General features: G+C 61.3%; 49 protein-coding genes (1 of these 49 running past the window's edge). 22 read left to right on the top strand and 27 right to left on the bottom strand.

The genetic code is table 11. The features are described from left to right. The first annotated feature begins 143 nt into the window (after positions 1–143). On the top strand, positions 144–1,727 hold the full coding sequence (locus FFS21_RS10000; protein WP_137924680.1) for a phospholipase D family protein: 1,584 nt from the start codon (positions 144–146) through the stop codon (positions 1,725–1,727). Positions 1,728–1,805: 78 nt separating this feature from the next. Here the strand turns inward: FFS21_RS10000 and FFS21_RS10005 are convergent, their stop codons facing one another. The 7 genes from FFS21_RS10005 to FFS21_RS10035 are packed head-to-tail and all read right to left on the bottom strand — an operon-like array spanning position 1,806 to position 9,163. Then, positions 1,806–2,873, bottom strand: a complete 1,068-nt coding sequence (locus tag FFS21_RS10005) for a 2-aminoethylphosphonate aminotransferase (RefSeq protein WP_137924681.1) — start codon at positions 2,871–2,873, stop codon at positions 1,806–1,808. A gap of 36 nt (positions 2,874–2,909) precedes the next feature. Then, positions 2,910–4,097, bottom strand: a complete 1,188-nt coding sequence (gene aepY, locus FFS21_RS10010; protein WP_137924682.1) for a phosphonopyruvate decarboxylase — start codon at positions 4,095–4,097, stop codon at positions 2,910–2,912. After that, positions 4,094–5,800, bottom strand: a complete 1,707-nt coding sequence (aepX, locus tag FFS21_RS10015; RefSeq protein WP_137924683.1) for a phosphoenolpyruvate mutase — start codon at positions 5,798–5,800, stop codon at positions 4,094–4,096. The genes aepY and aepX overlap by 4 nt, the downstream gene beginning before the upstream one ends. Beyond that, positions 5,797–6,552 (bottom strand): phosphocholine cytidylyltransferase family protein, encoded by a 756-nt coding sequence (locus tag FFS21_RS10020; protein ID WP_137924684.1) that lies wholly within the window; start codon positions 6,550–6,552, stop codon positions 5,797–5,799. The genes aepX and FFS21_RS10020 overlap by 4 nt, the downstream gene beginning before the upstream one ends. A gap of 39 nt (positions 6,553–6,591) precedes the next feature. Beyond that, on the bottom strand, positions 6,592–7,626 hold the full coding sequence (locus FFS21_RS10025) for a flippase-like domain-containing protein (RefSeq protein ID WP_137924685.1): 1,035 nt from the start codon (positions 7,624–7,626) through the stop codon (positions 6,592–6,594). 6 nt (positions 7,627–7,632) lie between these two features. Further along, positions 7,633–8,445: a HalD/BesD family halogenase gene (locus FFS21_RS10030; protein WP_137924686.1), complete on the bottom strand. Its 813-nt coding sequence runs from the start codon at positions 8,443–8,445 to the stop codon at positions 7,633–7,635. A gap of 37 nt (positions 8,446–8,482) precedes the next feature. Next, positions 8,483–9,163, bottom strand: coding sequence for a CDP-alcohol phosphatidyltransferase family protein (locus FFS21_RS10035; RefSeq protein ID WP_137924687.1), 681 nt, complete (start codon positions 9,161–9,163; stop codon positions 8,483–8,485). A gap of 317 nt (positions 9,164–9,480) precedes the next feature. Here FFS21_RS10035 and FFS21_RS10040 point away from each other — a divergent pair, with 317 nt between their 5' ends. The 4 genes from FFS21_RS10040 (at position 9,481) to FFS21_RS10055 (ending at position 12,578) form a co-directional block, all read left to right on the top strand. Beyond that, on the top strand, positions 9,481–10,962 hold the full coding sequence (locus FFS21_RS10040) for a DUF1254 domain-containing protein (protein ID WP_137924688.1): 1,482 nt from the start codon (positions 9,481–9,483) through the stop codon (positions 10,960–10,962). 112 nt (positions 10,963–11,074) lie between these two features. Next, a complete protein-coding gene (locus FFS21_RS10045; protein ID WP_137924689.1) occupies positions 11,075–11,674 on the top strand; it encodes a TetR/AcrR family transcriptional regulator in 600 nt (199 codons plus the stop codon). A 69-nt stretch (positions 11,675–11,743) separates the two neighbouring features. Further along, positions 11,744–12,109 (top strand): ArsR/SmtB family transcription factor, encoded by a 366-nt coding sequence (locus FFS21_RS10050; protein ID WP_137924690.1) that lies wholly within the window; start codon positions 11,744–11,746, stop codon positions 12,107–12,109. Beyond that, positions 12,093–12,578 (top strand): SRPBCC family protein, encoded by a 486-nt coding sequence (locus tag FFS21_RS10055; protein ID WP_137924691.1) that lies wholly within the window; start codon positions 12,093–12,095, stop codon positions 12,576–12,578. The genes FFS21_RS10050 and FFS21_RS10055 overlap by 17 nt, the downstream gene beginning before the upstream one ends. A 101-nt stretch (positions 12,579–12,679) precedes the next feature. Here the strand turns inward: FFS21_RS10055 and FFS21_RS10060 are convergent, their stop codons facing one another. Continuing rightward, positions 12,680–12,997, bottom strand: coding sequence for a hypothetical protein (locus FFS21_RS10060; protein ID WP_137924692.1), 318 nt, complete (start codon positions 12,995–12,997; stop codon positions 12,680–12,682). Between the two features lie 132 nt (positions 12,998–13,129). Next, positions 13,130–15,022, bottom strand: coding sequence for an FUSC family protein (locus tag FFS21_RS10065; RefSeq protein ID WP_137924693.1), 1,893 nt, complete (start codon positions 15,020–15,022; stop codon positions 13,130–13,132). A 126-nt stretch (positions 15,023–15,148) separates the two neighbouring features. On the opposite strand from FFS21_RS10065, the gene FFS21_RS10070 reads away from it, so the two are divergent. After that, positions 15,149–16,039, top strand: a complete 891-nt coding sequence (locus tag FFS21_RS10070) for a LysR family transcriptional regulator (RefSeq protein WP_137924694.1) — start codon at positions 15,149–15,151, stop codon at positions 16,037–16,039. A 172-nt stretch (positions 16,040–16,211) separates the two neighbouring features. Here FFS21_RS10070 and FFS21_RS10075 read toward each other — a convergent pair whose 3' ends face one another. The 6 genes from FFS21_RS10075 to FFS21_RS10100 form a co-directional block, all read right to left on the bottom strand. Beyond that, on the bottom strand, positions 16,212–17,378 hold the full coding sequence (locus FFS21_RS10075; protein ID WP_137924695.1) for an ABC transporter permease: 1,167 nt from the start codon (positions 17,376–17,378) through the stop codon (positions 16,212–16,214). A gap of 3 nt (positions 17,379–17,381) precedes the next feature. After that, a complete protein-coding gene (locus FFS21_RS10080; RefSeq protein ID WP_137924696.1) occupies positions 17,382–18,536 on the bottom strand; it encodes an ABC transporter permease in 1,155 nt (384 codons plus the stop codon). Positions 18,537–18,547: 11 nt separating this feature from the next. Then, positions 18,548–19,279: an ABC transporter ATP-binding protein gene (locus FFS21_RS10085; protein ID WP_137924697.1), complete on the bottom strand. Its 732-nt coding sequence runs from the start codon at positions 19,277–19,279 to the stop codon at positions 18,548–18,550. 3 nt (positions 19,280–19,282) lie between these two features. Further along, positions 19,283–20,491, bottom strand: a complete 1,209-nt coding sequence (locus FFS21_RS10090) for an efflux RND transporter periplasmic adaptor subunit (protein ID WP_137924698.1) — start codon at positions 20,489–20,491, stop codon at positions 19,283–19,285. A gap of 116 nt (positions 20,492–20,607) precedes the next feature. After that, on the bottom strand, positions 20,608–22,020 hold the full coding sequence (locus FFS21_RS10095) for an FAD-binding oxidoreductase (protein WP_137924699.1): 1,413 nt from the start codon (positions 22,018–22,020) through the stop codon (positions 20,608–20,610). A gap of 43 nt (positions 22,021–22,063) precedes the next feature. After that, entirely contained in the window at positions 22,064–22,759 is a 696-nt protein-coding gene (locus FFS21_RS10100; protein ID WP_137924700.1) for a FadR/GntR family transcriptional regulator, read from the bottom strand. A 306-nt stretch (positions 22,760–23,065) separates the two neighbouring features. Here FFS21_RS10100 and FFS21_RS10105 point away from each other — a divergent pair, with 306 nt between their 5' ends. After that, complete coding sequence (locus FFS21_RS10105; RefSeq protein ID WP_137924701.1) at positions 23,066–23,260, top strand: hypothetical protein; 195 nt, start codon at positions 23,066–23,068, stop codon at positions 23,258–23,260. A gap of 29 nt (positions 23,261–23,289) precedes the next feature. Here FFS21_RS10105 and FFS21_RS10110 read toward each other — a convergent pair whose 3' ends face one another. Then, on the bottom strand, positions 23,290–24,453 hold the full coding sequence (locus FFS21_RS10110) for an AAA family ATPase (protein ID WP_137924702.1): 1,164 nt from the start codon (positions 24,451–24,453) through the stop codon (positions 23,290–23,292). A 168-nt stretch (positions 24,454–24,621) separates the two neighbouring features. Between FFS21_RS10110 and FFS21_RS10115 the strand changes: the two genes are divergently transcribed. Further along, the gene (locus FFS21_RS10115) at positions 24,622–24,984 is read left to right on the top strand and encodes a glyoxalase superfamily protein (RefSeq protein WP_137924703.1); all 363 of its coding nucleotides are present in this window, start codon (positions 24,622–24,624) and stop codon (positions 24,982–24,984) included. Between the two features lie 6 nt (positions 24,985–24,990). On the opposite strand, the gene FFS21_RS10120 is transcribed toward FFS21_RS10115, so the two are convergent. Both FFS21_RS10120 and FFS21_RS10125 read right to left on the bottom strand, forming a co-directional pair. Next, positions 24,991–25,413 carry a VOC family protein gene (locus FFS21_RS10120; RefSeq protein WP_137924704.1) on the bottom strand — a complete coding sequence of 141 codons (423 nt, stop codon included), beginning with the start codon at positions 25,411–25,413 and terminating at the stop codon, positions 24,991–24,993. After that, positions 25,410–27,155: a Na/Pi cotransporter family protein gene (locus FFS21_RS10125; RefSeq protein ID WP_137924705.1), complete on the bottom strand. Its 1,746-nt coding sequence runs from the start codon at positions 27,153–27,155 to the stop codon at positions 25,410–25,412. Before FFS21_RS10125 ends, FFS21_RS10120 begins: the two co-directional genes overlap by 4 nt. Before the next feature lie 157 nt (positions 27,156–27,312). Here FFS21_RS10125 and ampC point away from each other — a divergent pair, with 157 nt between their 5' ends. After that, a complete protein-coding gene (gene ampC, locus FFS21_RS10130) occupies positions 27,313–28,476 on the top strand; it encodes a class C beta-lactamase (RefSeq protein ID WP_137924763.1) in 1,164 nt (387 codons plus the stop codon). A 29-nt stretch (positions 28,477–28,505) separates the two neighbouring features. Here ampC and FFS21_RS10135 read toward each other — a convergent pair whose 3' ends face one another. The 9 genes from FFS21_RS10135 to FFS21_RS10175 all read right to left on the bottom strand — a co-directional run bounded on the left by FFS21_RS10135 (position 28,506) and on the right by FFS21_RS10175 (position 39,421). Then, entirely contained in the window at positions 28,506–29,729 is a 1,224-nt protein-coding gene (locus FFS21_RS10135; RefSeq protein WP_137924706.1) for a hypothetical protein, read from the bottom strand. A 68-nt stretch (positions 29,730–29,797) separates the two neighbouring features. Next, positions 29,798–30,217, bottom strand: coding sequence for a hypothetical protein (locus tag FFS21_RS10140; RefSeq protein WP_137924707.1), 420 nt, complete (start codon positions 30,215–30,217; stop codon positions 29,798–29,800). A 72-nt stretch (positions 30,218–30,289) separates the two neighbouring features. Then, entirely contained in the window at positions 30,290–31,303 is a 1,014-nt protein-coding gene (locus FFS21_RS10145; RefSeq protein WP_171020367.1) for a DUF4123 domain-containing protein, read from the bottom strand. After that, a complete protein-coding gene (locus tag FFS21_RS10150; RefSeq protein WP_137924709.1) occupies positions 31,300–33,813 on the bottom strand; it encodes a type VI secretion system Vgr family protein in 2,514 nt (837 codons plus the stop codon). The genes FFS21_RS10145 and FFS21_RS10150 overlap by 4 nt, the downstream gene beginning before the upstream one ends. After that, entirely contained in the window at positions 33,810–34,880 is a 1,071-nt protein-coding gene (gene tssA / locus FFS21_RS10155; protein WP_137924710.1) for a type VI secretion system protein TssA, read from the bottom strand. The genes FFS21_RS10150 and tssA overlap by 4 nt, the downstream gene beginning before the upstream one ends. A 3-nt stretch (positions 34,881–34,883) precedes the next feature. Beyond that, positions 34,884–35,924, bottom strand: a complete 1,041-nt coding sequence (gene tssG / locus FFS21_RS10160) for a type VI secretion system baseplate subunit TssG (protein WP_137924711.1) — start codon at positions 35,922–35,924, stop codon at positions 34,884–34,886. Between the two features lie 2 nt (positions 35,925–35,926). After that, a complete protein-coding gene (gene tssF, locus FFS21_RS10165; protein ID WP_137924712.1) occupies positions 35,927–37,807 on the bottom strand; it encodes a type VI secretion system baseplate subunit TssF in 1,881 nt (626 codons plus the stop codon). Between the two features lie 182 nt (positions 37,808–37,989). Beyond that, the gene (locus FFS21_RS10170; RefSeq protein ID WP_249359270.1) at positions 37,990–38,829 is read right to left on the bottom strand and encodes a type VI secretion system accessory protein TagJ; all 840 of its coding nucleotides are present in this window, start codon (positions 38,827–38,829) and stop codon (positions 37,990–37,992) included. After that, a complete protein-coding gene (locus FFS21_RS10175) occupies positions 38,819–39,421 on the bottom strand; it encodes a TagK domain-containing protein (protein ID WP_137924714.1) in 603 nt (200 codons plus the stop codon). Before FFS21_RS10175 ends, FFS21_RS10170 begins: the two co-directional genes overlap by 11 nt. A 601-nt stretch (positions 39,422–40,022) precedes the next feature. Here FFS21_RS10175 and tssB point away from each other — a divergent pair. From tssB to FFS21_RS32900, 13 genes are all read left to right on the top strand, one after another. Further along, positions 40,023–40,556 carry a type VI secretion system contractile sheath small subunit gene (tssB, locus tag FFS21_RS10180; RefSeq protein WP_137924715.1) on the top strand — a complete coding sequence of 178 codons (534 nt, stop codon included), beginning with the start codon at positions 40,023–40,025 and terminating at the stop codon, positions 40,554–40,556. 58 nt (positions 40,557–40,614) lie between these two features. Further along, on the top strand, positions 40,615–42,108 hold the full coding sequence (tssC, locus tag FFS21_RS10185) for a type VI secretion system contractile sheath large subunit (RefSeq protein WP_137924716.1): 1,494 nt from the start codon (positions 40,615–40,617) through the stop codon (positions 42,106–42,108). 109 nt (positions 42,109–42,217) lie between these two features. Next, positions 42,218–42,703, top strand: a complete 486-nt coding sequence (locus tag FFS21_RS10190) for an Hcp family type VI secretion system effector (RefSeq protein ID WP_137924717.1) — start codon at positions 42,218–42,220, stop codon at positions 42,701–42,703. Positions 42,704–42,848: 145 nt separating this feature from the next. After that, positions 42,849–45,470: a type VI secretion system Vgr family protein gene (locus tag FFS21_RS10195; RefSeq protein WP_171020368.1), complete on the top strand. Its 2,622-nt coding sequence runs from the start codon at positions 42,849–42,851 to the stop codon at positions 45,468–45,470. 14 nt (positions 45,471–45,484) lie between these two features. Then, a complete protein-coding gene (locus FFS21_RS10200; protein ID WP_137924719.1) occupies positions 45,485–46,669 on the top strand; it encodes a VRR-NUC domain-containing protein in 1,185 nt (394 codons plus the stop codon). A gap of 24 nt (positions 46,670–46,693) precedes the next feature. After that, positions 46,694–47,893 carry a type VI immunity family protein gene (locus FFS21_RS10205; protein ID WP_137924720.1) on the top strand — a complete coding sequence of 400 codons (1,200 nt, stop codon included), beginning with the start codon at positions 46,694–46,696 and terminating at the stop codon, positions 47,891–47,893. Between the two features lie 43 nt (positions 47,894–47,936). Further along, positions 47,937–49,136: a type VI immunity family protein gene (locus FFS21_RS10210; RefSeq protein WP_171020369.1), complete on the top strand. Its 1,200-nt coding sequence runs from the start codon at positions 47,937–47,939 to the stop codon at positions 49,134–49,136. 118 nt (positions 49,137–49,254) lie between these two features. Next, positions 49,255–49,536, top strand: coding sequence for a PAAR domain-containing protein (locus FFS21_RS10215; protein WP_137924722.1), 282 nt, complete (start codon positions 49,255–49,257; stop codon positions 49,534–49,536). Between the two features lie 2 nt (positions 49,537–49,538). After that, the gene (gene tssJ / locus FFS21_RS10220) at positions 49,539–50,057 is read left to right on the top strand and encodes a type VI secretion system lipoprotein TssJ (protein WP_137924723.1); all 519 of its coding nucleotides are present in this window, start codon (positions 49,539–49,541) and stop codon (positions 50,055–50,057) included. A 3-nt stretch (positions 50,058–50,060) separates the two neighbouring features. Further along, positions 50,061–51,404, top strand: a complete 1,344-nt coding sequence (tssK, locus tag FFS21_RS10225) for a type VI secretion system baseplate subunit TssK (RefSeq protein WP_137924724.1) — start codon at positions 50,061–50,063, stop codon at positions 51,402–51,404. After that, complete coding sequence (tssL, locus tag FFS21_RS10230; RefSeq protein ID WP_137924725.1) at positions 51,404–52,717, top strand: type VI secretion system protein TssL, long form; 1,314 nt, start codon at positions 51,404–51,406, stop codon at positions 52,715–52,717. The genes tssK and tssL overlap by 1 nt, the downstream gene beginning before the upstream one ends. Before the next feature lie 12 nt (positions 52,718–52,729). Beyond that, the gene (gene tssM / locus FFS21_RS10235) at positions 52,730–56,593 is read left to right on the top strand and encodes a type VI secretion system membrane subunit TssM (RefSeq protein WP_137924726.1); all 3,864 of its coding nucleotides are present in this window, start codon (positions 52,730–52,732) and stop codon (positions 56,591–56,593) included. Beyond that, a protein-coding gene (locus tag FFS21_RS32900; RefSeq protein WP_502705162.1) for a DotU family type IV/VI secretion system protein crosses the window boundary here: on the top strand, positions 56,593–57,671 show its 5' portion. It continues 139 nt past the right edge of the window; the window shows 1,079 of its 1,218 coding nt (coding positions 1–1,079); it begins with the start codon at positions 56,593–56,595; its stop codon lies beyond the right edge, outside the window. The genes tssM and FFS21_RS32900 overlap by 1 nt, the downstream gene beginning before the upstream one ends.

Here is a 57,671-nt window from a genome sequence, read left to right on the forward strand (position 1 = left end):
GACTGGATCGACATAACGATATTCGCGAAAGCTATATAGCTTGCATGATGAAAGTATCGCTAGCTTAGCAGGGCGGAGTACTATCGCAAGCGTCTGTTTCGCGTAAGTCCATTGTTCCGACTGGAACAATCACCGGAGACGGCATGACGTTCGGGACTCGATCGGCGCCTGCGTGGGCATCGCGCCTGTGGATGATTTTCGTGGCCGGGTTGTTCTCGGCGTGTGCCAGCCTGCCGCCACGCCCGCAGTTGCCGCCCGAGGCCGCGCGGCAGGACACCGCCGATACGGCACTGGCGCGGGGCCTGGCCCCAAGGCTGGCGGAGCACCCTGGCGAATCGGTGTTCTATCCACTGCTGGCCGGCACCGACGCTTTTGCCATGCGCATTGCGCTGGCGCGCACGGCCCAGCGCAGCCTCGACATCCAGTACTACATCTTCGACGCCGACAGCACCGGCCTGACCCTGCTCGCGGAAATCATGGCGGCGGCGGATCGTGGCGTGCACGTGCGGGTGCTGCTCGATGACATCCATCTGGCAGGGCAGGACAAACCGCTCTCGGCCGTGGACGCACATCCGAACATCGAGGTACGGGTGTTCAACCCGTTCGCCAGCCGCAATGTGCGGCTGTTCGAGTATGTGACGGCGTTCCGGCGTATCGATCGGCGCATGCACAACAAGTCGATGACCGCAGACAACCAACTGACCATCGTCGGCGGCCGCAATGTGGGCGATGCCTACTACGGCGCAGCGGATACCGACTTCACGGACCTCGACCTGCTGGCGGGTGGACCGGTGGTGCCCCGGGTGTCGGCGGTATTCGACGATTACTGGAACAGCGAGGCGGCCTATCCGCTATCCGCATTGGCCAAGCCGCTCTCCGGGGACGAAGGTGACACGCAGCGGCAAAAGCTGCGCACCTACCTCGACGAACACGCGGTAGCCATGCGCGCCACGCCCTATGGCAAATCGGTGCTCGAAACCGGCATCGTGCAACTGCTGTCGCAGGACAAGCTGATCAGCTATTGGGGGCAGGCCACCGTCATTGCCGACCGCGCCGCCAAAGTCATGGCCCCACCCGACGACAACTCCACGCACGCCATTCCACAGCTTGTGAAGTTCCTCGAAGGCGCCCGGCACGACCTGACGCTGATTTCGCCATACTTCGTGCCGCCCGATTCCGCCATGACGTGGTTGACCGACATGCAGAAGCGCGGCGTGCAGGTCCGCATCCTGACGAACTCCTATGGCGCCACCGATGTGTCAGCCGTCCACGCAGGCTACGCGCACCGCCGCCGCGCACTGCTGGAGGCGGGCGTGATCCTGTACGAACTGAAACCCACAGCCTATGCCGAACTGGCCAAGCAGAAACGGCGCCACGGCCCCGGCGGCAGCAGCCGGGCCAGCCTGCATGCCAAGACGTATATGGTGGATCGTCACCAGTTGTTCATCGGCTCGCTGAACCTGGACCCTCGCTCGGCCCGGCTCAATACCGAGATGGGCATCGTGGTGGATAGCAAGGAACTGTGCGACATGCTGAGCCAGGGCGTGGACGAGTCCCTGCTGGACGCGGCTTACCAGGTGGTGCTGTCCGAAGACGGAAAATCGCTGGAATGGGTGACGCGGGAGGATGGGGTACTGCGGATCTATAAGAGCGAACCGGATATGAACGCCTGGGACAAGTTCAAGCAGGCGGTGTTGCGGTTGTTGCCGGTGGAAGAGGAGCTTTGATGTCAGTCTCCCTCGGTTTTCTCCCCTCTCCCGCATGGCGGGAGAGGGGAGAAAACACTGGGTGAGGAGGCACAGCGCTTACTTCCCCACCAACTCCCGAAACCCCGTCACCAGCCGATGCATATCCGCAGCCGTCAGCGCACCCATCGTCGAAACCCGGAACAGCTGCGACGACAAGCCACCCTGGCCGGCATAGATCACGAAACCGCGCGCCTTCAGCCCATCGTGCAACTGCTCGTAGCTCACGCCTTCGGGCAGCTTGTACGCGCGCAGCACCACCGATGACTGCGTGGCCGGCCACAGCGCGTCGATGCCCAGCGCAGCCAGACCCGAACGGACTTCCTCGGCCAATGCGGCGTAGCGCTGGTGGCGGCCTTGCCAGCCGCCTTCTTCCTGATGCTCGCGCAGCGCTTCCACCAGTGCGTAGTACGCGTGCACGGACGGTGTGAATGGCGTGTTGCGCTGGTCCTGCAGCTTCGCCAGCCGGGCGATGTCGAGGTAATAGGTGCGGCTGGCGGCGTTGGCGAGCGCCGTGCGTCGCGTCACCACGAAGGCCGCGCCGGGTACGCCGTGCAGGCACTTGTTGGCCGTGGCAGCCACCGCGTCGATATTGCCGCCGAAATCGATCGCTTCGGCGCCGAAGCTGCTCACGCCGTCGAGCAACAGACGCTTTCCGTGCTTCTGGCACAGGGCATCGATCGCCGGGATGTCGTTCAGACGGCCCGTGGTCGTTTCGTGGTGGATCACCGCCACATGGGTGATGGCGGGATCGGCTTCCAGCGCGGCGTCAATGCGCGCCAGGTCCGGCGCTTCCATCCACTCGTGCTTCACCACCGTGTGGGCGATACCGTACTGCGCGGAAATCTGCGCGATGCGCTCGCCGTAGACGCCGTTCTGCACGATCAGCAGCTTGCCCTGTGCCGGCACCAGACCCGCGATCATGCTTTCCAGCGCGGCAGTGCCGGAGCCGGTCATCAGCACGGCCGTCCACTGGGCCGGATCGAGATCATAGACCCCCACCAGCCGCTGGCGCGCTTCGTCCTGCAAGTCGAAGAACTCGCTTTCGCGGTGGCACAGGTCGGTTTGCAGCAGGCTCTGGCGGACGCGCTCAGTCAGCGTCACGGGGCCCGGGTTCAGCAGCAGCATGCGATTCCTCAATCTTTCAGACGGGTTCAGACTTGTTCAGGCGTGTTCGGTCGTACCCAGATCCGCGCCGATCTGGTGCGCCAGCCGCGTGCGCACCTGTACTGGCGTGACCGACGGGCGCGGCAGGCCGTCGGGCGAGCCGGGACGCGTTTTCAGGCACACGAAATTCGGTCCCGATGTGGCGGTTGCCGCGTTCGCCAGCACCGTATCGAGCATGGCAAGGTTGTCGCCCTCGATGGCCGATGCGTAGCCGCAAGCCGCCGCTACACCCGCAAACGATACATTGTGCGAGACAGTCGCCTGCCCACCCGTCGAATCGTGCGCGTTGTTGTCCAGCAGCACGTGCGTCAGGTTGGCCGGGCCGTAGGCGCCCAGCGTGGCGAACACGCCCATGCGCATCAGCGCGGCGCCATCACCATCCACGGCCACGACTTTCAGGTCCGGACGCGCCATGGCGAGACCCAGCGCGAACGGCGTCAGGCAGCCCATCGAGCCCACCATGTAAAGCTGGTTGGGCCGGTCGTCGAGCGCATAGAGTTCGCGTCCGCAGAAACCGGTGGAGGCGACCACGACCGTCGATGCCAGCGGCGTATGCGCGATCACGCGTTGCAACGCCTGCTGACGGCTCGGCAGTTCGGCGGCGCCGGTGTTCGACACCTGCGGCGTCGCGCGGGCACGGGCCACGGGCGGTGTCTGGGCGTTGAGCGGGTAGGGCGCGACGCTGCCTTTTTGCATGATCAGCGCGTACGGCCGACCGGTGGCGTCCATATGGGCGATGGCACGGTCCAGCGCGGGACCCACGGCATCGGCTTCAGTCGGGAACAGCTCCCACGGAATATCCATGGTGTCGAGCATGGCCGGCGTGATCGGACCCATCAGCGCGTGCTGCGGTTCGTCCGAGGCGCCGCCCGGCTGGCCGCGCCACGTCACGATCAGCAACTGCGGCAGCCGGAACGTCCACGTCAGCGACGTCAGCGGACTCACCGCATTGCCGAGTCCCGAGTTCTGCATCATCGTGATGCCGCGCACACCGTCGCGGGCGCCCTGGGTCACCCCGGCGATAAACGCCACGGCATCGCCCTCGTTGGCGGCGGAGACGTAGTGCAGCGAGTCATCCTGCACCACGTAGTTGATGAACGGCGTCAGGTACGAGCAGGGCACGCCCGCGTACCACGAAAAACCGCGCTCTCGCGCGGCTTCCACAAACTGGACTGCCTCGATCATCGGGCCGCCTCGCCGGCGTTGTTGCCCAGTGCGTACGGCGTCTGCGTGTGCGCGAAGTCACCGGCGCGACGGAAGTCGTCCAGGTCATTCACACCGCGCCAGTGGCCGTGCACGTACTTGACCTCGACTTCCTCGCCCGCAGCCACCAGCGCGTTGAGCAGGTCCGGCAGGTCGAGCTTGTCGAAATCGGCGCGCTGGCGCAGTTCGCCCAGCAGCTTCTGCAGACGCACGCGGCCTTCGCCACGCACGTTCAGCAGGCCGATCCAGCGGCCGTTGGGCGCATCGCCAGCCGGCACCTCGTCGGCAATCTTCTTCAGTGTGACCTTCTGGCCGAACAGGTCGCGGTCGTCGCCAGCCGAGCACCATGCAAAGTCGCGAACGCTCTGGTTCGACGGCGATTCCGACGAATCCACCACTACGCTGAACAGCGCCTCGGTATCCATCAGATCGCGCAGGATGTAGCTGCGGAACAGCAGGTCGCCGTAGGCGATCACGGTGTCGGTCTTGAGCGAATCCGCCGCGCAGGCCAGCGAGGCCAGTTCGCCGGTCTCGGTGTAGCGGTCGTTGCGCACCAGCGTGATGCCGGCGGCGTCGATGGCCTCGGCCTTGTAGCCGCCCACCACGGTGATGTCGTTGATACCCTGGTTCTTGAAGCCATCCACCAGCCAGCGCAGCAGCGGCTTGCCGGCTACCGGCAGCATGACCTTGGGCTTGTCCTCGGTCAGCGCTTCCAGACCCTTGCCGCGGCCTGCCGCCAGCACCACGGCCGCGCCGGGCGCCTGGCCGCCAGTCAGGTAGATCTTCTCGGCCGCCGAATACTCGTCGGCATCCTGCAGACGGAAGATTTCGTTGACGGTGGCGATGCGGTCTTCCACGTTGACCAGCGTCTCGTTCTCGTAGATGTCCTTGGCCACGGCTTGCATGCTCGATGCCGCCACGCGAATCAAATGGTTGGCCCAGATGATCAGGCTGATACCCGCCTTGCGGAAGACATCGGTCGGCGTGCTGTAGTACTTGGTCGGCACGATCACCAGCGGGCTGCGGCCAGCCCATTCGCGGGCGAAGGTGACGATCTCGTCGGCCTTCGACAGCTTGCTGTGGATCAGGATCGCGTCTGCGCCGGCCTCGTGGTACGCCTCGGCGCGGCGCAGGGCTTCTTCCATGCCCCAGCCGGCGATCAGCGCTTCCACACGGGCCACGATCGAGAAATCGTCATCGGCCTGGGAATCCTTGCCGGCCTTGATCTTGCCGCAGAACTCGTCCACATCGGCCAGCGGCTGTTGCTCGCCGCCGATGAAGCTGTTGGTCTTCGGGAAAATCTTGTCCTCGATGCAGACACCGGCAATGCCGCGCTGCTCCAGCTTGCGCACCAGGCGACGCATGTTGTTGAAATTGCCGTAGCCGGTGTCGCCATCGAGCAGGATGGGCAGGTCGCTGGCGTCGGCCATGAATTCGAGGTTGTCAACAACCTGGGTCCAGCTGGCTTCGTTGTTGTCCCGCACGCCGAACTGGGCCGAGATGGCCAGGCCGGATGCCCAGATGCCCTTGAAGCCGGCCTCGCGCACGATGCGCGCGGACAGGCCGTTGTGGGCTTCCATGATGAATTCCAGTTCGTTCGACGTCAGCATCTGACGCAGACGCGCCGCGCGCGACAGCGGCGTGGCATTGGACGAGGCAAGCAGGTTCGGGTCGATGGCGTTCATTGTGCGATTCCTACAGGCAGAAGTTGGGGCAGGACTTCTTCAGCGGCACGTGCGACGTCGCCCGGGAAATCGATTTCGATCCACGGGGCGCCGGTCACGTCGGCCGTATCAAATACATGGGATTGCTCGAGCAGCAGATCGCGCACGGCTTCTTCGTGCGGCATGTTGGCGCGGCCCGAATCGACATAACCCTTGACGATTTCGGCCAGGCGGCGCGCGCAGTCTTCCTTGAAACGGAAGAATCCGACCGATTCGCCGATGGTGTCGTACTGCAGGTCGGCCATCAGCTGCTTGCGCAGTTCCACGGGCATGCCGTCGCGCAGGCAGAGCTTTACGGGCTCGTCGCCGGCTTCGAAGTCACGGTCGATCAACAGGCGGTTGACGGTCTCGCCCGCCACCAGCTTGCTCATGATGCGCTCGTCGTAGAGCACATCCGCATCCATCAGCAGCACATCGCCGCCACGCGTCATGGCATCGGCCACGGTGTGCACGGTCAGTACGCTGCCCAGGTCGTAGCGCGGGTTGATCACGATTTCCAGATCGCGGCCCAGGCTGGCCAGTTCGTCCTGCACCTGTTGTGGCTCGAAGCCGAGGGCCAGTACCACTTCCTTGACGCCGGCGGCATCGAGCAGACGCAGGTGACGCTCCAGCAACGTCATGCCATCGAAGCGCAACAGGCACTTCGGAAATTGCTTGCCTTGCTGTTGTTGCAGCCGCAGGCCGAGGCCGGCAGCGAGAATGATTGCGCGCATCGTATTTTTCTCAATGTTTAAGGGACGGGCCCAATCGTGTCAGTCTGACCCTTGCAGTGCCGTGGTGGCGGCACGGCGGCGCTGATACTTCCGTTCACTGAAATGCAGGTACACCAAACCGGGGATGCCGAGTATCAATTCGCGCACGCGCTTGGCCAGCGACAGGGCCAGCGCGGCGTCCGGGGGCAGGCCCACGAGCGGGGCCAGCAGGAGGTAGCCGCCTTCCTGTGCGCCGAGCGAGCCCGGAATGGCAAAGGCGGCACCGCGAATGGCCTGGCCCACGCTTTCCAGCAGCAATGCCTCGGCCCAGCTCACGGGATGTCCCAGGAAATGCATGATCAGCCAGACCTCGCCGGTACCGGCGATCCAGCCGAGCAGGTTAAGCCCGAAACTCGCGGCCACCTTTTTGCGATCGCGATAGAGTTCCCGAATCGCACTGTCCACGGCGTCGGCTCGCAGCGCCAGCCCGGCCCAGCGACCCGCGCCTGCGTGGCCGTCTTCGGCGGCCTTGCGTTTGCCGAACAGCTTTTGGCCGATGCGCATCACGCGGCCAAACATGCCACGCCGTTGCAGCACGCAGAAGGCCAGCACGCAGGCCGCCAGAACCACGGTGACTGCGATGATTGGCGTCTGGTAGCCGGACAGGTCGCCCTGGGCGCCAAAGACAACGATCCCCAGCAGCGCGAACAGCATTTGCGAGAGCGCCTGCGTGGTGGTGCTGACGGTGATGGCGGCGGCAGCATCGCGCATCCGGGCGCCGCGATGCGACAGGTAGCGCACCATCAGCACCGGACCGCCAATCTGGCCGGCCGGCAGCAGACTATTGACCGCTTCGCCGGTCCAACGGGCCTTGAGCGCGCTGCAGAACGAGCCGTGGCGCGTCTTGCGGTCCAGCAGCACAGCGATAGCGCCGGCATCCAGCACCAGCGGCACCAGATGGAACGCGGCCACCACGGCCAGCCCCCAGCCGGCGGACATCAGCGTGGTGGTCACCGCGCCAAAGCCCTGCCAGGCCAGCAGGCCGACAAACAGCGCCGCGCCTATCGACAGCAGGAGGAAAGCAGCACGACTCACGACCGGTTACTTCCCACCCAGCAGGCGTCGGAACACCTGGCGGAAGCCGAAGTAGGCCACCGCGTCTTTCATGTTGGAGATAAAGCGCAGCCACGGGCGCATGCCCGGATCGGTCACATATTCGAACGTCAGCGAGACACGGATCTCGTTCGGGCCGGCCGGGGTGATGCGGTGGCGCAGCTTGTCGCCGTCGAACAGCACGATGCCGCCCGGCGGGATCTGCACCGAGCCCGGCTCGTCGGCAATATCGGGATTGCGCGTGTGCAACTCGTAGTCGAGCCGGCAGGAGGATTCGTCCAGCACGCCGATCAGCAGCGTGTAGCGGCGGCCATCGTAATAGGACGTGTCGTAGTGCCAGCCGATATGGTCGCCAGGGCGCGTGTAGTAATAGAGCGCGTAGGCGTGGGGGTCTGCATCAGGGCAGACCTGCAACTTGTCGCCGCTGATCTGTTCGAGCCAATGGATCAGCGCTTTCGAACGGTACAACTCGGCGATGAACGGCGCCTGCTCGTCGATGGTATGGCGGCTGACGCTGCCGCCCTGCTTGTGGCCGGGCAGGTAGTTACGGTTCAGGCCAGGCTGCATTGCGCGGGCCAGCGCCACCAGCTGGGCGGTCTCCTCGGGGGCCAGGAACTTGTCCAGGTACAGGAAGGCGCCCTGGCGCTCGAAGTCGGCGCGCAGCGCCGGGGTGTCAAGCTGGCTGGTCACACGTGCCACGGCGGCATCGGGCCGGCCGGGGAGTGTGGCCTGGGTAGCCGGCGTTTTCGCATGGCTGGCCGTGGCGGCAAGGGTCAGGTCGCTGGTGGCGTGCTCGCTCATGGGATCTCGGGGAATCTCGGTATTTCAGGGGGCTGCGTCAGTGGTCCGTCGTCGTGGAAACGGGCCGGCGCATGATGCGCCAGTAGTCGATGATGACCAGCAAGGCAAACAGCGGGGCGCCAATCGACGCGGCAGTCAGGAACGGGCCGATACCGTTGGTCAGCGTGACCAGCGGCAGCAGGTACAGCACGTCTTCCGTCTCGAAACCGGCCGCCGATGCCTGCTTCGTGCCGCTCTTGCCAACCCGCGATTCTATACGCATGCGCAGGAAGAAGATCAGCGCCACGGCCAGGCCGGCCACGGTGCCACGCAGGACCGGACCGAAACTCGGACCCAGCGCGCCAGCTGCCTCGGCAGTCGTATTGGCAACGGCCAGCCCGAAGCTGACGAACAGCAGCACCGTCACCAGCGCATCGGCGGCCAGGTCGTAGAAGTGGCCGAGCTTGCTGCCCTTGCCGCTGATCCGCGCCAGTTCGCCATCGGTATGGTCGACAAAATTGGATAGCACCACGAGCAGCGCCCCCCAGTTCGTCCACGCGTAGCCGCCCTGTGCGATACAGGCGACGCCAGCCACGCCAATCAGCAGGCGCAGGGTGGTGAGGTGGTTCGGGGTGACACGGGTGTTCTTGAGAGGCCGCACCAGATGGCGGGCAAGGCGGGCATCCCAGGTGGCCGGCAACGGCGGTTCATCCGGGAATTTGGGGGATTTCTGGTTCATCCTTCAACAATCAGGGTGGGGCGGCTCGGGGGCACCCCGGAGCGCCAGGCGATGCAAAACACTACGCCTGCGACGCGGGAATGACAAGGTCGTGAGAATACGCCCTTTCCCGCACCGCTGCACGCGGGGCGGTCCTTCCGGAGGCGAAAGCGCCACACGCCGAATCAAGGAAACAGCAACCCGCCACGCGAACAATTCATCCGCTGAGCGGAGGCGACTCCCGCGAACGGATTTACACCGCGCCACAAAAAAATTGAATTCCGATCGAGATGGGAGCGGGGGAGCATGGCGTGTCTTCCTCTACCCATGACTCCCAGATGGCCTCCCTGACTTCCCGAACCATCCTCGCTACCACGGCGCTCCTGTTGACCCTTTCCGTCCCGGCGTGGTCCGCACCGGCCGCCGGTGACACCGCCTCCAAACTGCCGCCCGGCCCGGTAGCCGGCACGCAGTTGCCGCAGAGCTACGTACGTAACCTGGCCAAGATGGCGTACATCTGGGGCTGGCCGATGGTCAACATCCACAACCGGCACATGGTGTTTTCCAAGGTGCCGGAGAACGGGCTGGGCGATGGCGTGCTGCCCGTGGCACCGCTGAACCGGCTCACCATGCTGACCGACTACATCCAGCCGGAAGAGCGCGCCGTAGCCACGCCGAACCAGGACGTGGTCTACGGTTTCGGCATCCTCTCCCTTGCAAAGGAGCCGGTGGTCTTCCAGGTGCCTGACTTCGGCAACAGATTCTGGGTCTACCAACTGGGCGACCAGCGTACCGACACCCTGGGCGGCGCAGGCCGGATGTACGGCACCAAACCCGGCTTCTATATGGTGGTGGGGCCTAACTGGAAGGGCGCGACGCCCAAGGGCATCAAGGGCGTGTACCGCTCGCCGACCAACATCGCGTACATCATCCCGCGCGCATTCCTCGACGATACCGCCGCGGATCGCAAGGCCGTGCAGCCCGTGGTCAGTCAGATCGTGGCCTATCCGCTCAGCGAGTACGACGGCAAGATGAAGACCAAGGACTGGTCGAAGATCCCGAAATTGTCCGATCCGGCAGGCGGCAAGCAGGGCAGCGGTGCCGAGACCCAGTGGGTCAAGCCCGAGGCGTTCTTCAAGGAACTGCCGGCCATCATGAAGGAGGTGCCGCCGCAGCGCGGCGAGGAAGCGCTGTACGCATGGTTCCAGTCGCTGCTCGACGCCGCTGCCAAGGACCCGGCCGTGGCCGATACGCTGGCGCAGGCCGCCGTCGAGGCCGACAAGGAAATGATGACCGAGATGCACCAGTATTCCCGCGCTGGGGTCCCGGTCGGAAACGGCTGGGTGGCGCCGATGAACGGGGCGGAGTTCGGCACGGATTACTACAGCCGCGCGGCGGCGGCCAAGGCCAACATCTTCGTCAATCCGCGCAGGGAGTCAGCCTATTTCGGACAGGAGTACGACGCCGGCAAAGCGCGGCTGAACGGCGCGAACGCCTATACGATCACCTTCCCGAAAGGTGGCTTGCCACCCGTGAATGGGTTTTGGTCGCTGACGCTCTACGACGCTGCCCACTTCTTTGCGCCGAACGAGATCAAGCGCTACTCGCTTGGCACCAAGAACAAGGACCTCGTCTACAACCAGGATGGCTCGCTGACGCTGTACGTCCAGAACAAGCGGCCGGCGGCGGACAAGGTGGCGAACTGGCTGCCGGCGCCTGCGGGCGACTTCGAGCTGTTCATCCGGGCCTACTGGCCCAAGGCTGAGATCCTGCAGAACACGTGGTCGCCGCCGCCGGTACAGAAGGTCGGCGCAAACTGAGTCTGTGAGCCGGTGACTTTCGGGGGGCAGGCCGTCGAGGACGACGCTCTGCCCCTTTTTCATTCGTTGAACCCTCAACCCGGCGCCATGACGTTCTCGTTACAATCGCGCCATGGCCACTCAAGCAGAACGTAGCGCATCCACCCGGCAGACATTGATCGATGCCGCCACCACATTGCTGATCGAGCAAGGCTATGCCGCGTTCGGTGAGGCGCGTGTCTGCGAGATCGCCGGGATCAGCCGGGGCTCGTTGCGACACCAGTTTCCGGACGGCCGCTATGACCTGTTGCCTGCGATGGTGGCATCGCTGATCGACACCGAAGCCGGCAAGCTCAACGCGCTGGGGCCGATGCCGGCCCGTGTGCGGATGCACCTGATGCTCCATACGCTGGTCCATCGTCGCCATCGACATACCTCGCTGGCCATCCTGGAAGTCTGGATGGCCGCACGGGGCGACGAGCGACTGGCCGACTCCGTGGGTCCGTTGCTCGCCGCCGTGCCCGAGCGACTCTTTGGGCAGGACCCGAAAGGCGTGCCGGAGCCGGAACTGCTCGCCCTGCGGCTCGTCCTCCACGGTGCCACGCTCCACAGCTTTGCCGCGGACTACGATCCCAACAGACTCGCCGACGCCGTGCAGTGGCTGATCGACCAGCTTGAAACGCCCCCCGAGCTACCCGCGGTGATGGCCCGCATCGCCGCCATGCAGCGGTAACCTTTTCTCCCCACCCCGCTTAACACTAAAGTTCTTGCTTAACCATCGAGCGTTTCTATACTAAAGAGCATGCTTAACCATTCCGATTCCACCGATCCTCTTGACGCCACATTCAAGGCGTTGGCCGACAGCTCGCGCCGCACGATGCTGATGCAGTTGACGCGCGGCCCGCAATCCGTGGCGGAACTGGCGCGGCCGCTGGCGATGTCGCTGCCCGCAGTGATGCAGCACCTCGGCGTGCTGGAGCAGGCCGGGTTGGTGACAACCGAGAAGGTAGGGCGCGTGCGCACCTGCCGCATCGCGCCGGAGGCATTTGGCGAAGCCCAGCAATGGCTAAGCGCCCGCCGCGCAGAATGGGAAGCCCGCTTCGATCGCCTCGGCGATTACCTCGAAACGATGAAAAAGGAGACAGCCCCCGATGGCCACCGCAAATGAATCGACTCCCCGGCAGTCGCTCGACGTATCCCGTACGTTCAACGCGCCGCCCGAACTCGTGTTCAAGGCATGGAGCGCTGCCGAGCACCTGAGCCACTGGTTCTCCCCGCACGGCTTCACCATCCCCGAATGCGAAGTGGAGTTCCGCCCAGGCGGCAAGTTCGAGCTACGCATGAAGTCCGACGATGGCACGTATGACCAATGGCTGCGTGGCCACTATGTCGAAATCGTGCCGCACTCCCGGCTCGTGCTCGACGTCGCCGTCATCACGCTCGAAGGCAAACCACTGTTCAGCGCACTGACGACGGTAGGCATCCAGCCCGTTGCGGGCGGGACCGAGATGACGGTGAACCAGCGCTACACCGCGCTCGATCCGTCGATGGGCGATTTCACGCGCGGCGCGGAAGAAGGCTGGGCGCAAACGCTGGATCGGCTGGGGAAGGAGTTGGAGAGGATGGGGGCAGCCTGAATTTCCCAAGCAAAAAAACCGCGTCCGTTGCCGGACGCGGCATCAAGTCTCAATGTCTCTGAAAAACGAAGCTGGGCTCTGTTGAGAACCCGGTATTGCGGTCAGGCCGGTTGGGCTGACACACCCCGCAGGTCCATCCCGGCCAGGTCGGCCGGGCGGGCCAGGCGGGCGCCATCCGTGTACGGATCGGGTTTGCGGGTGCCGTAGGCGCCGTCGGTGTAGACATCGCGTTCGCGGATGCCGTGGGCACCTTCGGTGTAGACGTCGCGCTGGCCGTTGTGCTGGGTGTGGTTGTAGCGGTCGCGCGGGATACCGTCTTGTTCAGGAGCGGCGCCGGTACTGGCGACGGCCACGGTGCAGACGCTCAGCAGCAGGGTGGCGAGCAGGGTCTTGGTCTTGTGTTGCATGGAAGTCTTCACGGTTTGGTTGGGCGGCGCATCGGCAGGGATGGGGGGGATGCGCCGCCCAGGGAACGCCTTGTGGGCGATGCCGCATCGGAGTGGTACGGCACGGACTGCAGTGTAGTCACCCCAAATCATTCCCGTGATGATTTAAACGTCCTCCATCGAGTCGATTTTTTCATGTGCATGCATCGTGATGCCAAGCACCACGAGCGCGCTGTGAACGTCGGCGGCCAGGTGGCGATCGTGTACGTTCGCCAGCGCCGTCAGCGCGGTGTGAATCGACGCCTGCAGGTCAGGTGAGACCGGCACATCCTCACTGCTGCCCGCTTTCACGCGCGCCCGGAAATGCCTGGCGACGATGCTGAGCACGCGCCGCACGGGCTTACGTACGACGCCGGGCAGACCGGGCAGGGCGCGTTGCAATGCGAGCGTGCAAAAGCCGATCTGCAACTCCGTGAATCCATCGGAGGCGAGCTTGTCGCCGCTGGCGCCGAGGCGCGGCATCAGTTGCGCGAGCCGGTCCTGCATGCGGGCGCCGGCTCGCGTGTACTCATCGGCCACGCGCCATGTGGCGGCACGAGCCAGGTCTCGCCAGCTTGCGTGGATCAGGCGTCGCGCGGCCACGTGTGCGCCAAAGGGCCGCACTAGCATCGCCCACATCGGCGCGAACAGCATGGCGGCGGCGTTGGCCAGGCTCGTGTTGAACAGCCCGACGAGATTGGCATCGTAGACGCTCTGCACGTTTGCGAATGAGGCGGTGTTGACCGACAGCAGCATCGCAATCAACTGGAACCCGGGCCGTGGAATCAGCATGCCGATGGCGAGGTACGGTGCGGCCAGCATGCCGGCCAGCATCTCGAAGCTCTGGGCGAGCGGCACCACCAGGAACAGGTAGAACGACGAGATCAGCAGACAGATCGCGCTCCATCGGATAAACGGCTTGACCATGGCGCGCGGCTCGTCGATCGAGGCGAAAAAACAGCAGGCGATGGCCGACACGGCCACAGGACCGCCGCCATCCTCCCACCCGGAAAAAATCCACAACAGCCCCGCGCAGAACACCGCGAGCCCCGCCGAGACCGATCCGAATAACAGCATTGCGTGGTCGTGGTGGAGCGCTGTGGCGTCCTCGGGGGTATCCGTCCGGAGCGATGTGGGACGCGGCGCCGTCCGATCGCCAATGGCCGATTGCAGCGCGACGCAGCGTCGCATCAGCGTGTCGTAGGTGGAATGCAGATGGCGTGCCGCTTCGGCCAGGACGGGCTGGGTATAGGCGTGGCGTCCCTTGGCCCGCATCGCGTGCAGCACGCTTTCCAGTGCCGAGAGCACAGGCATCAGGCCCGACATCCGCGCACGCAGTGCCCGCGCATGATCGTGGGTCTGCCGGCTCTCGGTATCGAACGATAGCTGCACGATCAACTGGTCTAGCGCCAGCATGTCCGCTGCCAGCCGGTGCCGGCTTACATCGGCATGCTGGTTGGCCAACGCGATATCGCTGGCCCACGCCGCTGCGTCGTCGAGCCAGAGCCGTGCGCGGGCACGCAGCGCGGGCGCCACCCGGGCCGGGAAGACGATGCCGTGGACGAGCGCGGCGCAGACGATGCCAATCACGATTTCCTCGATCCGCGACACGGCGATGTCGAAGATCTCGCCCGGATGCATCACGGCGGGTAGCGCAACGATCGGCAAGGTGTAGGCCGCCAACAGGAACACATAGCTGCGCGGCGAGCGCTGCAGCAGTGACAGATAGACCAGCACCGCGATCCACAACCCAATGGCGGCGGTGAGGACGATCGGCATCCCGACGAGTCCGGGCACCGTCACCACGGCCGCCGTAGCACCCAGCAGCGTGCCAGCCACGCGATAGGCGGCCTTGGAGCGTGTGGCGCCCGTGAGCGGATTCGAGACGAAATAGACGGTGGCCATGGCCCAGTACGGGCGGGGCAGGCCGAACCACAAGGCGATATAGAGTGCGAGCATCGCGGCCGCGAATGCCTTCAGCGAAAACAGCCACTGTCGGGCATGCGGCCTGCTAGCCATGTTGGTGTTCGCCGGCGTATCCGGCGATGGTGGGGGCGAGGGATCGCCAGTGTAATGGCCCAGCAAACATTCTCGTCATGATTTAAAATTCCGCGCCTCAGTCGGAATTTTCATGGAGATTTTGCGATGCCGATCGACATCCGGGCTTTGCGCTACTTCGTCGAGACTGCGCGCCTCAAGAGCTTCACCCAGGCGGCATCGTCGCTCTATGTGACGCAATCGACCATCAGCAAGATGGTTCGCCAACTGGAGGATGAGGTCGGCCAGCCGCTGCTGATTCGCGAAGGCAAGTCGGTGCGGCTCACCGATGTGGGCAAGGTGGTCTACGACCGGGGCCAGGAGGCGCTGGGCGTTGTGCACCGGCTGACGCTGGAAGTGGCCGATCTGTCATCGCTCGGACGGGGGCAACTGACGGTTGGCATTCCACCGATGGTCAACCTGTTCTTCTCGCCAGCGGTAAGCGCTTTCCGAAAGCGGTATCCCAATCTGCAACTGACGCTGTCCGAGCACGGCGGTCAGGTGGTGGAGCAGCAGGTGGCCAGCGGCGAACTGGAGGTGGGCGCGACGGTGCTGCCGGGCGATACCGGGCTGGCGCTGGAGACGCGCCAATTCGCCAAGTATCCGATCTGGGTTGTCGGTCCGCCCCGCGCGGGATGGGCCAGCGGCCGTACGGTCACGCTGGAGGCCCTGCGCGATGAACCGCTGGTGATGCTGACCGAGGAATTCTCGCTGACGCGCAAGCTGCGGCAAGCCTTTCTGGAGGCACGTATCGAGCCGCAAGTGGTGGCGCAAAGCGGCCACTGGGATTTTCTGGCGTCGATGGCAGCGGCGGGGCTGGGGACGACGTTTCTGCCGGAGCCGTTGTTGTCGCGGCTGGAGACGCGCGACAAGCTGTCAGTAGCACGGCTGGCGGAGCCAACGATGGACTGGGCGCTGGCCCATATCTGGTCGCCGGGAAGGTATCTGTCACACGCGGCGAGGGCGTGGCTGGAGGTTTGCGAGGAGGTGATGGGGTAGGCAATACCGCATTGTTTTTTCTCCCCTCTCCCATGAAATGGGAGAGGGGTTGGGGGAGAGGGCGGGAGGCTCTGCTTGCCGACCATTGGCAATTTGCACCGCTGGCCCTCTCCCCCGGCCCCTCTCCCGCCTTGCGGGAGAGGGGAGCAACACCAGGCGGGAGACGCGCAGGCTACCGCGCCCGCAACGCATCCACAATATTCAACCTCGATGCCCTCAGCGCCGGTAAAAACCCGCCAATCAGTCCCATCGCCATCGAAAACAGCAGGGTTTTCATGATGATCCCCGGCGTCAGCAGAAAGCGGAACGACAGATCCGCGAACGTCTGGAAGTTCGTCGTGGAGAAAGACGCAAACTGCATCAGTGCCGCACACAGCAGGCCCGCAATGCCGCCCACCAGCCCCAACAACACCGCTTCGATCAGGAAGGCCATCAGCACGTTGTTGCGCTGGAAGCCCAGCGCGCGCAGCGTGCCGATCTCGCCAACGCGGTTGGCGACCGATGCATACATCGTGATCATCGCGCCGATCATTGCGGCCACAGAGAAGATCGTGGTCAGTGTCAGGCCCAGGATGTTGATGAATGCAGACAGCGCTTTCGACTGGTCGCTGTAGAACTGCTGCTCGCGCTTGGCCTCGTTCGCCAGGCGGGGGTCCACGTCGATATCGGCGCGGAACTTGTCGAAACCGTCTGCGTTCGACAGCCGCATCACCATCGACGAATAACTCGTGCGACGGAAGGACTGCATCAACTGGTCGATGTCGCCCCAGATCTCGGAATCGAAGCCGCTGCCGCCTGCATCGAAGTGGCCCACCACGGTCCAGTCGCGCTGTGCGAAACGTATGTGGTCGCCAATCCGCACGTTGCCGTAGCCCTTGGCGATGCTGCTGCCGACGATGATTTCCGCCGAGCCTGGCTTGAATACGCGCCCCTCGGTCAGCCGGATTTGCGGCCGCATCGTTACACCGAGCGGCGACACGCCCCGAATGATCACGTTCGACGGGGTCGTATAGCCGGTCTTGGTCAGCGAGATCAGCACCACGGCTTCGCGCGAAGCCATCGGGCGGCCTTCCGTCGTCAGCGCCACGGCGGGATGCATTTCCAGCGCCGCCGCCTGATCGCGGGAAATCGCGCTCTGGATCTCGGTCTCGGCGCCTTTGCGGATGACCACCACGTTATCGCGCTCGCCCGTGGTCACCAGCGTCTGCTTGAGTCCGGCGTCGAGCATTAGCATCGTGGCAAACACAAAGACCACGAGCGCCAGTCCGCCGGCCGTCAGCGCCGTAGTCAGGCGGCGGGCCCAGACGTTGCGGGCAATGTAGTGAAGCGGAATCGCCATGACTTACCCGATGGCCCGCAGGCCTTCGACGATGCGCACGCGCGCGGCCTGCACGGCGGGCACGATGGCGGCGGCGAGGCCCACCACCACGGCGCATGCGGCCTGCATCGCCATGGTCTCGTGCGAAACGGTGAACACCGGGAACACGCCGCCCACCGCCTGCTTGAAGAAGCTCGCCGCTGGTGGCGTGAGTAACATCCCTATCGCGCCGCCCACCATGCTGATGATCATCGACTCGCCAAACACCAGCAGCGACAGGAAGCCGGAGCCGAAGCCCAGGGCCTTGAGCGTGGCGTACTCGGTGATGCGCTCGCGGGCGCTCATTGCCATCGCGTTGGCCATCACGGCCATGACGATCACGATCACCACATAGGACACCACGCGAATCGCCGCGATGATCTGGTTCGACATCGCCACGAAACCGAGCTGGAACGCCTGCTCGGTCTCGGTCAGCGTCTCGGCCAGCGAGTTCTTGAAGACGTTGTCCACGGCGCGCGAGATGGCGGCGCCGTTGTCCGGATTGTCGATGCCGACCACGAATACGCCCACCTGATCCGCCTGCCGCGCGGTCTTCTTGCGCACGGTCTCGTTGAGGTAGTCCCAGTGGAAGATCATCTGGCGCGTGATGGTGGACTCATCCCGCCCCTCCATGATCCCGCGCACTACGAAATCCCAGGTGCCGGGGTAGATTGTGCCCTTGATCGGGATGACGTCGCCGACCTTGAAGCCATACGAATCGGCCAATTGGCGACCGATCAGCGCACCGCGCCGGTCGCGCTGGTAGTCCGCGCGTTCCTCTGGCTTGACGATGAATTCGGGATAAAGATCGAGATAGTTGTCGGAGACGGCGAACTGCGCGAAGAAGTTCTTGGGATCGCGATAGACGCCCCCGAACCAGTTGGAGCGCGCCACCTGCGTCACACCATCCACGCCCTTGATGCGGTATTCGTAGTGCAGCGGCAGCGCAAACGTCAGAGAAATCGCGTTGCGCGTCACGAGCCGCGCATTCGACGCTGCCGAAGCCCCCGCGTACCAGGCATCCACCACGGTCTGCAGCAGCCCGTAGGCCAGCACCGCGATGACGAGGCCGAGCACGGTCAGCGCCGTGCGCAGCTTGTGGCGCATGGCGTTGCGAGCGATCAGCTTGGGCAGGTACATGATTGGGACGCTCAGGCACGCGGCCCGGGTTGGCGGCGCTCGGTCTGTAGCAACTCACCTTTTTCGAGATGGACCAGCGATTTGGCGGCTTCGGCGGCGTGGGCGTCGTGCGTGACCATGATGATGGTCTTGCCGACATCCGCGTTGAGTCGCTGCAGCATCGTCAGGATCTCGGTGGCGGAGGTGCGGTCCAGGTCGCCGGTCGGCTCGTCGGCCACGATCAGCGTGGGGTCGGTAATCAGCGCACGGGCAATGGCTACGCGCTGCTGCTGGCCGCCTGACAGTTCCGACGGATAGTGATCCATGCGATCGCCCAAGTTGACCATCCGCAGCACCATCTCCACACGCTCGCGCCGCTCCGCGCGGCCCAGCCGCGTCAGCATCAGCGGCAGCTCCACATTCTCGTAGGCGGTCAGCACCGGCATCAGGTTGTAGAACTGGAAGATGAAGCCGACGTGCGCGGCACGCCAGTCCGCCAACGATGCCTCGGGCAGTTCCGAGATATCGACGCCGCCCACCAGCAACTCGCCACTGTCAGGACGATCGATGCCGGCGATCAGGTTCAGCAGCGTGCTCTTGCCCGAACCGGACGGCCCCATGAGCGCGATGAAATCTCCCTCGGCGATGTCGAGCGAGATATCGGACAGCACCGGCACAGTCTGCGCGCCGCGCTGGTACGACTTGGCGAGGTGGCGGATCGAGACGAGCGGGGCGGGGTGGGTCACAGCGGAGGCTTCGGCCATGGCTTACTTCTTCGTCACGGTGACCTTGGCGCCATCGGCCAGCTTGTCGCCGGGCGCCAGCACCACGGTGTCGCCAGCCTTCACACCCTGCACGGCCACCAGTTCGCCGATCTTCGCGCCGCGTGTCACCGGCACCTGCCTGGCCTTGCCGTCGGCGATCAGGAACACCACGGGCTTGCCATCGCGCTCGACCACGGCCGAAGGTTGCACGGCGGTCTGCGGCTTGTTGTCCTCGGGTGGCACCGGCTTGGACAGGAACGCGATCTTGGCGCTCATATCGGGCAGCACGCGCGCATCGCGATCCACGAAACGCACCTTGACGAGCACGGTGGCCTTGGAGCGGTCGACGGTTGGCACGATGCGCGACACGCGACCGGCCATTCGCAGGTTCGGCAGTGCATCGAGCAGGATTTCGCACGGCTGATCGACGGTGATCCTGGCGATATTCGATTCGGACACATCCGCTTCCACTTCCAGCGTATCCATGTCGGCAATCGTGACGATGGCGCCCTTGGTGTCGGCGGCGGCGGAGAACGGCGTAATGTTGTCGCCCACGTTGGCATGGCGGATCAGGACCACGCCGTCGAACGGTGCGCGGATTACGGTCTGCTCCACGGAGACTTCTGCCGCACGGGCATTGGCCTTGGCCGAGGTGATGGACGCCTGCGCGTTGCCGATCGACGCCCGCGCCTTGTTGAAGCGCGCCAGATCCGCATCGTATTGCTGCTTCGAGATCGCCTTCGGTTCCAGCAGCATTTCCGAGCGCTTCAGATTGACCTCGGCATCGCGCAGTTCGGCCTGCTGCAGTTGAAGATTGGCTTCGGCCACCTGCACCTGGGCACGGGCCTGCGCAGCGGACGCTTCCACGTCGCGGCTTTCCACGCGGGCGATGATCTCGTCTTTCTTCACGCGCGAGCCTTCCAGCACGCCCAGCCATTCCAGGCGGCCCTGTGCCTTCGACGCGACGGCGGCCTTGCGCTGCGGCACCACGTAGCCCGTGGCGTTCAGCATCGTGTAATTCTGGGAGGGGTAGGCGGCGGTGATCGTGGTGCTTTCCACGGCCTGCGGGCCGGTAAGCTTGAGGCCGACGCCAACCACGGCCAACAGGATCACTGCGATGACCGCATAGCGCACCCAGCGGCGACGCCTGCGAGGCGCGGGCGCCATGGCGCTGCGGTCGATTTTCAGCTTGCTCAGGTCTTGGTCAGCCAATTTGGAAACCCTGGGAACCGTATGGGAGCGGCATGCGGAGGATCACACATCCCCCGCATGCCGGAAAAGGCTCCCAGTATAGCGGCGTAGCAAGTCTGAAACGCGGGAAAGCGACGTTACAGCAGCTTGCCCGGATTCATGATGCCGCTGGGGTCGAACACCTGCTTGATGGCACGCATCAGGCGTAGTTCGAGCGGGTCCTTGAGCGTCAGGAAGGCGTCGCGTTTCAACTGGCCGATGCCGTGCTCGGCGCTGATGCTGCCGTTGTAGCGCGCCACTTCCTCCATCACCTCGTCGCTGACCGGCTTGCCTTCGCCCAGCGCCCATTTCGGATCGGCACCGAGCGGACGCGACAGGTTGTAGTGCAGGTTGCCATCGCCGAAGTGCCCAAAGATAAACGGGCGGATGCCGGGGTGGCGCGACTTGAGCCGGGCTTCCATCGATTCCATGAACGCCGGGATGCTCTCGATGGGCAGCGACACGTCGTGCTTCAGATGCAGGCCGTCCATGCGCTGCGCTTCGGAGATTTCCTCGCGCAGCTTCCACAGGCCCTGCAACTGGGCCAGCGAGGCGGAGACGGCAGCGTCGAGGCACAGCCCTTGTTCCAGCGCCTCGCCAATCACCGATTCCAGCAGCGCGTTCAGAACATCCTCCGAAGCCGTATCGGCAATTTCCAGCAGCACATAGGCGGGATGGCGGTCGGGGAAGGGCGCCTGGACGTTTTCGGCATGTTTCAGCACGAGTTCCAGGCACTCGCCGGTGAAGAACTCGTACGCCTGCAAGCGCGCGCCGCAACGGGCGAACAACAGCGAGTACAACTGCAGCGCTTGCTGCGAGGATTCCACGGCGGCCAGCACCACGGCGCGCGAATCAGCACGCGGCGAGAGGCGCAGCGCGGCGGCGGTGATGATGCCGAGCGTACCTTCTGATCCGATCAGCAGTTGCTTGAGGTCGTAGCCGGTGTTGTCCTTGCGCAGCGTGCGCAGGCCATGAAAGATCTCGCCGTTCGGCAATACCGCTTCCACGCCGAGCACCAGTTCGCGCGTCATGCCATAGCGCACCACGTTCACGCCGCCGGCGTTGGTGGCGAGATTGCCGCCGATCTGGCACGAATCCTCGGCTGCCAGCGACAGCGGGAACAGCCGGTCATGCTCCTCGGCCGCGCGGCGCAGGTTGCCCAGGATGCAGCCAGCCTCGGCCACCATCGTATTGGCGATGGTGTCGATCGAACGGATCTTGTCCATGCGGTCAAGGCTCAGGACCACGTTGGTTTGGCTGCCATCGGGCGCCGCGCCGCCACACAGGCCGGTATTGCCGCCACGCGGCACTACGGGCACACCGGCCTGCTGGCACATCGCCAGTGCCTGCGCCACCTGCTCGGTCGAGCGCGGGCGGACCACGGCCTGAGCCTGGCCCTTGTAGAGGCCGCGCCAGTCTGACAGCCACGGCGCCACGGCATCGGCGGCGGTAGACACCACGTCGGGTCCAAGGGCTTCGGTCAGGCGCTGGGCGAAATTCGTATCGGACATGATCGGCAAGGGAAAAGAAGGGAAACGGGAAAGTCGGCGGAAATCAGGCGTCGCGCATGTTCAGGCCCAGGCGAAGGGCGGCGTTGCGCAGGTGCTGCGTGGTGTGCTGGCGTGCCAGATCGACGTCGCGTTCGCGGATCGCCTGGAAGATCGACAGGTGCTCTGCGTGCACTTGGCGCGGCAGCCCCGGCTGCTTGCTGGAATTGGTGCGCGCGGTCTGCACGGCGTGATGCAGTTGCAGGTTCATGTATTGGAGCAACTGCAGGTAATAGGGGTTGTGCGTGGCGGTGGCGACGGCGATATGGAACTGGATATCGGACTCCACGCCCTGCTCGGGGTCGTTGAGGTGCGTTCCCAGTTCGGCCAGCAACCCGGCCATGCGGGTGACGTCCTGCTCGGTACGATGCCGCGCCGCCATGGCCGCCGCCGATCCCTCCAGATCGATTCGTAGTTCGAAAATTGCGGCAAGGTCGGTGGTATCGGTGCCACCCGCCAGCCGAAACCCGCTGTCGCTGACCCGCGACCGCACGGTGCTTCCCAGCCCCTGCCGGCTCTCGATCATGCCCTGCGAACGCAAATGCACCGTCACTTCCCGGATCACCGCAGCACTGACGCCAAAGCGCTCGCAAAGCTGCTTGCCCGTAGGCAGCCGCTCGCCCACGGGAAACGTCCCATCGGCTATTTCGGCGCGCAACTGCTGGATGACGCGCTCGGTAAGGGTGATCGGCCTAGTTTGCATGGGGAGGGAGTTTAGGCTCTTCTGGTTATATGAAAACCACAGGTAAACCCGTAGTTATTCTGTTTCCTTTCCCTCGGTTTGCTCCCCTCTCCCGCGAAGTGGGAGAGGGGTGGGGGAGAGGGCTGGAAGTTCTGCTTGCCGGCCACATCGCAATTTTCACGGCTGGCCCTCTCCCCCAGCCCCTCTCCCGCCTTGCGGGAGAGGGGAGCAAACCACATCAAACGCCCGCACCTTTCACTTCGTTACAGCCCCAACCTTCACCAGACGCTATCCTCGCCGCGTCCTCACACAACAAAGAGAAACACAATGAAAAAACTAACGTTGCTGATGGCAGCATGCGCGGTGCTGCTTGGCGGGTGCGTGGTAGCGCCTTACGATCAACCGGGCGGCGGTGGTCCCGGCTGTCCGCCGGGGCAGGCCAAGAAGGGCAACTGCCGCGTGGACGGATACGGAAACGAATCGTTCTGCCCGCCCGGCAAGGCGAAAAAGGGCGAGTGCTGATGCGGGCGTAAATGCTGGAAGGCAGGCGGTCAGAGCTTGCCTTCCAACGCCTTTCGTTCCTTCCACATCTCCTGCACAAACGGATCTGTCACCCCATACAGCCCGTGCCCCTTGCGCATGATGAGGTTGCCGGCCATCAGTTCATTGACCAGCGGCTGGGCTTCTTCGACCTTGACCTCCCGGCCGATGGCCTTCGAATACGCCACTGCCGCTTCGGCGGAGAACAGGCCGCGCGCATCGCCTTCCGCTGAGGCAATCCGGTCAAAGATTGCGGTAGCCAGCCCGCCCAGTTGCTCCAGCTTGACGAGCTCCAGATCGGCCGCCGCAGAACGCAATGTGTTCGCGATGACCGGCAGGTATTCGTCGGGGTTGCTGCCTTCCGGCAGGTGGAAGTGCAACTGCCGCAACGCCCGGATCATTTCCTCGGGTCGGTGCCCCAGCGTCTGGAACGCTTTCATCGCCACGTCGGGCGAGGGCAGGGCGGTGGCGCCTTCGGCGGCTAGCCGCTCCAGCAGGTGATCGACATAGCGTTTGTCGAGGACGGGATAGGCCACCGACGTGGCCCCGCTGAACGCCTGGTTGCGCCGCGCAGTGAGTTCGCCGACGAGTGCCCGGTGCGAGCCGGTGCCGACGAACAGGAAATGTCCTGGCGTATCGGGCCGGGGATTGATCGCATCGCGCGCCGCCTTCAGGGCCAGCAGCATCTGGTTGCCTTCGTCCGAGGTGATGGCGTGCTGCACCTCGTCGACGATCAGGACCACATCCGTGCGCGCCTGATCCACCACCTCGGTCAGTGCTTGCGCCAGCGTGGCGCCGCCCGGATCGCCCAGGCTATCGAGCTTGAAACCGAACTTGAATCCCAGCGCGCCCACATCCGCACCGGTCAGTCGCCTGAGCCGGCGCGTGATGGCGCTGGTCGGCGACTCCAGCTCGCCGAGCGCCTTCTTTACCGCGGCAAGGATCAGGGCGGCAGGGCTGCGTTGGGTATCGCTCCAGAGATCGACGTAGATGACCAGCGCGCCCATTTCCTCCAGCGCCGGGATCAGGTCGTTCATCACGAACGTGGTCTTGCCGATGCGGCGCAGGCCGGAGAGGAACAGCCCCGAACGCAGGCCCTCGTCAAGCACGCCCGGAAACAGCAACTGTTTTGCCATTTGCCGCGCCAGTTCAGGGCGGCGGTAGATGTCGCTCATCGTCCGGTTTATCGTGAATTATTGAATTCCAATAATTATAGGGATTTCATAAAGCGAAGTAAAAGCCGATTTTAGTGCGTCATCAATAACTTTTTGGCGGGGTTATCGGCGAAAGCATGGAGTGCAGGCACAATACGACGCACTTTCCTTGAATTTGTCGCCCTCGCCATGAACCTGTCTCCAGCCATTCCCATCCTGCGGATCTTCTCTGTCGAGAAGGCGCGCGAGTTCTACATCGATTTCCTGGGTTTCAAGTTGGATTGGGAGCACACCTTCGGCGAGAACTTCCCGCTGTACATGCAGGTGTCGCGCTCCGGTCTGACGTTGCATCTGAGCGAGCACTACGGCGACGCCACCCCCGGCTCGGCCGCCTATATCCCTATCGACGATGCCGACGCGCTGCAGCGCGAACTGATCGCCAAGGATTACCGCCATGCCAAGCCCGGCGTGGAGGATGTGGAATGGGCGCGGCAGGTGCGGCTGACCGATCCGTTCGGCAACCGGCTCTGCTTCTCGCAGCCGAAGGAATAAGCGCGGTCAGTCAGCCGGCAGGATCTGCGGATTCCAGACCACCTCCCACAGGTTGCCGTCAGGGTCCTGGAAGTAGCCGGCATAGCCGCCGTAGAAGGTGTCCTGCGCCGGTTTGACGATGTGTCCGCCGGCCTGTTTTGCCTGCGCCATCACACGATCCACTTCGGCCTTGTCCGCGACGTTGTGCCCGATCGAGAAGCCGGTCGGGCAGGGTGCGGATGCAGGCAGCCCCGTGTCCCAGGCCAGATCCTTGCGCGGCCAGAGTCCCAGTTTCAGCCCCGGCTGCAGATCGAAGAACGCCACGGCGCCGTGTTCGAACTCACGTCCGATGACGCCTCCGGTGGGCAGTCCGAGTCCATCGCGATAGAACACCACGGCGCGGTCGAGATCGGCCACACCCAATGTCAGTACGGTGATTCGCGGTTTCATGGCATCTCCTGCAAGGTAGGGGCCGTATTTGGCGGAGGGGTCGCCTCGGCACCTTCGGCCATTCGCACATCGCGCAGTTTCGTGGTGGCCTTGGCGACGGCACGCGACAAACGTGCCACCTCGTTCATGTGTTCCAGCATGTCGTTCGCCAGCCGGAAATTCCTGACGTCCTCGGCGCTGCGTAGCGGCAGTGCGGCGACGATCGATTCACGTGCGGCACCGGCCAGTGCTTCGATTTCGGCCTTGGCGCCGACGATGCGGCCCACCGCCGTGGCGTCGGGATGCACGATGGCATCGCGCGTCTCATCAAAGTAGCCGAGCACCGTCCTCGCGAACGCCGTGGTCTGGTCATTGCGCATGCCTTCGATATCCGCGCCCAGCGCCATACGCCGCTGGCTCAGTGCGAGCATGCTCGTCGTAGCCACCTCGCGGATGGCGTCGAGCCCGGCGCCGATACGCGCCAGATCGAGCAGTTGCCGACTTTCGTCTTCGGATTCGTTTGCGTCGGACAACCTGCCGATATAGGCCAGGATGGCCGTGCTCAGCGCCTCGGCCGAGTTGTCGCGATCAGCCAGCGTGACGATGTCCTGTGCCGAGCCGTTCAACGCGACCTGGGCGCTGCACTCCAGCAGTTCGCGCACCTGAGTGCCAAGGCTGCCAAGTTCGAGCTGCACACGCGGAATGCCGAGCGTCGGGGTGGCCAGCAGCGCGTCGTCCAGGTAGCGCGGCACACCCGGATCGTGCAGTGGCCTGGGCGATGCGGGCGCCAGACGCTGCGCGAGCCGACCGATCGGACCCGCGAACCAGATCAGGATCGCCGTACTAAACACGCTGAAGATGGTGTGGGCATTGGCCGCCTGGCGCGGTGTCTCGGCGGCCAGCCGCGCGGCGCCGGTCAGTTCGGGCGCACTGGGGGAGATGGCGCGCACCAGATCGGCAAACTGCGGGATCAGAAAGGCGAAGAACAACACGCCCAGCACGTTGAACAGCAGGTGGACGATGCCCACCTGTGTCGCTTCCGCATTCTTGCCGATGCCCGCCAGCAGCGCCGTGCCGCAGGTGCCCACGTTGGCGCCGAGGATCAGCGCGATGCCGGACTCCAGCGGAATCAGCCCCTGGCTGCCGAGCGCGATGACAATCGCCAGTGTGGCAGCCGAGCTTTGCACGACCGCCGTGAACAGCGCCCCAATCAGGATGCCGATGGCCGGGTTGCGCATGTCCTGCATCGTGGCGATGAACGGCTGGTAGTTGCGCAGCGGCCGCGTGGCATCGCCCATGAACTCGATCCCCAGGAACAGCAGGCCCAGCCCGAGCAGCACGCCACCCAGTTGGCGCAGTAGTTCCTTTCTGGCGAACGCCTGCATGACGAAGCCGCCCGCAAGCAGGAACGGCGTCACGGCCGAGATGTTGAACGCGATGATCTGGGCAGTCAGCGTGGAGCCGATGTTGGCGCCCATGATCACCGGCACCGATTGCGCCAGCGAGAGCAGCCCCGCCGACACAAAGCCGACCAGCAGGACCGTGGTGATCGTGGAGGAATTGAGTAGCGCGGTGATGCCAGCACCCGCCAGCACGCCGCGCCAGCGACTGGCGGTCAACGTGCCGAGCAGCGATTGAAGCCGTGAGCCGGCAATCGCCTTGAGCCCGGCAGTCATGCATTCGAGCCCGTACAGGAACAACGCCAGCCCACCGACGAGCAGGCCACCCATTTCGATTACGTTCAGCGCGTCACCGTTTGGCATGGATGCAGGCGCGGGCAAGCCCGCCAGATGCGACTGGGATGTCAGCCGAGGCAGCCATTGTACGGCGCAGGGGGGCAGATACAATGCCATCCCGCCGTGGGTTTTGCGGCTATCGGAATGTTCCATGCCCTCGCTACCGCTGCTGCCATCGCGCTCGATGTCTCGCCAGATCCTGGCTTCGCTGGTCTTGTCGATCACCTGCGCGGGTGTCGTCGCCGCACCCTCGGTCGATCCGGTACGGGAGGCCGTGGACGCCGCCATCCGCCCGATCCTGGCCGAGTACAAGGTGCCCGGCATGGCGGTAGCGGTCACGGTGGATGGCAAGCATCGCGTGTTCAACTTCGGCGTGGCATCCCGTCAGTCGGGCCAGCCGGTCACGGATGCCACGATTTTCGAGATCGGCTCGGTCAGCAAGACGTTCACGGCCACACTCGGCGCGTACGTGCAGGCACGCGGCGCGCTGTCGCTCGACGATAGCGCCGTGAAGTATCTTCCGGCGCCATCAGGCAACGCGTTCGACGGCATCAGCCTGCTGGAACTCGGCACGTACACGGCGGGAGGATTGCCGCTGCAGCCACCGCCCGAAGCTGGCAATCTCGCCCAGATGACCGAATGGCTGCGCCACTGGCAACCCGAGGCCGCGCCCGGTACGCAACGCCGCTATTCCAACGTCAGCATCGGCCTGTTCGGCCACCTCGCCGCGAAAGCGATGGGCGAACCTTTCGACCAGATCATGACGCAGCGGATCATCGGCGGAATGGGTTTGCACCATACGTGGCTGCAGGTTCCCAAGGCGAGAATGGGCGACTACGCATGGGGCATCGGCAAGGACAACAAGCCGGTGCGCGTCACGCCGGGCGTGTTCGATGCGCAGGCCTATGGCATCAAGACCACGGCCACGGACATGATCCGCTTTGTGGAACTCAATATCGACGGCCGCACGGTGAAGGACGAGACGCTGCAGCGGGCACTGGTGGCTACGCACACTGGCTACTTCCGGCTTGGTGGCATGACGCAGGGTCTGGGGTGGGAGCGATACGGCTGGCCCGTGGCGCTATCGGACCTGCAGGCCGGCAACGACGCGCGCATCGTGCTGGAGTCGCACGCCGTCCAGCGCATCGCGCCACCCGAGCCTGAGCCGGCCTCGGCACTCTTCAACAAGACAGGTTCGACAAACGGGTTTGGCACCTACGTGGCGTTCGTCCCGGCGCGGCGGATTGGCGTAGTGATCCTGGCGAACCGGAATCTGCCCGTACCGGCGCGTATCGAGGGTGCGTATCGGATCTTGCAGGCGCTGGAGCGTGCTACGCCAAGCTCTTAACGGCTCCACGACAATTTGCTCTTCGTGTACTACAGACTGACGTTACTGCCCTCAAGCACGATCTTTTGCCCGGTAAATCGGTTCAGACCTTTCGCGTCAAGTTTCTGCACCTGCACACCGGTAAAGTCGATGGCCTGGGTAATGTTTGTCGCGCGGAAGGTCAGTGAACCCATCTTGCTTGAGACGAAGCTGGCTTTTTCGCCTTCGTAGTTGTCGATGAGGACATTTGCGGATTGGAGGGCTAGAAGCGCTTTGGGGATTTTGCAGTTCCGGATGACGGTCGTAGCGCGGCCTCCCAGAATCCAGCAGCCGGTTACTTCGTCGTCAATCTGATGCGCCAGCCACCACTCCTCAAGATCATCACGGCCGCATTCGACGTTTTCCACCGTCACGGCCTGCAACTTATCCAGATTCTCTTTGGACACCGCACAATCCAGGGCGCGATAGAGTTCATGATACCAATCCTTCGGATTGACGTTGATTCCTCGGAAGTTGCTATTGCGAATGGTTATGGAGCGGGCGGTCCAAAATTCCCCGTACATCGCGCCGGCTTGAACATCTTCGATGAGAACGTCGCCCTCTACGGTGGATTTTCCGATCTCAAGGACCTCAAAATTGCTGTTGCGAATGGTCAGACTCGTGAGCATGGATCTAGCAATGTCAGTCTGCCCCTTGAATGTACAGTTTTCTATATAAGTCGTCGCACGACGTATTTTCCTGCTTGTTTTTGATCCGTTCGCAGCATAGATCGGGCCAAACCGGCAATCACGGTAGATGACGACACCGTGACCTTTTACGACCATGTATTGGCCCGTGCATCGTTCATAGGACACATCATGAAAGGATATGGCGCCATAGCGATTAGGATTGGCATCATCCCCCCCAAAATCACATTCCACAAAACGTACATTCTTGCTTTGACTGGATGCGCCGGACATGAGATAAGCTCCGCCCAGAGTGTCGGTGCGCAGAAACAGCACATTATCCACGGCAAGCGACTGAAAATTCGAGCCTGGGAACTGGCAGTGTTCGAACACGCAATTGCGAAGAATGGCCAGATGAATCACGCCATAGAAATTGCAGTTGTAGAAATGAATACCTTCCCATTCCTTCCGGTAGAAGTCCGTGCCACCCATGCCGATGTCGGCGTTACTGATTTTCAGTTGAGCATCCCCCAGTGCCGCTCGACGTTGTTCTGGATGCATTAACAGCGCATATTCATGTGGCATGTCTTCGATTTTTTTTGCGATCATGCGAGAGCATCCAGTCGTTGTGAATGAGGCCATGCCAAGCACGGCAAGGAACTGGCGGCGGTCCGTCATTAATCGATTTCTGTGACGGTGGAGGGGTGAGGATATCGATCACCATTCAAGGAGGTGTTCAGCCACTTCCAATCCGGCACTTCTCCATTCTCTCCCCCTCTGCGCCCCAGATCAGTCATCGGGCCGATCCCGGTCTGACGCACAACAAAATCCACAGGAAAGAACCACGAATCAAGCTTGAAATGTTCTGACGGAAAACCTTTGGGCGATTTAAGTCGTACCTCACAGAACCAGCGAGTCGCGTGCGACTTTCGCAAGCGCGCGATATCTTCCCGCCGATTGTTTGGAAATATCATCCTGTAGATGCCGCTCTGCTTTGCTGCAATACGCAGTCGAGCGCTTGAGGTTTTCGGACCAACGATCATGAAAAACGCGTTGTCCTTGATGTGCTCCCTAATCGCAATCGGGACATCCTTCAAGCTTTGGATCAAACGTGACGGCAGCGCGTGCAACGCGCACCCTCTCTGTTGCGGTGAGTTCGGGTGGGGTTGTCATGACAGCGTTTTCCTTCGCATACCCATCGCAAATCGCTCGCGCATTGCCATCCGTTCATCCTGCCCCAAGCGATCGATGGCTTGCCAGTCGGTAGCCGACAACCCATCCACTGCTGCTGCGAAAACGGCATCGGCACCTGCCGGATTCGCCCAGACGGTCTTGAATGTCGATGTCACTTGGTCAAAGGTGGGAGATATGGTCAATCCCAAGGTGCAGAAGAGACTGAGGTTGGCTTGGGTCATCAGTCCGTATCCGCGCGCGCGCGTCAGTAGCTCCGCGACGATCTGATATCGCAGATGCGGAGACAGTGCTTCCATCTGGTCCGACATCGGAAGTTCCGAGAGGATCAGGCTGTACGTGAGATCCGCTTGTGCGGATTGGCCCACCGTCCGAATGAGGCGGTCCGGCAAGGGCAGCGCCGCCTGCGGGGATTGGAAGGTCGAACTGTCTTGTCCTCTGCGCGACTGCCAGCACAACTGCCGGTCCCACCACGCGAAGGTGTCGATTGGACCTGTCAGGGCAGTGCGGATCTCGTCCGGAGCGACCTGAAGAAGCTGCGCGAGAATACGTGGATCGTAATATCTCAACTGCACATGAGCGCCGTCCTCGAGTATGCCGTTCAGGCAGCCACGCAAATGGGAGTGCAGCTTGAACAGCGGAAGGCGGCTGCTAAGAAAGCTCACCACCCAGCCATACTCCATCAGCCCGACCACCGCATCGACGGCGTCCGCAGTTGCATTCTCTAGTTCGACAAGATAGGGCCCGACGGCTTCCATCCCGGCTTCCGGCGTATGTCGCAGTATTGGCTCGAAGGGCAGGGCATGCGCCTGCAACAGTGGAACCAACTGGACCTCGGTGAGGTGAAGTTGTCCGGCATCGACCAGCGCATAGCCTGGGATCGGGCCAATCGCTTTGAGCCAGTGCCGCAAATCTGCGCGAAGCGCAGCACGAAACGATTCGCGCAGCACCGGCTCTCGCCAGTCAGAATCGAACGGGAGCATGCCGCTCATGCCTCGCGCCCTGAGTTGCTGCGCCTGGTGATCATCGCTCCTTGCTGGGCTGCCTCCACGGCGCAGGGAAGACAAACGTCGGATGCTGGCAGGCCAACTGGCGTACGCAAGGACTTTGCTCCCGGGAAGTCGTGCGTCGCCGCGTGCGTTCGCCATGTTCCAGCTGTGCCTTGGACGATGTCACCGTCGGCAACTTTCAGGAAGCTCCCTCCGGCGAAGAGGGCCACGGCCTGAGGGGAAACGATCTCGATGCGATCTTGCGCACTGATGACACGCAGTACTTGCTCTGCGATCGCTTCGATGCCGTCATTCTGAGCCCGCACTTCTATTTTTCCTTTTGCGGCAATGAAACGCAGGCCTTGCTTGCGAGCGAAGAGCACGAAACGTTCCCGGGCGCTGGCAACAAAGCTCTTGTTTGCTGCGAGTGTCAGATGTTGCCCGCTGGTGATGGCCGTATGGCGGTCGCTGTGCAGATGGAGATCTCTGCCAGCCGTCATGGCGATGCCGTTCTGGCTCGCCAGTACCAGGAACGGTTGAGAGAGTTCGTCTTGCTCGCCGTTGCCTCTGATGGCGTCTGCCTGGCTGCTCAGTGCATCACAGACAGCAACTTGCTCGCCAGCGAGCGCGTGCTGTATGTCGGCAGACTCCGCCAGTGAGCAATGGATATCCTGACCACTGTCCAATCGTGTAGCAGTTTCTGTCAGGTCCTTGTGGTGACCACGAGCTCCATCGCGTCGCTCCGTCGTTATCAGCAGCCCGGAGCCAGCTCGGGTGGCGCCCCAACCATCTGTGCGCAACTCGAATCCTTCCCCCCGCTTGTCCTTGCGACCGGCGTGATCCCGTATTCGAACCATATAGCCCATGCTGAGCATGGATGTCAGGTGATCACTGCCGATCTGGGTCTGAATCTGGTGCGGAGTATCGTCCTGAACGAACGTGTTGTGTCGCTCTCCAAACAGCTCCTTGCTCCGGAAGCCGGATAGCGCGTGCTGAGTGGGCAGGGACCACATCGGCATATTGAGGCGATTGGCCACGCGTCCGACGATAACTGGTAGATCTGCGTTACCGGTCAGGAAATCCACGATGACCTCCTGGCCAATCCGTGGCAATTGAATGCTGCCGTAGTAGTCACCTTGCCAGCCGGATGCTACGCGAACCCAACAGGAGCTGTGTTCATTGCCTTGCCCAATTCGGTCCCAGTGAAACTGCACTTTGACTCGGCCGAACTGGTCTACCCACAACTCCTGGTTTTCCGGGCCCACCACCGTGGCCGTTTGCGGGCCAAACGTACGCGGCGCTGACTGGCTGCGGCCGGGTCTGAATATCTCCGTGGTCGGCTGGGCTTCAAATTCAACTTCGCAGCGCCACTGCTGCTCTTGACCCGATACCTGTGCAACATCTTCCAACTCAAGCTGGGTTGCGTAGACCAGATACTCTCGATTTGCCTGTTGGCTGGGATGGTTTGCCAGCGTGAAAGTGCAGCCTGGCACCACGCTCCGCAGATTGCCACGACCGCTGGCTCGACTGCCATGCTGTCGAATGGACTCCATCCGTATGCGTGAGAGATGATCTCCTTCTAGCCAGGGATCGTTGTCGGTGGCAGGCTGCGCATGACCACCGGGCCACTCCACCACCTCACCATGCGAATGCCCGGTTGCGCGAGGATCCGCCGTGCCAACCGTGAGGTTTGCCCGCGGCTTTGCGAAGTCATAGTCGTTCGCCGTCCACCTACCCGACACCAATTGGTCGACAAGCCTAAAATCGAACAGATGCTCCTCATCGATCCGATCGGCGGTGGGCTGCCAGCGCAGCGTATGGTAGGCGGGACTGACTGAGCGCCTGAAAGCCCCATTGTTATCGGTCAATACCAGCCGATGTCCGCCATCTGCATGCTCAAAAAACCAGGATATCCCCCATTCCTCAGTCAGGCGCCTGAAGAATGCAAAGTCGGTTTCCCCGTACTGGACCTGATACTCCCGCTTTGGATACCGCGCTACGTCGAGCCGCTTTTCCACCGGGAAAGTGTAGTTCGCCAGCAGCGAGTCGAGGATTTCGACCACAGAATTTTGCTGGAATATCCGGTAATTGGTGGTGAGTGTCGCGAGCCAAAGCCATGGTCGGAGGGTGAGCCGATATGCGAACTGTCGGCCGACGGGAATGGGCCCGCGCACCACTTGCACAAGACCCGTGATTTCCCGAATGCCGGCGACCTGGCTTCCCGTGGTTCCGATGCCAGTGCCGTCGAGCTGAATTTCGATGCTCACTTCCTTACCCTGCATGGACGGCAGATCCACATTTGCATCGGGGCGGAAAGCCATCGCACCGCGATCGGGTGTGTGGAGTTCGACCTCATAAGCGAACAGCGCGTTGATATCTTCGCGTCCCTTGAGGCGGGCGACCGTCAGTTGTTCCCCGTTCAGCGTGGGCAGCTGTCCGTGTTTTATCGTAACGGTTCGCTGAGGCAGGAGCGGCTGGGCAGCAAAATCCAATATCCTATTGAGGCGAATCATTTCTCCTCCCGGGTCCAAATTTCGACGAGATCGGCCGGTATCGTCTGGAATACTTCGGCAAAAGGCTTGCCGACCAGTTGCTCGGCGCGACGCAGCAGCAGTGCAACGGGACTGCTCGGTTCATGGCACTCGAACCACTCGCGAGCATTGCGTATCTCCATGAGCGCGACGCGGCGGTCAGCAGGCCTCTCGGCCGCCTCCTCACAGGAGACGACTTGCACGCCAGTCGGAACTTTGGCAATGGCAGGCGCTCGATTGAGCGCGGAAGTATTCGTGGACGAGCCAGCGGCTGGCGCTTTATTGTCTGCGAGTGGTGGTGCCCCAAGTTCGGGATTGCCTGCAAGCGCCAACAGGTGAATGAGAGGATCCAGATTCGGTGCGAAATCCGGCATGTTCTCCCGGCACCATTGCTGTAACGAAATCGCCAACCTGCTAGCTTCATCCATGGCAGCAAGTGCCATGGCACCTTGTCGCCGTAACGCTTCCAATTGTTGGCGGACGTATTCGGGCGAGAGAGCGTCTTGGGGGCGCGGACTACCGAGCGCGCGCTCTATGTCACGAACCTGAAGTCGCACCGCGCTGTTACCAGCCAAGCTTATCTCGCGCACATCGGCTAGAAGACCACGGGGGTCAGTGAGGGCCGCAAGCGCGTTGGCCCGAAGCGCCGGATCAACATCGCCATCCACGATCAGCTGCGGATGCACCTGCTCGGGATAAGCAACTAGCATGGCGTACAGCAACGCCAGGCCATCCCTCAATCCTTCGGCGTGCGCCATCCGCGTACGACAGCGCAACAACAGCGTGAACAGACGGATATCCTTCGTACGCAACAGCAATCGTCGGCAATCGCGCTCCAGTTCCGTCCAGTTCGGTGTCTCGGCAGGCGCGACAAAATCGCCATATTGCGCGGACTCTCGCGATGCAGCCTTGGCCTGCAACACCAGAAACTCGGCGTCATATTCGAGGTCGTCGCCACACGGGCGGTTCGCATCCACCGGTTCCACCAGGTCCGCAAGTCGGAGGGCGGGAATCGGTACCGTCGTCGAATCCTTAGGTTTGGCTTTCATGAGTTACCTGGTCATGTATTGCTCGGGCTGAAACACCATTCCCGTCACCGCCCGGTGCGTATCCGGCTGTCCCAGCCACGTCGACCAGCCCAACTGTTCTTCCGCCCCAAGCACTGCGGCTGGTGCGGATTCTGGTTGCACCTGCAATTCCACCTCCCACTCGAACTCGAAGCCAATGAAGCTGCGGACCCATTCCACTAGCACGGGCAAATCACGCCCATTGGGTGTAAAGGTGAGGTACTCCTGCAGTGCAAGTGGGCCGATCACGAGCCTGAACTTATGTTGCCGGTCGGGCACGGTTTCACCGAGCAACGCGCCTTGACCCAGGAGGCCGGCGACGCCCGGGCGTCCGAGATAGCTATGTTCACCAGGATCCAGTGCGATCCAGTGCAGCACATACTCCTCGAGACGTACCCTGACGTCGAAGAATTGGGAGAGTGCCGCCACGATCCCGTCGGGGCAACGCGACTCGCGAACGTGATGGGCACTGGCGGCCAAGCGTGCGTGCGGCGGCAATGGGCTTCTGGCGATCTCGTCGGGATCGGCACCCGCCAGCCAGCCGATATAGCGCGAGAACACTTCCTCGTCGGCGCGATCGAGGCCTGCGGCGGACTGCGATCCTGCCCACGCCCGATAGAACTGCGTCAAGGCGCGATGATGAAAGACATCGAGGAACGCAGCAGTGGTGCCGTCGCGATGCGCCTCCGTACGCTCGCGGACGATTTCTGTCATGTGGATCGGCAATGCACCGTTGGGCCCGAGTATGCCGAGACCGAACAACTGGATGCGCATGCGTTCTCCACCGACTTCGATCTTCGCGATCTCTCGCGGCGCAAAGATCAACGATGCCGTCTGTCCGATGCGGTACGGTTCAGCTTGTGGACGTGGCGCGAACCCGACCGGCGGCAGTTCCGGATGCTGTGCGGAAAGTCCTCGCAGCAGACCGAGGAAACTCAGTTTCCAGGCGGGCTGGTCGGCATAACACTGTGAGCGCTTCGTTGTGCGGGCCGCCGGCGGGGCAATGGGGTCGTGTATCTGATACATGCTTAAACCATACTGCGACCACCCATGCGTGGCCGCCAACGGTGGATCAAGCCACGTTCCATCGCATATAACTCCGTCTCGCTGAAGGCATTCACCGAAACGTGTCGAGCAAGGAAGTGCTCCAGCACCACGCCGAACAAATAAGGACTGATGCCGGAAAACCCGCTTTCATCCACGGTCAACTGGCATTGCACGCCACGTCCATAGAGGATGGGGCCAGTGCCCTGCAGACGCCGCGTGACAGGCTTTACGCAGGAACCGATCAGGCTTTCGATCTGGCGCTGCTGGGAGGTGTCGCCGGCCGCGACGAACAGGCGGAGCATGCTGCGCAAGCCCTGACCACCTTCACGGTGGTCGAGATCCGTGAGCGAAAGGTAATTGAAGCCCAGTTGTCGGATCAGACGCCAAGCAGTCTCGCCTTCGGCAAACGGTGCACGCGGTGCGGAGGGTGGACGGATCAGCCCAACACTGGCAACGGGGATGGAGTCGGGCGAGTGCAAATCGTTCACACCATCGCGAGGTAGCACGTTCGGCAGGTCGCGGTTTGTGGCCATCGCATCCACTGACAGGTAGCGCAGGTCATTGGCGTAGGGGGCTTCTTTCTGGTCCACGAGCGAGAGGAAGACTTCAGTACCGGTGTACGAAGTACGCGTGCCGTACTTGCGCGCGTGATCGGACGCCAGGCGGCGCTCACGCCGCACCGAGAAGTAGCGGCCGTGATTGCCTTCATCGCTGTTGAGCGTAGCGAAGAGCGGTCGAAACTCCTTGGGCGTGCTGTGCTCATGAACCTGCCCCGACAGTTTCTGGACCGAGAAGATCTCATAGTCGAGCGGGCGCCGCCGGTCAGCTACGAGGTGAAACTCCGTCCGGCCAGGCTGGACCTCCATCCTGTCAGTGCGCATCGGAAAGAGATTGACGACGGGCGTGCAGAACAGCGCAAATTGGCGTGCATCTACCTGGCTGGCCAAGGTGCCAGGCGATTTGGAAAGCAGCACCACCAGTTCGACCTCGCGCTGGCTGACTTGGGCGAGACCCGCTGCGAGGCCATTCAGGCCGAAGAAGTAGAAGCGCTGCGGACACGCGAAATATTCGTGCACAAGGTTGTGCCCGTGGAATTTATTCCATGCCAGCGGCAACGCGCTCTCCTCGGGAGCCATGCCCACATAGCTCAGCGCGTTGTGTGTCACGGCATGAACCCGCCCACTCATGGCCCCCGGTTGACCAATCAGCACGGCACAGCCGGCGCTATGCAGGAGTTCGAACAGATGTGAAGCCGTCTGGTCATTCCCGCTCAGATGGATCGGCAACGTATCGAGGCCGGTGCAGCGATCGAAGGTGATGTCTCGCGTCAACCGCAAGCGAAGGCGCAGTGCGCCCTGCACGGTGACATGGGCGGGGACATAGCGTTCCAGCCCATGGATGTCGGGAGGGATGCCCGTAAGCCGCGCTTCAGCAAGCTCGATGGGCCACAGCGAGATCGGCTGGGTGGTACGGAACTCGCATTGCGTGGATTCGCCTGCCGGCGCATGCCCCATCAGTGCCGTGCCGCGAGGGACGGAAACGCCGCCCCTCAGGTCGCCTTCCTTGTGGCTTGGATAAAACTGCGCAACGGCAATTGCAGGCGTCGGTGCGATGTAGTTGGGATAGATCACTTCCAGAAGGCGCTGCGTAAAACGTGGAAACTCGGCGTCCAGCTTGATCTGCGTGCGCGCGGAAAGAAAGCAGAAGGCCTCGATCAGACGCTCGACATAGGGGTCCGCAACTTCAATACCGTGCATCCCCAGGCGTCTGGCTACCTTGGGATGCTGTTGCGCAAATTCGCCGGATAGCTCGCGCATGTAGACGAGTTCCCGGTTGTAGTAATCGAGCAGTTTTGGATCCATGTAGTCAGTGGGCGCGAGGTGACCGGAGTTGCTTGCGGCGGACCTTGAAATCCCGAGACACTCTGGCCTTCTCGAGGAGTGCCGGGCTTCGGGCCGAGCGAACCTGGCCGAGAGATCTGCGCCGCCGTTGATCCGGCAGTGTCAATCGGCAAGGTGTCTGGAACCAGGACGGTGTGTGAAACTCAATCACGGTTTTCCCCCGTAAAACTCAGCGTGTCCACGTCGAGCAATCCGATATCTCCCTTGTTGGTCATCCAGGTCTTCTGGCCCCGACCAAAGACTCCGGTATCACCAAGTTCGAGCCACTGTGTTTGCCGCGACAACCGGATCTCGTCGCTGCCGTGTTCCGATCCCGGGTAGCGGACCGGAACAAAGCCATGCACGACGGTATCGTCCATGAGCGTTGCGGTCACCGGCCGCCAGATCAGGTCCAGTAGTTCCTCGACCGGAGGCATGGCAAGCTTGCGAACTTGCGAGAAAGGTAGCCAGGTATAGCGGCCCGCCGAGACGAGTTCGCAAGTGGGTCCCAGTCGCGTGTCGGAGTCTGTCATCCAGGCGAATGACGTGCCGTCGTGGTCTCCCACCGACATCGGTGCTTCCGTCAACGCCAGGTTACGGATGCGGTCTGCTCCGCATACATCGCCCGCTCCGCTGAGCGTCGCAGCCTCCCTGAGACGTCCCAGCCAATCCGGCATGGGCATCAGCGCGCCCGGTTCCCGCTTGCCTTCGAAAACTTCGCTGCGGAAGACTTCAGACCGGACTAGTTCCCGATACAGATGTGCCCGATTCGCAAAGTCCGGTTTCAACTGTGTGGCAACTTGCAGCAGTCCGAGTGAGCGGGTCCAGGCGCCCACGATGCAGAGCCATTGAAATAATTGCCAACGCGCCTCGAATGCAGTCGGGTGTTGGCGCACCAGGCGCTCGGCAGCGCCTACCGCCTTGGACGTCGTACCTACTTCTCCAAGTAGCTGGCTGAGATTCAGGCGGGCAGGGCTGCCGCCTGTTGTCACATCATTTTCCAAGTTCGGCCCCTTCCGCATGGGCGAGGCGATAGGCACTGTCCATCGAGACAAGGTGATGCTCCCGCCGGGCAAGCGGCGCCGCAACGTCCTGGGGGCGTATGGAGACGATGTCTCCGGCAAAGAGGCGCAGGACGTCCGGCGCGCGTTCCACGGAGAACAGTTCATGACTCTCCAGAGATTCGATCGGATCGGTCAGCCGGTTGATGCTCGCAGACCCCTCAAGCAGTTCCAGCAAGCTGCTGTGGCAATGGCCTGCCGTGACCAACGAATGGAGCGGGTCCAACGCCGATTGTGTCGCCTCTGGCTCCACAGGCGCAGCGACCGGAGACCAATATTCGCTTACGTAGTTCGGATCGCGCAGCGCCGCCTCAGCTTCCCGCTTCAACTGCTCGAGCACATCAACCGGCGCGTCAACTCCTGCATCCGGCTGCGACGTAGTCGTCGAACATGCGGCGGAGGAGAGCAATGCAAACGGATCGGATAGCTCTGGCAAGGATTGACCAAACACGCGGTCCGTATCCCGCAAGTCTTCGGAAGAAGGCGCCTCAGAGTCTCCTGTTGAAGAGGCCTCTTCCAAGTTCCGCATGTGCATACCTTTCTCCTGCTTATCGTTTCAAGCGCGGATGATAATCGCAATTCAAGGAGCTTAGGAACTATAAATTACTCAAGTTTATTAAAACTAAAGTCAGATTAATATTAATTTAAATTAATTATAAGGTTTCTGCTATTTACATATAACAATCAACCCAACTCCATTGATGAATTCACATATTTGCAACCGAATTGTTAATTTTTCATATAAAAAACATAAACTACAACAGATTTTAACGAACTGTTCTCGCGTTAATCCTCAATATTTAATGGTATTGCGATGTTGTCATTGCGCAAATAGCTGTCTCGTGTGATTTAGGATAATTATGAAATTGCACGATCGTCTAATTTCAAATAATCTAAAAAAGGTGTTTTTTAAAGCCGGTCGTCCGTGGCGGCTTCCGCGCCCCGAAAACATATCTGAAATCCGGTCAGGTGCCGCGCATCCACTAGAAATCTATCTGGCGGACGGAAAGCATGTGATCGGATACCTGTCCTCCCTGGCCCCGCGCCCACCGCCGCGAGAGCGGCCGGGAACCTCTTGGCCAGTACGGCTCCGATGCCGTGCGGCTCGCCTCATACACAACTCGTTGGAGGAATTGATGTCTGTTGTGAATAGTTCGCAGAAATTCATTGCGCGAAATCGCGCACCGCGCGTGCAGATCGAGTACGACGTCGAGGTGTACGGGTCCGAGAAACGCATCGAGCTGCCGTTCGTCATGGGGGTGCTGGCGGACCTCTCGGGCCGGCCGGCAGAGCCACTGCCGCCTGTTGCCGACCGAAAATTTCTCGATATCGATATCGACAACTTTGATGAACGCATGAAGGCCATGAGGCCCCGTGCAGCATTCGCCGTTCCGAACACGTTGACGGGCGACGGCCAGTTGATGGTTGACATGACATTCGAAAGCATCGAGGACTTTTCTCCGGCCGCTGTGGCCGCCAAGGTCGATGCGCTCAGGCAACTTCTGGAGGCACGCACCCAACTGGCCAATCTGCAGACCTATATGGATGGCAAGTCAGGCGCCGAATCGCTGATCAACCAGCTGCTGCAGGACCCGGCTTTGCTGCAGGCACTGGCCAAGGCGCCAAGGCCCCAGGCCACCGAGGGCGATAGCGACGTAGCCCAATCCTGACTGAAACAGCTGAAGAGATTCAGCGTCTTCGTGATCCAAACCATTGATCGAGCAATCCATGGCTTCCGCACAGCAGCATCAAGAACAGACCATCACGACCGTTGATCAGAGCGACTTCGCGTCACTGATCAACCGCGAATTCTCGCCCAAGACCGACCAGGCCCGTGAAGCGGTCGATCTGGCCGTCAAGACGCTTGCCGAACAGGCCCTGAAGTCAACCTTCACGATGAGCGACGATGCCTACAAGAGCATCGAATCCATTATTGGTGCCATCGACACCAAACTCTCCGAGCAGATCAACCTCATCCTGCACCATCAGGACTTCCAGAAGCTGGAGTCCGCGTGGCGCGGCCTGCACCACCTGGTCTCGAACACGGAGACCGATGACAAGCTGCGTATCCGCGTGATGGATATGTCGAAGGAAGAACTACGCCGAACCCTGCGGCGCTACAAGGGCATCGGCTGGGATCAGAGCCCCTTTTTCAAGCGAATCTATGAAGAAGAGTATGGTCAGCTTGGGGGCGAGCCGTACGGCTGCCTCGTTGCCGACTACTACTTCGACCACACACCTCCCGATGTGGAGTTGCTCAGCTCGATGGCCAAGATCTCGGCCGCTGCCCACGCGCCGTTTATCGCTGGCGCGTCTCCATCCGTACTGCAGATGGATTCCTGGCAAGAGCTGGCTAACCCGCGCGATCTGTCCAAGATCTTCCAGAACCTGGAGTACGCGCCGTGGAACAGCTTGCGCAACTCGGAGGACGCACGCTACGTGGGTCTTGCGATGCCGCGATACCTGGCCCGTTTGCCGTATGGCATCAAAACCAATCCCGTGGATGAGTTCGATTTCGAGGAGGACATCGACGGCGCAGACCATCGCAAGTACGTGTGGAGCAATGCGGCCTATGCGATGGCGGTCAATATCAACCGATCATTCAAGCTCTATGGCTGGTGCACGCTGATTCGGGGTGTGGAAAGCGGTGGCGTGGTGGAAAACCTGCCTTGCCACAGCTTTCCAACGGATGATGGCGGTATCGACATGAAGTGCCCAACCGAGATCGCCATCTCGGATCGGCGCGAGGCCGAACTGTCGAAAAACGGCTTCATCTCGTTGGTGCATCGGAAGAACACCGACTATGCCGCCTTCATTGGTGCACAGTCATTGCAGAAGCCAGCCGAGTATTACGATGCAGACGCTACGGCCAACGCCAACCTGTCGGCTCGATTGCCGTATCTGTTCGCATGCTCGCGCTTTGCGCACTACCTCAAATGCATCGTCCGCGACAAGATCGGGGCGTTCAAGGAGCGCGAGGACATGCAGCGCTGGCTCAACGAATGGATCATGAACTACGTTGACGCCGATCCGGCCAACTCGTCGCAGGAAACCAAGGCCCGTCGCCCGTTGGCCGCCGCCGAAGTAGTGGTCGAGGAGACGGACGGCAACCCGGGCTACTACAGCGCGAAGTTCTTCCTGCGCCCGCACTTCCAGCTCGAAGGCCTGACCGTCTCGCTGCGACTCGTGGCGCGTCTGCCTTCGGTCAAGGACGCCGCCTAAGGCATCCAAGAGAATCTTCGCAGCGCCCAACGGGCAGCCGGCGAGCACGGTCTGCGGGGCAACTGTGGCTTTGTTGGTAGTACCTATCTCAACGTAAAGGAGCTTTGTAATGGCACAGGACATCTTCCTGAAGATCAATGGGATCGACGGCGAATCGCAGGATTCGTCGCATAAGAACGAGATTGAAGTGCTGGCTTGGGAGTGGAGCATCGAGCAGCAGTCGAACATGCATGCCGGCAGCGGTGGCGGCGCGGGCAAGGCCACAGTGTCCGACCTGAAGTTCGATCACTTCATCGATCGTGCTTCGCCGAACCTGATGAAGTACTGCCTGACCGGCAAGCATATCAACGAGGCTGTACTGGTGGTCCGCAAGGCCGGTGGCAACCCTTTGGAGTTTCTGAAACTCACCATGACGGACGTGCTGGTCACCCAGGTGGCGCCGAGGGGTTCGGTGGACGATGAGGTTCGTATGCGTGAGTCCGTGGCGCTCTCGTTCTCGAAAATCAAGCAGGAGTACGTTGTGCAGAACGCCCAGGGCGGTAGCGGTGGTGCGGTGACGGCCGGCTACGACATCAAGGGCAACAAGGAAGCTTGATAAATGCGCCTGCCGAAGCGCATCCAACATGCGCTTCGGCAGGCTATGCGAGCTTCCGTATGCGAAGCGTTCGTTGTGCAGGAGAACCATGAATGCCTCGTTGAATCTGCCGGGTACGGCTGACCGCTTCGATAGCCGTACCGTCATGCTGAAGGGCGACGGTCTTCCGGCATTGATGGGGCAGTCTGCGCTTACGGTTGCGCGCGTCGAAGGGCGCGAAGACCTCTGCGAATTGTTCGAGTACCGTGTCACGCTCAAGACGCCAGATAGTCTGAACGCCGTCGTTGGACCTGCCGCAAACCTGGACATGTCTGCGTTGCAGGGTCGGGAACTGACGATTGTCATTGAGCTGGATGGGAGCGGAACGGGCCGGACGGCGCGCATCGGTTCAGGCAGCCGCGAGATTTCCGGGCTTGTCACCGAGGTGAAAGGGCCGACCAGCGAGGGGCGTTGTTTCGCCTATACGCTGACGCTCCGTCCGTGGCTGTTCCTGGCGTCGCTCACATCGGACCACAAGATATTTCAGCAGAAGACAGTCATCGAGATACTCGATGAATTGCTGGTCGACTATGCGTTCCCGATGGAAAAGCGCTTGGATGTGGCGCGCTATCCGGCGCGCGAGTACCAGGTCCAGTACGGCGAGACCGACTACACCTTCTTCAAGCGGCTGACTGAAGAATGGGGAATCAGCTTCTTTTTCGAACATTCGGACGGCCGCCATCGGCTGGTGCTGACGGATGGTAACGGTGCCTTCCGCAAGCCCGTGAGCGCTGCATATCACGCGGTGCGGTGGCACGATTCGACGGGGCGAATCGACGAGGAGCATCTCTACGAGTTCTCGACGATCGACTCGCTCGTTTCGGGCGCGTGGGTTTCAAACGACTACGATTTCGGCAAGCCTCGGGCAGACCTTAGCGTCGGGACGCGGGATGCGCGTCGCACGGCGCACGCTGAACACGAGGTCTACGAGTGGCCGGGGGATTACGCGCAGCCTGCCACTGGCAAGGATCCATGGAAGGAAGGGGACATGCTCTCCCGTGTCCGCCTGGAAGCGCTGCGCCAACACGGCACCCGGGTGGCGGGGAAGGGGAACCTTCGAGGGCTACCGGCGGGATGTACCTTCACACTCGCGCACCATCCCCAGGAAGCTGCCAACACCGAGTACCTGGTCTTCGCCACGCATCTGACGCTCGAGGATGTGGCGGAAGAATCCGGACAGCCGCAGCGCTGGGCGTGCGTATTCGCATTCGAAGCCCAGGTAACGAAGGAGGTCTATCGTCCGGGCCGGGAAGTGATGAAGCCCCGCACGCATGGACCGCAGACCGCGATGGTCGTGGGACCCGCAGACCAGCAGATCTGGGTGGACGAGTACGGACGCGTGAAAGTCCAGTTTCACTGGGATCGGATCGGACAGCGCAACGAGAATAGTTCCTGCTGGCTACGCCAGTCCTCCGCCTGGCAGGGCAACCAGTTCGGCGCGAGCCACTTGCCGCGTATCGGACAAGAAGTGATCGTGGATTTCATGAACGGCGATCCGGACTGCCCGATCATCATTGGGCGAGTGCCCAATCGCGTGAATATGCCGCAATGGGAGTTGCCGAGCCAGCATGCGTTGTCAGGGTTCCGCAGCAAGGAACTCCACGGCGAACGACACAATACCTTCCTGCAGGACGACACGGATGGGCAGATCCAGACACAGATCGGCAGCGACCACCACGCGTCACTGCTGAGCCTCGGCTATATCACGCGCGTTGCCGATGCAGAGGGACGGAAGGAAAAGCGAGGGGAAGGTTTTGAGTTGCGCACCGACGGATGGGGCGTACTTCGCGCGGGTCAGGGCATGCTCGTCAGTACCGAAGCTCGCCCCGATGCGCAGGGGCACCACAAGGACATGCACGAAACCGTGCAACGACTCGCGCGCGCAGACGAGACCCAGAGGAGCCTCGGTGATCAGGCCACACACCAGAAGGCGCAATCCGGCGAGCAACTTGACGTCGCCCAGGCGCTCAAGACGCTCAGCGACGAGATCCGTGGCAAGGGCGAACAGGGGGAACTGAGCGCGCCGCACCTCGTAGTGGCGAGCCCCGCAGGCATCGTGAGCGCCGCGACGGAAACCACGCACCTGCACAGTGGCCGGCACACGGCGATCACGACAGGCGGGCATCTGTCGATGGCTGCGGGAAAGAGCTTTCTCGGCAGTGTCACGGATCGTGCGGTGCTGTTCGCCCAGAAGCTGGGCATGCGCCTATTCGCCGCCAAAGGGAAGATTGACATCCAGGCCCAGTCCGACGACATCGAGATCATCGCCCAGAAGGTACTCAAGCTCATCAGTGTCTCTGCGGTGGTGGAGATTGCCGCGAAGAAGGAGATTCTGATCAACGGCGGCAGCAGCTACATCCGCATCAACGCGAGCGGAATCGAGCATGGCACCAAGGGGAGTTGGAGGGCGCATGCCGCGTTGCATGAGATGCCGGGGCCAATCACTCTTCCCTACAAGCTGCCCGCGCTTCGACCGGGATATCGCGCTCAGTATGTTTTGCAGAATAAGACTGACGGTCAGGCCGTTCCCAACTTTCCCTATCGCATCAAGACCGCTTCCGGACGAGTGATAGCGGGTCTTAGCAATAGCGACGGCGAAACACTGGAGCTGTTCTCTGCAACCGCCGAAGACGTGACATTGGACGTCCCGCAGCCAGATTCGCAACAAACGGAAGCGTGGCACCTTGCCGGGGGTGGGAGCAACCAGATCGGGCGGGACTATTACTGAGGCAAGGCATTCAGATGAACATCACGTACAGGACTGTGGGAACCGCTTGCACCACACTGGAGGAGCGTAAGGAGTATGGGCGCATTCTCCCTGCCGATAAGGGCTATCTCACCGAGAAGGCAGAATATGCGCTGCGATTCCCGCGAATCCGAACAGTTCGCAAGAAGGATGGCACCACGACCCAGGCATTGTTACAACAGCTTGTAGTAAGCGCTGCGATTCGCGCCGATGAATTCCTCGCGGATTTCTACTGGCACTACAAGGCTGAGGTTTGCTTTGATATGAGTTATATCCCGCCAAAGCCGTTTCTGAGCAAAGGAAACGTTGCAGAGGGGCCAAGCCGTCGACATAGCCTTAACCCGTTTCCCCCGGGGTACATTGCTGGCTTCTTGCGTCGGCCGGATATCATTATTGTCGAAAGCTCCAATGTCAGATGGCCCGGGCTACCAACCTCTGACCATGAAGGCAGTGTTCATCCAGGTAATTTGCGCCGTGTTGTGGAAATGAAATTTCCAGGTGATTTGCTACCCGAGGAGCAGAGAGACGCATACTTGCAGATCGCTGGGGATGACGCTCGACGATTAGTTATCGTGGATGTGAATGACTGCTACGGCGATCTGAAGAGGGTTCGGCAAGAGCTCCAACAATCCTCTTCGGTGCCGCTTCCGTTTCCGAATGATGACCGAACACGAGCACCAGTTCGGTCACGCAGTCCCATAGCCGAGCCCGCGTTCTATGAACAATGGCTAAATCAGATCCATGACGATGTGGAAAACATCAGTAGAGATGTGAAGTCTCTTATCGACGAAGCTCGTCGAGGTATCCGTGACTTGTCTGTCGAAACGCAGGCGTGGTTACGACGCCAGGCCGCATGGCTTTTCGAAGCCGGAAAGTGGATTCGAGATGCCGCAACCGGTACGTGGATCTGGATCAATGAGAGCGGCCAGGCAGTAGTACGTTGGACGCAGGAGATCCTGATCGCCGCCTGGCGAGAGGTCCAGCGACAGACCGATCTGGCGTGGGAACAAATCAAGGAAATCGATTGGGGACAAATCGTCATCACGGTTGCCGCGACGGTAGCAGTGGTGGCATTGGCGCTTGCCGGCGCCATTGTTGTTGTCGCCATTTCAGAAGCGCTGCTTGCAGCACTGCTGGCGCTGCTGGCTATCGGGAGCGCGGGAGCCTTGGCTACTGCCTGACCCCTCTTCGTTCTCCATCTACATATGACCTCGATCACGATGCCATTCTCGCCGCTGACACCCACCGAAGCCATGGAACGCTACGGCCACGAACTGACCTTCGCAGACCCATCGGATGATAGTCGCATAGTCGTTCGTCCTGCACTGATTGGCACGCTGTTCTTTGAGCGGGGATCACAACCGGCCATACGGCAGGCTTTGCTGCATTGCTTCGACAAATTTCGCGCGTCGTATGGAGACAAGTTGAGTGGCGGAAGAATGGCCGACACAAAGTACTCGCGCAAGACGATTAAAGGCATTGAGTCGATGCGACAGCACATCGTGTCGACTGATATTAATCGAACGGTTGAATTTGTACTTTGTGATGCAGTGAATCATATGACCGCACCGGAGTATTTGGTTAAATCTTTGACCAAACAAAATCTTTTAGAAGAAAAGTATGGTGTACTCTCGTACATAAAATTCATACTGCCGTGGTCATTCGCGGAAAGTGAGCAAGGACTGGCGCAGTACCACGCCTTCATGAGTTTCTGCTGTACAACACTTCCGGTCAGAGGCGGATATGGCGGACTGTCCGCGGTCCTACCCTATGACTTCGATCGGTACATGCCGATGGAGTATCAACTTGCGCAACGCTTCACGGGTCTCGAGGTCGACTCGTGGGGCTTCGCGGAGAACCGCCAGTTCGAAGCGGGTTATATCAAAAGCACCAACTGGTACACCGTACTTGGCGAGCCCTTCGTTGAAAAGTTGGGCGGCGAGCAAACGGTACGAGAGCGTCTTGCCCGCGAGGACATCGACATCGAGCGTTGTGGCAATGCGCTGATTATCCGGGCGGGACGCTTCCCACTACTGGGCGCACCGGAGGAAGGCCCGCTTGATCCGTACATCTTCGTGAATCGTGTGATCAAAGGGCTGAGAAATCCGCTTCGAAAATCCATGCATTCCTATATGGAAGGCGTCGAGAGCTTTGCCGAAGAGGAAACACGGCGGTGGGTTGCGAGATTCGACGAACCGGATGCTCCAATGGATGACGGCACGCCGCAGACGAGTCGAGGAATGTCCGCACTGCCATTCCAGACGTGTCCCCGTAGCGGACGATGGCTGGCCAACCATTTAGGCAATCAAATCGTCCATGTCAAAGCCGGAGACTTCATGCCAGGACCCGAGCGTAGCGATGCGGGGAATCAGGTCGTCTGGTACCTCATTCATGAGGCGCAGTGACGGCTGACTGCTGACTGCCGCTTGCTTTCGCATAAGAATGGATATGACTCAAATCGTTACTTCTTTCTCGCCGCTGACACCCACCGAAGCCATTGGGCGCTACGGCCACGAACTGACCTTCGCAGACCCATCGGATGGCAATCGCATAGTCATTCGTCCTGCACTGATTGGCACGCTGTTCTTTGAGCGGGGATCTCAACCGGCCATACGGCAGGCATTGCTGCATTGCTTCGACAAATTTCGCGCATCGTATGGAGACAAGTTGAGTGGCGGAAGAATGGCCGACACAAAGTACTCACGCAAGACGATTAAAGGCATTGAGTCGATGCGACAGTACATCTTGTCGACCGACGTCAACTACGCAGCTGAGTTTGTTTTCTGCGATGCAACGGATTACTACACTGCACCGGAATATTTAATCAAATCGCTTACAGCGCGTGATTATCACGAGACGCATTACGGTGACCTGTCTTATATAAAATTCATACTGCCATGGTCTTTCGCAGAACGCGAGGAAGGGTTAGCGCAGTACCACGCCTTCATGAATTTCTGCTGTACAACACTTCCGGTCAGAGGCGGATATGGCGGATTGTCCGCGGTCCTACCCTATGACTTCGATCGGTACATGCCGATGGAGTATCAACTTGCACAACGCTTTACAGGTCTCGAGGTGGACTCGTGGGCCTTTGCAGAAAGCCGCCAGTTCGAAGCGGGTTATATCAAAAGCACCAACTGGTACACCGTACTTGGCGAGCCCTTCGTTGAAAAGTTGGGCGGCGAGCAAACGGTACGAGAGCGTCTTGCCCGCGAGGACATCGACATCGAGCGTTGTGGCAATGCGCTGATTATCCGGGCGGGACGCTTCCCACTACTGGGCGCACCGGAGGAAGGCCCGCTTGATCCGTACATCTTCGTAAATCGTGTGATCAAAGGACTGAGAAATCCGCTTCGAAAATCCATGCATTCCTATATGGAAGGCGTCGAGAGCTTTGCCGAAGAGGAAACACGGCGGTGGGTTGCGAGATTCGACGAACCGGATGCCTCAATGGATGACGGCACGCCGCAGGCGAGTCGAGGAATGTCCGCACTGCCATTCCAGACGTGTCCCCATAGCGGACGGTGGGTGGCCAACCATCTAGGTAATCAAATCGTCCACGTCAAAGCCGGGGACGTCATGCCAGGCCCCGAACGTAGCGATGCGGGGAATCAGGTCGTCTGGCACCTCATTCATGACGCGATCTGAATCACGGTGAGGTGCTCGACTGGACCCTGACGGCATCGCGCTCATTGTTCGTGATAGCGGTCAAAGTGAGAACGAACAGCGTGAATTTGACGCAACTTAAAGGCAGGAGATAGTACATATGAGTCTGGGCATTATCACGGTTGGTGACACTACCGACCACGGCGGGAAGGTGATCAGCGGGTCTCCGACGCACACCGTAGGCGGCAAGGCCATTGCGCGCCTCGGTGATCTGGTGGACTGCCCCCAGAAGTATCCAGGCGGTCGTCCGCATGGTGTCAACAAGATTGTAGACGCGCATCCCACTGTCACGATGGGTGGCGTTCCCGTTGCCGTGGACGGCTGCCATAGCGAATGTGGTTGCGTGTTGATCGCGAGCGGCAATGCAGCGGTGGGAGACTAGGAATGTTCGCATCGCATCGAGCGACACCAGCGGTCGTATTGCTTGCGGTCCTCCTCCTTGCAGCTTGTACCGGACCCCAAGCCACATCACCAAAGGAACCGATCAAGTTGGACTTGGCAATCAAAGCCGGGTTGGCCGTAAACCCCGACGAAAAGGACAGAGCTTCACCCGTGCAGGTACGCCTTTATGAACTCAAGACGGAGTTCACGTTTCAGGGTGCTGATTATTTCTCGCTCGACAAAAACGACAAAAACGTTCTGACACAGGACATGCTGATGCGCAATGAGTTCATTCTGCGGCCTGGCGAATCCCGAAATATCGAGCGCAAGCTGAATCCCGAGACCACAGCATTGGGGGTTCTGGTTGGCTATCGCGATCTCGGCAAGGCCACATGGCGTGCCGTCTACAAGCTGCCGCCGGCGCCAGAGGTCTCCTGGTATCGCGCGGTGGTGCCATCACGCAAGGTCAAGTTGCAGGTCGTACTTGATCAGCAATCGATTACCGTTTCAAAACCTGACTGATTCATGAGCTGGTATAACAAGGTCGTCTGGAGCGAGGGGCTGTTCTTGCGCCCTCAGCTTTTCCAGCAGCAGGAACGCTACCTGGAGCATTTTGCTCACAAGCGCGCGGCAGCACTGAGTCCATTTTTCTGGGGCTTCCACCATCTGGTCGTCGATGCCGAAGCGCTCCCTCTTGGCAAACTGGTCATCTCCGGTGCCGCCGGGATATTCCAGGATGGCACACCCTTCGATGCTCCGGCGCACGCGAAGCTGCCTTCGCCCCTCGCGCTTCGCCATGAACACCTGAATCAGATCATCTATCTGGCCGTCCCCATCCGCACGCCGAACACGGAAGAGACGAACTTCGAGGATGCCGCAGATTCTCTCGCTCGCTTTCGTAGCTTCGAGGAAGAGTTGCTCGATGCCAACTCCATTTCCCAGGGGGCAAAGCTGGTGCAACTGGGCGATATGCGCCTGCGACTGCTGCCCGAAAGGGAGCTGACGCAATCCTGGCTGGGATTGCCGCTCGCCAGGGTGATCGAGATCCGCGCGGACGGTAGTGCCCGATTGGATGCCGCGCTGATTCCGCCGGTCAACGTCTATACGGCGAGTTCGCAACTGCAGACGTGGCTGAGTGAGGTACATGGATTGCTGCGTCTTCGCGCGAATGCGATGGCGGAGCGCCTGACGGCGTCAAGCACGCGGGGAGCGGAGTCGGCGGAGGTCTCGGAGTACCTCATTCTTCAATTGCTGAATCGCTATGAGCCGGTGTTGACACACATGCTCGACGCGAAGGCGGCTTCGCCGGAAGCCATGTACGCTGAATTGATCGCCTTTGCTGGCGAACTTTCAACGTTCGTGCGGACGGCTACGCGCAGGCCCAAGGCTTATGACGCCTATCGCCATGACGAGCCTCATACATGCATCAAGCCTGTTGTGGATGATCTGCGGTTCCTCCTGAACGTCGTGCTGGAGCGCAGTGCGCAACGCATCGAGTTGCGCGACCAGTCTCATGGCATTCGCGTGGCAGTACTGGACCCAGCGGAGTTCGAGCGATTCGGAACCTTTGTGCTGGCTGTGGGCGCCCAGATGCCGGCGGATGTGTTGCTCCAACAATTCCCGGCGCAGGCCAAGGCGGGGCCATCGGAACGTTTGTCCGAACTGATTCGCTCCCATTTGCCGGGCATTCCCATGCAACCAATGCCCGTCCCACCACGCCAGATCTCCTTCAATGCCGGGCAGGTCTACTTCGAACTGATGCAGGACCACCCATTGTGGGGCCAGGTACAGCGCTACGGCGGACTTGCACTACATGTTGCAGGAAGTTTCCCTGAGCTGCGGCTCGAGTTGTGGGGAGTGCGGGACTAATGGAGAACTCACCGAACATCGCAGGCAGCGTTGCTGCCGATTCCAATTCCAGCACTTACGACTATTCAGCGCTGGATTCGTCGGAGCCCCCGCAGCGCGGACGGCTGCTGGAGGGCGCCACGCGTGCTCCGTGGCAATGGGCTGCGCCGGAGACGCTCGAGGCACGCGCCGCGCGCATCGCCGCGGCCACCAATCCGCTGCTGGCCGCCGCGCAGCCACTCCTTAGAGCGCTGGCAGACCTGCCTGTGGAACTGCCTAATGCGAGTCGGGTCGGCGGCACGCTGAAGCGAATGCTGGTGGACGAAGTCCGTCAATTTCAAGCTGTCTGCGACCGAGCCAACGTTCGGAGGGAGCATGCACTGGCCGCGCGATACAGCCTGTGCACGGCCCTCGACGAGGCCGCGAATGGTACGTACTGGGGCCGGCAAGGCAACTGGGCGATCCAGAGCCTTCTTATCCAGTGCCATCAGGAGGGCGATGGGGGCGAAAAAGTCTTTCAGGTGCTTGGCCGGCTAGTGAATTCACCGCAAGAGCACATGGACGTGATCGAGGTGATCTATCAGATCCTGTGCCTGGGATTTCAAGGGCGATATGCCAAGCGTACTGATGGACAACGCGAGTTGGATGCGATTCGACAACGTTTGCTGAATCTGCTCACGGGTGCACGGGAGAGCGTGCCACGTGACTTGTCACCACATTGGCGCGGCGAAGCGGCAGGCAAACTGGGGCTTCTGCGCACGGTGCCGGTATGGCTCACGTTTTCATTGCTCACGGTCGTGCTGTTCGGCTTGTTCGGGTGGTTCAAGTATCAGCTGCTGTTCCGCACGCATGACATCGAGCAACAGATCATCGCTATCGGTCACGCCACACCACCGGAGCCTCCCAAGGCATTGCGTCTGACGGATCTGCTGAAGGATGAGATTGCACGGGGCGTTGTCAGTGTCAATGAAGACGCGACGCGCAGCGAAGTGATCTTCCGCGGCGACGACATGTTCTCGGCGGGACAAGTCGATGTCAGCAAAGACATTCTTCCGGTATTGGACAAGGTCGCAAGCGAAATCAACAAGATCAAAGGCAAGGTGACGGTGGTTGGCCACACGGACAATGCTCCTATCAAGACTAGGCGGTTTCCTTCCAATCAGATCCTGTCCGAAGAAAGGGCGGCGGTCGTTGTCGAATACCTCGCAGGACGAGGCGTAGCCAAGGGCCGCCTGGAGGCGAGCGGAAAGGGCGAGAGCATACCGATAGGTCCCAACAAGACGCCCGCGGAACGCGCCCGGAATCGGCGTGTGGAAATTGTGGTGACGCATTAACAGAGATACGGTATGGAATTCCTGAAACGTTGTGTCGCCGTGCTGTGCTCTCGGCAGACGCTGCTTATCCTGGCGTTGGCCGTCGTGGGGCTCGCCGTCTGGTTCATTGGACCGCTATTGAGTTTTGGCGGACTTCAACCTCTCTCCGGAATCGGAGCTCGGGTCACGGTCATTGTTCTCTTGTTGGCGCTGGGGATGTTCCTGCTCCGACGGTGGTCCATTGCGCTGATCGCAGTGGGTGCGCTCTGTGTGCTGATTTGGTATGCAGGTCCCTTGCTTGCATTCGACAGCGTGCATCCGCTGTCATCCGAGACGGTCCGAGTCGTTATCATCGCGGCGCTCATTTTCGTCGTCGTGTCTTACGAGGTCTATCAGTTCCTCCGTCGCTCGCAAGCCGATGGATCGTCGCTCGACAAGATTCTCAATTTTGGCGCCAAGCGACCAGAACTCGTCGGCAAGGAGGACATCGCAAAGGTGCGCATCGTCGTCTGCGAAGCATTGAACCAGCTCAAGAGCATGCGCACCCACCGCGGCCTGGCGCGCCTTTTCGAGGGACAGCGCTATCTCTATGAGTTGCCGTGGTACATGACGGTCGGGGCGCCAGGCGTCGGCAAGACCACCGCGCTACTCAATGCCGGCATGCAGTTCCCGCTACCTGAACAGATGAGCAAGGCGGCGCGAACCCTGCGCGGCACCGTCAATACGGATTGGTGGTTTACGAACGAAGCGATCTTGATCGATACGGCCGGTCGCTACACCACCCACGAAAGGGACGCGAGAGTTGACTCGGCGGAATGGACAGGGTTTCTCGGCATGCTGCGCAAGCACCGTAGCCGCGCACCAATCAATGGCGTCATTGTTGCAATCAGCGTGCAGGCGCTCCTGACCCAGACGCACCAGGAGCGTGCGCTTGAAGCGGCGAGCCTGCGCGCTCGGCTTGGTGACTTGCGTCGTGACCTCGGCATTCAATTTCCGATCTACGTGCTGGTCACGAAGATGGATCTGCTTTCCGGTTTCGAGGATTATTTTCAATATCTCGGCAGCGAGGGGCGCGCACAGCCTTGGGGCTTTACGCTGCCCTATCGCAATAGGCCTCGCAAGCGGGGGGAGGCGGTTGTACCGCTTGACCAGCAATGCCGCCATGAAATGGCGTTGCTGGTCAAGCGATTGCAGAGCGGATTGGACGCGCGGCTGTATGAAGAGTACGACACCAATCGGCGAAAGGCGCTCTTTGGGCTGCCCCAGGAAGTGACTTGCCTGACCGAGCCGCTGGTCGACATGCTCTCGCAAGTGTTCCTCGGATCCCGCTTCGACGATACCGAGCGCACCCACATGCTGCGGGGCGTGTACTTCACCAGCGCTGCCCAGACGGAGGGGAGCGTGGTGGCTGATCATGGAACGCTCCTGCGACGGCTTGACCGCGACCAGTCGAGTACCGGAGATGACCCGGATTACCTGCCGTCGGCGTTGGGAGAGTCCGCCGGATATGCTGCCCCCCCGATCGCGACCGGTAGCCGCAGCTATTTCCTGCAGGACGTCATCAAGGGAATCATCGTCCCGGAGGCGCACCTCGTAAAGCCCAATCTTCGCTGGGAAATGCGTTTCAGGCTGTTGCGAATACTCGGTCACGGTCTCGCATTGGTGATTTTCCTGTGGCTGGCGGGATCCCTGTATGCCAGCTTCAAAAACAATCGAGACTATCTGGACCTGGTGCAGGACAAAGCCAGGATGCTGACGAGCACCGTGACGGGGTACTACAAGGAACCGCAGCCGCAGGTCACGCCTGAAGTGCTGGCAGCCGCCAAGGATTTGCCGACCCACCTCGGTTTGAACCTCCCGGCGCCATCCCTGGACTGGCGCTACGGATTGTATGCCGCACCGCAAATTCTGGATGCCGCGACGTTGACCCATGCCAAGCTGGAAGACAACCTGTTGGTGCCGTATCTTGTGCGTCGTATCGAATCGGTACTCGGCGAGGCGGTGGGTAGACAGGATGCCAAGCACACATACGATACCTTGCGCATCTACCTGATGCTGCATGACAAGGAAAAGTACGAAGCATCGGATGTGCGCAACTGGGTGCAAGACGATTGGACGAACGGAAGCGGCGCCGATGCCTTTGGAGATCGTGTTGTCATCCTCGATCACATGAACGCATTACTCGATGGTCGGAGACCGGTGCAGTCTCCCTACGCGAAGAATGAGGCATTGATTCGCGCAGCTAGAGACTTCCTCGACAGCAGTACGTCCGTCGAGCGTTTGTATGACCGGGCGAAGTCGGCCATGCTGGGGGATGCGCCGCAGGATTTCACGCTGGTTCGGGCAGTTGGGCCGCAGGCAGGAACAGTATTTACCCGGGCCAGCGGGGAGCCACTCGAACGGGGCATACCGGGACTCTTCACGTACGCGGGTTACCATGAGCTGTTCAATTCCCGTCTGCCGGAGTTTGTGGGCGAGGCCCAACGCATGGACATCTGGGTGATGGGCAGAAGCCAAAGCATCGGTGCTCAAAAAAAAAGGCTTGAAAGCGTAGCAGGCAAGCTTGCCATTAACGATCCACTCACGCGCGAGATTCGGCGACTCTATCTGAACGAGTATGCGCAACTGTGGACCGAGTTCCTCTCGGATATCAGGACCGTTACAGGAAACAATCTCGCTTTCGACCTGGAGATCGTGCGTACATTCGCTGCGCCGGATTCGCCTCTGGCGCGGCTCGGGCGCGCCACAGTACATGAAACGACATTAAGCAAGCCAACCGATGACGAAGAGAAATCACTAGCCGACAAGGCGCTTGCTGTTCTCGATAAAAAGACCGAAAGGCTTGCAGGATTGAAAGTCCGGGCCGAAGCACGCCAGGAGCGGGAACTGGTGGACAGCCGCTTCGCCGCGTTGCGGGAAGTGGTGACCGGTTATGCGGACGCCACCCCCGCGAGTGCAACGACCATTGCCGGCAAGGCACAGCTCGATAGTATTGCCGGACTGGTCAACGCGTACTACACCAGCCTTGTGGTTGCCAACAATGCATTGAACACTCGCAACCTGCCGCCACCGGGGGACGCCGGCGCGCAACTCCGCATGGAAGCAGACAAGTTGCCAGCGCCATTCAAAACCGTGCTTGCCGACCTGGTGGTGCAGGGCGCGCGCGACGTCAACAAAGGGATCGGCGATATCCTGGTGGCCCAGATGGATGCCGTGATAGGGGAAAGCTGCCGAAGCGCAATCGACGGAAAGTATCCGTTCTCTGTGAACTCAATGCATGACGTTGATCCAGAGGATTTCGCCAGAATCTTCGCGACTGGAGGAGTGCTCGATGATTTTTTCCAGAAGGTCCTGCTCCCTCATGTCGATATGACCGTGTCACCGTGGCGCTACAAGTTGACGGCGCCCGACGTGCCGCCCGTGGCGGGTCCCAGTCTCGTCCCGTTTCAGCGCGCCAGGGATATCCGCGAGGTTTTCTTCAGGGAACCCGGAGGAAAGAAGATGGCGTGGAAGGTCGATATCAAGGTCGTAGAGCTCGACCCCGAGATCATGGAGTTGAATATGGACTTCGATGGTCAGAGTCAGCGCTATGTGCATGGGCCTGTGATGCCGCTCAAGATCACCTGGCCCGGACCCCGCGGAGGACAGGGGGCGGGGATTGCGGCAAATCCCCGAGTACGGCCGGATACTTCTACGCTTTCGGCAGACGGACCGTGGGCGTTGCTGAGGGTGATTGCCAAAGGACGGCTGGCCGGTTCCGCATCTGCCAGCCACTTCGTAGCCGAATATGACTTCGATGGTCGCAAGGCAAAACTGGACATCAATACGGGGAGTCTTACAAATCCATGGACCACCGGCATGCTTCAATCATTCCAATGCCCGGGAAGGTCGGGATGATGAGCGGACATCGAGCCACGAACTCTCTGCTCCAGCAGGCCCAGCCTTTGTTCTGGACACTCCACGCGCTGAGTCCGGACCTGGAATCGGCAGCCCACATGGATGTGTTGCAGACCGAAGCCCGCAGTGGGCTTGGAAAGTTCAGGTCTGCTTGTCGTGCGTCTTCGCTACATCACGATGCAATCGAGGCAGTTCACTACTGTTTCTGTGCCGCAATGGATCAGGCCGGAAGCCGCATCCGAGGCAGGGCGGATAGTTGCAGAGGATTGTGGCTGCAGCGGAGTCTGCTGAAGGAGTACTACAAAGAGAATGGCAGCGGCGAACAGTGTCGTCCATGGATTGCCAAATTGCAGCGCAACGGCAAACGTCACGCGGATGCGCTGGAAGTTATCGGCCATCTGATATCCCGTGGGCTACGCGACGAGCGGGGTGCCCCGATCTCCAATTATCAAGGCGTTGTACCGCAGCGGCACGACGATAGTCTGTCTCCGGCGGCTATGCAGTACATACTCCTTCCGCCAGCGGTCTTGGAGCCCGCCACCCTACACGTCCTGGCGGAACGCAAGGCGGGACGCGTGTGGCTGGCGAGGTGGGTGGGAGCCGGCATTGCGTTGCTATGCATCCTGGCCTACTTTCTCTATCGACAGCACAATGACAATCAGGCGCTGGCCAGAGAGGTCGAGCAACTTTCGGCGCGCGTCCTTTCAGAGCAAGCTTCGATGGACCAACGCATGGCGCGATTGCTGGCACCAGAGATCGCATCGGGCACGACGAGCCTGGGCAAGACGGGGGATCGTGTCTTCCTGCTTTTCAGCAGCGATTCGGGATTCGCAGCCAATAGCGCGGTAATCAAGCCACAACTCGCCAGGCAGCTTGATCAGCTTGGCACTGTGCTGGACGACACAGATGGTCTTGTGACGGTTATCGGACACGCCGATGCATCTCTGGGGGCATACAACGGCGAGGCTGTAAATCTGGCGCTATCGCAAGCCCGCGCCATGGCGGTGGGCCGATACTTGCAGGAGAAAGGCGCCGCAGGCGGCAGGATTACCGTACTCGGCCGCGGGTCCGCGGATCC

Origin of the sequence: Cupriavidus sp. 2SB (assembly GCF_005503625.1) — a bacterium.
In the GTDB taxonomy this organism is placed as follows: Bacteria; Pseudomonadota; Gammaproteobacteria; order Burkholderiales; family Burkholderiaceae; genus Cupriavidus.

Coding starts and splice junctions, on each gene's coding strand:
- FFS21_RS10200 (WP_137924719.1), top strand. CDS start 45,485: ATGAACATCACGTACAGGACTGTGGGAACCGCTTGCACCACACTGGAG.
- FFS21_RS10100 (WP_137924700.1), bottom strand. CDS start 22,759: ATGCAAACTAGGCCGATCACCCTTACCGAGCGCGTCATCCAGCAGTTG.
- tssJ (WP_137924723.1), top strand. CDS start 49,539: ATGTTCGCATCGCATCGAGCGACACCAGCGGTCGTATTGCTTGCGGTC.
- FFS21_RS10120 (WP_137924704.1), bottom strand. CDS start 25,413: ATGAAACCGCGAATCACCGTACTGACATTGGGTGTGGCCGATCTCGAC.
- tssB (WP_137924715.1), top strand. CDS start 40,023: ATGTCTGTTGTGAATAGTTCGCAGAAATTCATTGCGCGAAATCGCGCA.
- FFS21_RS10085 (WP_137924697.1), bottom strand. CDS start 19,279: ATGGCCGAAGCCTCCGCTGTGACCCACCCCGCCCCGCTCGTCTCGATC.
- aepY (WP_137924682.1), bottom strand. CDS start 4,097: ATGATCGAGGCAGTCCAGTTTGTGGAAGCCGCGCGAGAGCGCGGTTTT.
- FFS21_RS10050 (WP_137924690.1), top strand. CDS start 11,744: ATGCTTAACCATTCCGATTCCACCGATCCTCTTGACGCCACATTCAAG.
- FFS21_RS10145 (WP_171020367.1), bottom strand. CDS start 31,303: ATGAGCGGCATGCTCCCGTTCGATTCTGACTGGCGAGAGCCGGTGCTG.
- FFS21_RS10205 (WP_137924720.1), top strand. CDS start 46,694: ATGACCTCGATCACGATGCCATTCTCGCCGCTGACACCCACCGAAGCC.
- FFS21_RS10035 (WP_137924687.1), bottom strand. CDS start 9,163: ATGAACCAGAAATCCCCCAAATTCCCGGATGAACCGCCGTTGCCGGCC.
- FFS21_RS10075 (WP_137924695.1), bottom strand. CDS start 17,378: ATGGCGATTCCGCTTCACTACATTGCCCGCAACGTCTGGGCCCGCCGC.
- tssG (WP_137924711.1), bottom strand. CDS start 35,924: ATGTATCAGATACACGACCCCATTGCCCCGCCGGCGGCCCGCACAACG.
- FFS21_RS10020 (WP_137924684.1), bottom strand. CDS start 6,552: ATGCGCGCAATCATTCTCGCTGCCGGCCTCGGCCTGCGGCTGCAACAA.
- aepX (WP_137924683.1), bottom strand. CDS start 5,800: ATGAACGCCATCGACCCGAACCTGCTTGCCTCGTCCAATGCCACGCCG.
- tssA (WP_137924710.1), bottom strand. CDS start 34,880: ATGAAAGCCAAACCTAAGGATTCGACGACGGTACCGATTCCCGCCCTC.
- FFS21_RS10095 (WP_137924699.1), bottom strand. CDS start 22,020: ATGTCCGATACGAATTTCGCCCAGCGCCTGACCGAAGCCCTTGGACCC.
- FFS21_RS10110 (WP_137924702.1), bottom strand. CDS start 24,453: ATGAGCGACATCTACCGCCGCCCTGAACTGGCGCGGCAAATGGCAAAA.
- FFS21_RS10105 (WP_137924701.1), top strand. CDS start 23,066: ATGAAAAAACTAACGTTGCTGATGGCAGCATGCGCGGTGCTGCTTGGC.
- FFS21_RS10215 (WP_137924722.1), top strand. CDS start 49,255: ATGAGTCTGGGCATTATCACGGTTGGTGACACTACCGACCACGGCGGG.
- FFS21_RS10125 (WP_137924705.1), bottom strand. CDS start 27,155: ATGCCAAACGGTGACGCGCTGAACGTAATCGAAATGGGTGGCCTGCTC.
- tssL (WP_137924725.1), top strand. CDS start 51,404: ATGGAGAACTCACCGAACATCGCAGGCAGCGTTGCTGCCGATTCCAAT.
- FFS21_RS10175 (WP_137924714.1), bottom strand. CDS start 39,421: ATGCACATGCGGAACTTGGAAGAGGCCTCTTCAACAGGAGACTCTGAG.
- FFS21_RS10030 (WP_137924686.1), bottom strand. CDS start 8,445: ATGAGCGAGCACGCCACCAGCGACCTGACCCTTGCCGCCACGGCCAGC.
- FFS21_RS10070 (WP_137924694.1), top strand. CDS start 15,149: ATGCCGATCGACATCCGGGCTTTGCGCTACTTCGTCGAGACTGCGCGC.
- FFS21_RS10000 (WP_137924680.1), top strand. CDS start 144: ATGACGTTCGGGACTCGATCGGCGCCTGCGTGGGCATCGCGCCTGTGG.
- tssK (WP_137924724.1), top strand. CDS start 50,061: ATGAGCTGGTATAACAAGGTCGTCTGGAGCGAGGGGCTGTTCTTGCGC.
- FFS21_RS10195 (WP_171020368.1), top strand. CDS start 42,849: ATGCTGAAGGGCGACGGTCTTCCGGCATTGATGGGGCAGTCTGCGCTT.
- FFS21_RS10055 (WP_137924691.1), top strand. CDS start 12,093: ATGGCCACCGCAAATGAATCGACTCCCCGGCAGTCGCTCGACGTATCC.
- tssM (WP_137924726.1), top strand. CDS start 52,730: ATGGAATTCCTGAAACGTTGTGTCGCCGTGCTGTGCTCTCGGCAGACG.
- tssC (WP_137924716.1), top strand. CDS start 40,615: ATGGCTTCCGCACAGCAGCATCAAGAACAGACCATCACGACCGTTGAT.
- FFS21_RS10040 (WP_137924688.1), top strand. CDS start 9,481: ATGGCCTCCCTGACTTCCCGAACCATCCTCGCTACCACGGCGCTCCTG.
- FFS21_RS10005 (WP_137924681.1), bottom strand. CDS start 2,873: ATGCTGCTGCTGAACCCGGGCCCCGTGACGCTGACTGAGCGCGTCCGC.
- FFS21_RS10210 (WP_171020369.1), top strand. CDS start 47,937: ATGACTCAAATCGTTACTTCTTTCTCGCCGCTGACACCCACCGAAGCC.
- FFS21_RS10190 (WP_137924717.1), top strand. CDS start 42,218: ATGGCACAGGACATCTTCCTGAAGATCAATGGGATCGACGGCGAATCG.
- FFS21_RS10135 (WP_137924706.1), bottom strand. CDS start 29,729: ATGATCGCAAAAAAAATCGAAGACATGCCACATGAATATGCGCTGTTA.
- FFS21_RS10080 (WP_137924696.1), bottom strand. CDS start 18,536: ATGTACCTGCCCAAGCTGATCGCTCGCAACGCCATGCGCCACAAGCTG.
- tssF (WP_137924712.1), bottom strand. CDS start 37,807: ATGGATCCAAAACTGCTCGATTACTACAACCGGGAACTCGTCTACATG.
- FFS21_RS10065 (WP_137924693.1), bottom strand. CDS start 15,022: ATGGCTAGCAGGCCGCATGCCCGACAGTGGCTGTTTTCGCTGAAGGCA.
- ampC (WP_137924763.1), top strand. CDS start 27,313: ATGTCTCGCCAGATCCTGGCTTCGCTGGTCTTGTCGATCACCTGCGCG.
- FFS21_RS10150 (WP_137924709.1), bottom strand. CDS start 33,813: ATGATTCGCCTCAATAGGATATTGGATTTTGCTGCCCAGCCGCTCCTG.
- FFS21_RS10045 (WP_137924689.1), top strand. CDS start 11,075: ATGGCCACTCAAGCAGAACGTAGCGCATCCACCCGGCAGACATTGATC.
- FFS21_RS10115 (WP_137924703.1), top strand. CDS start 24,622: ATGAACCTGTCTCCAGCCATTCCCATCCTGCGGATCTTCTCTGTCGAG.